At 68.7% G+C, this 57,671-nt stretch carries 42 protein-coding genes and 1 riboswitch (1 of these 43 running past the window's edge); of the genes, 18 read left to right on the forward strand and 24 right to left on the reverse strand.

What is annotated here, in order from left to right; translation table 11 throughout:
- Positions 1–72: 72 nt before the first annotated feature.
- From A9Z05_RS04385 to A9Z05_RS04415, 7 genes are all read right to left on the reverse strand, one after another.
- Positions 73–3,381 (reverse strand): efflux RND transporter permease subunit, encoded by a 3,309-nt coding sequence (locus tag A9Z05_RS04385; protein WP_069617032.1) that lies wholly within the window; start codon positions 3,379–3,381, stop codon positions 73–75.
- Positions 3,382–3,485: 104 nt separating this feature from the next.
- Positions 3,486–6,599 (reverse strand): MdtB/MuxB family multidrug efflux RND transporter permease subunit, encoded by a 3,114-nt coding sequence (locus tag A9Z05_RS04390; protein ID WP_069617033.1) that lies wholly within the window; start codon positions 6,597–6,599, stop codon positions 3,486–3,488.
- A 15-nt stretch (positions 6,600–6,614) separates the two neighbouring features.
- On the reverse strand, positions 6,615–7,979 hold the full coding sequence (locus A9Z05_RS04395; RefSeq protein ID WP_069617034.1) for an MdtA/MuxA family multidrug efflux RND transporter periplasmic adaptor subunit: 1,365 nt from the start codon (positions 7,977–7,979) through the stop codon (positions 6,615–6,617).
- Positions 7,980–8,233: 254 nt separating this feature from the next.
- Complete coding sequence (locus tag A9Z05_RS04400; RefSeq protein WP_069617035.1) at positions 8,234–9,058, reverse strand: IclR family transcriptional regulator; 825 nt, start codon at positions 9,056–9,058, stop codon at positions 8,234–8,236.
- 615 nt (positions 9,059–9,673) lie between these two features.
- Positions 9,674–11,635, reverse strand: a complete 1,962-nt coding sequence (locus A9Z05_RS04405) for a PhoX family phosphatase (RefSeq protein ID WP_069617036.1) — start codon at positions 11,633–11,635, stop codon at positions 9,674–9,676.
- A gap of 190 nt (positions 11,636–11,825) precedes the next feature.
- Positions 11,826–13,019, reverse strand: coding sequence for an ammonium transporter (locus tag A9Z05_RS04410; protein WP_069617037.1), 1,194 nt, complete (start codon positions 13,017–13,019; stop codon positions 11,826–11,828).
- Between the two features lie 252 nt (positions 13,020–13,271).
- Entirely contained in the window at positions 13,272–13,607 is a 336-nt protein-coding gene (locus A9Z05_RS04415) for a hypothetical protein (protein WP_069617038.1), read from the reverse strand.
- A gap of 195 nt (positions 13,608–13,802) precedes the next feature.
- On the opposite strand from A9Z05_RS04415, the gene A9Z05_RS04420 reads away from it, so the two are divergent.
- The 4 genes from A9Z05_RS04420 to A9Z05_RS04435 all read left to right on the forward strand — a co-directional run bounded on the left by A9Z05_RS04420 (position 13,803) and on the right by A9Z05_RS04435 (position 16,282).
- Positions 13,803–14,231, forward strand: a complete 429-nt coding sequence (locus tag A9Z05_RS04420; protein ID WP_069617039.1) for a hypothetical protein — start codon at positions 13,803–13,805, stop codon at positions 14,229–14,231.
- A 90-nt stretch (positions 14,232–14,321) separates the two neighbouring features.
- The gene (locus A9Z05_RS04425; protein ID WP_069617040.1) at positions 14,322–14,777 is read left to right on the forward strand and encodes an Rrf2 family transcriptional regulator; all 456 of its coding nucleotides are present in this window, start codon (positions 14,322–14,324) and stop codon (positions 14,775–14,777) included.
- Positions 14,778–14,936: 159 nt separating this feature from the next.
- Positions 14,937–15,578 (forward strand): NAD(P)-dependent oxidoreductase, encoded by a 642-nt coding sequence (locus A9Z05_RS04430; protein ID WP_069617041.1) that lies wholly within the window; start codon positions 14,937–14,939, stop codon positions 15,576–15,578.
- 233 nt (positions 15,579–15,811) lie between these two features.
- The gene (locus A9Z05_RS04435) at positions 15,812–16,282 is read left to right on the forward strand and encodes an Lrp/AsnC family transcriptional regulator (protein ID WP_069617042.1); all 471 of its coding nucleotides are present in this window, start codon (positions 15,812–15,814) and stop codon (positions 16,280–16,282) included.
- Between the two features lie 32 nt (positions 16,283–16,314).
- Here the strand turns inward: A9Z05_RS04435 and A9Z05_RS04440 are convergent, their stop codons facing one another.
- The 3 genes from A9Z05_RS04440 to A9Z05_RS04450 are packed head-to-tail and all read right to left on the reverse strand — an operon-like array spanning position 16,315 to position 19,823.
- A complete protein-coding gene (locus A9Z05_RS04440) occupies positions 16,315–17,088 on the reverse strand; it encodes an ABC transporter ATP-binding protein (RefSeq protein ID WP_069617043.1) in 774 nt (257 codons plus the stop codon).
- A gap of 4 nt (positions 17,089–17,092) precedes the next feature.
- Entirely contained in the window at positions 17,093–18,790 is a 1,698-nt protein-coding gene (locus tag A9Z05_RS04445; protein WP_069617044.1) for an iron ABC transporter permease, read from the reverse strand.
- The gene (locus A9Z05_RS04450; protein WP_069617045.1) at positions 18,780–19,823 is read right to left on the reverse strand and encodes a Fe(3+) ABC transporter substrate-binding protein; all 1,044 of its coding nucleotides are present in this window, start codon (positions 19,821–19,823) and stop codon (positions 18,780–18,782) included. Before A9Z05_RS04450 ends, A9Z05_RS04445 begins: the two co-directional genes overlap by 11 nt.
- A 242-nt stretch (positions 19,824–20,065) precedes the next feature.
- On the opposite strand from A9Z05_RS04450, the gene A9Z05_RS35875 reads away from it, so the two are divergent.
- Complete coding sequence (locus A9Z05_RS35875) at positions 20,066–20,227, forward strand: hypothetical protein (protein WP_006476417.1); 162 nt, start codon at positions 20,066–20,068, stop codon at positions 20,225–20,227.
- Positions 20,228–20,355: 128 nt separating this feature from the next.
- On the opposite strand, the gene A9Z05_RS04455 is transcribed toward A9Z05_RS35875, so the two are convergent.
- Both A9Z05_RS04455 and A9Z05_RS04460 read right to left on the reverse strand, forming a co-directional pair.
- Positions 20,356–21,723 (reverse strand): amino acid permease, encoded by a 1,368-nt coding sequence (locus tag A9Z05_RS04455; RefSeq protein WP_069617046.1) that lies wholly within the window; start codon positions 21,721–21,723, stop codon positions 20,356–20,358.
- Positions 21,724–22,020: 297 nt separating this feature from the next.
- A complete protein-coding gene (locus A9Z05_RS04460; protein ID WP_069617047.1) occupies positions 22,021–24,312 on the reverse strand; it encodes an FUSC family membrane protein in 2,292 nt (763 codons plus the stop codon).
- A gap of 181 nt (positions 24,313–24,493) precedes the next feature.
- Between A9Z05_RS04460 and recC the strand changes: the two genes are divergently transcribed.
- From recC to arfB, 4 genes are read left to right on the forward strand one after another with little or no spacing between them, the layout of a single operon-like run.
- Positions 24,494–27,832, forward strand: coding sequence for an exodeoxyribonuclease V subunit gamma (recC, locus tag A9Z05_RS04465; RefSeq protein ID WP_069617048.1), 3,339 nt, complete (start codon positions 24,494–24,496; stop codon positions 27,830–27,832).
- Entirely contained in the window at positions 27,829–31,536 is a 3,708-nt protein-coding gene (recB, locus tag A9Z05_RS04470) for an exodeoxyribonuclease V subunit beta (protein WP_069617049.1), read from the forward strand. The genes recC and recB overlap by 4 nt, the downstream gene beginning before the upstream one ends.
- The gene (locus tag A9Z05_RS04475; protein ID WP_069617050.1) at positions 31,533–33,851 is read left to right on the forward strand and encodes an AAA family ATPase; all 2,319 of its coding nucleotides are present in this window, start codon (positions 31,533–31,535) and stop codon (positions 33,849–33,851) included. Before recB ends, A9Z05_RS04475 begins: the two co-directional genes overlap by 4 nt.
- Positions 33,848–34,252 carry an alternative ribosome rescue aminoacyl-tRNA hydrolase ArfB gene (gene arfB, locus A9Z05_RS04480; protein WP_069617051.1) on the forward strand — a complete coding sequence of 135 codons (405 nt, stop codon included), beginning with the start codon at positions 33,848–33,850 and terminating at the stop codon, positions 34,250–34,252. Before A9Z05_RS04475 ends, arfB begins: the two co-directional genes overlap by 4 nt.
- A 55-nt stretch (positions 34,253–34,307) precedes the next feature.
- Here arfB and A9Z05_RS04485 read toward each other — a convergent pair whose 3' ends face one another.
- The 5 genes from A9Z05_RS04485 to thiC all read right to left on the reverse strand — a co-directional run bounded on the left by A9Z05_RS04485 (position 34,308) and on the right by thiC (position 40,046).
- Positions 34,308–35,588, reverse strand: coding sequence for an EAL domain-containing protein (locus A9Z05_RS04485; RefSeq protein WP_069617052.1), 1,281 nt, complete (start codon positions 35,586–35,588; stop codon positions 34,308–34,310).
- Between the two features lie 527 nt (positions 35,589–36,115).
- On the reverse strand, positions 36,116–37,042 hold the full coding sequence (locus A9Z05_RS04490; protein ID WP_069617053.1) for a DMT family transporter: 927 nt from the start codon (positions 37,040–37,042) through the stop codon (positions 36,116–36,118).
- A gap of 152 nt (positions 37,043–37,194) precedes the next feature.
- The gene (locus tag A9Z05_RS04495; protein ID WP_069617054.1) at positions 37,195–37,449 is read right to left on the reverse strand and encodes a hypothetical protein; all 255 of its coding nucleotides are present in this window, start codon (positions 37,447–37,449) and stop codon (positions 37,195–37,197) included.
- Between the two features lie 220 nt (positions 37,450–37,669).
- Positions 37,670–37,882, reverse strand: coding sequence for a glycine zipper 2TM domain-containing protein (locus A9Z05_RS04500; protein ID WP_011545020.1), 213 nt, complete (start codon positions 37,880–37,882; stop codon positions 37,670–37,672).
- A gap of 232 nt (positions 37,883–38,114) precedes the next feature.
- Positions 38,115–40,046: a phosphomethylpyrimidine synthase ThiC gene (gene thiC / locus A9Z05_RS04505; RefSeq protein ID WP_060965798.1), complete on the reverse strand. Its 1,932-nt coding sequence runs from the start codon at positions 40,044–40,046 to the stop codon at positions 38,115–38,117.
- A gap of 124 nt (positions 40,047–40,170) precedes the next feature.
- Positions 40,171–40,287: riboswitch (TPP riboswitch) on the reverse strand.
- A gap of 270 nt (positions 40,288–40,557) precedes the next feature.
- Between thiC and A9Z05_RS04510 the strand changes: the two genes are divergently transcribed.
- The 5 genes from A9Z05_RS04510 (at position 40,558) to A9Z05_RS04530 (ending at position 45,985) form a co-directional block, all read left to right on the forward strand.
- Positions 40,558–40,815 (forward strand): pentapeptide MXKDX repeat protein, encoded by a 258-nt coding sequence (locus A9Z05_RS04510; protein ID WP_069617055.1) that lies wholly within the window; start codon positions 40,558–40,560, stop codon positions 40,813–40,815.
- A gap of 76 nt (positions 40,816–40,891) precedes the next feature.
- Positions 40,892–41,524 (forward strand): cytochrome b/b6 domain-containing protein, encoded by a 633-nt coding sequence (locus A9Z05_RS04515; protein WP_069617056.1) that lies wholly within the window; start codon positions 40,892–40,894, stop codon positions 41,522–41,524.
- Between the two features lie 27 nt (positions 41,525–41,551).
- Positions 41,552–42,340, forward strand: coding sequence for a molybdopterin-dependent oxidoreductase (locus tag A9Z05_RS04520; protein ID WP_069617057.1), 789 nt, complete (start codon positions 41,552–41,554; stop codon positions 42,338–42,340).
- Between the two features lie 524 nt (positions 42,341–42,864).
- Positions 42,865–44,517, forward strand: a complete 1,653-nt coding sequence (locus A9Z05_RS04525; RefSeq protein WP_069617196.1) for an RICIN domain-containing protein — start codon at positions 42,865–42,867, stop codon at positions 44,515–44,517.
- Positions 44,518–44,809: 292 nt separating this feature from the next.
- On the forward strand, positions 44,810–45,985 hold the full coding sequence (locus A9Z05_RS04530; RefSeq protein WP_069617058.1) for an EamA family transporter: 1,176 nt from the start codon (positions 44,810–44,812) through the stop codon (positions 45,983–45,985).
- 21 nt (positions 45,986–46,006) lie between these two features.
- On the opposite strand, the gene A9Z05_RS04535 is transcribed toward A9Z05_RS04530, so the two are convergent.
- From A9Z05_RS04535 to A9Z05_RS04565, 7 genes are all read right to left on the reverse strand, one after another.
- Positions 46,007–47,206, reverse strand: a complete 1,200-nt coding sequence (locus tag A9Z05_RS04535; protein WP_069617059.1) for an MFS transporter — start codon at positions 47,204–47,206, stop codon at positions 46,007–46,009.
- Positions 47,207–47,378: 172 nt separating this feature from the next.
- A complete protein-coding gene (locus A9Z05_RS04540) occupies positions 47,379–48,203 on the reverse strand; it encodes a phosphodiesterase (RefSeq protein WP_069617060.1) in 825 nt (274 codons plus the stop codon).
- Positions 48,204–48,286: 83 nt separating this feature from the next.
- A complete protein-coding gene (locus tag A9Z05_RS04545; protein ID WP_069617061.1) occupies positions 48,287–49,318 on the reverse strand; it encodes an ABC transporter ATP-binding protein in 1,032 nt (343 codons plus the stop codon).
- Positions 49,319–49,331: 13 nt separating this feature from the next.
- The gene (locus tag A9Z05_RS04550) at positions 49,332–50,234 is read right to left on the reverse strand and encodes an ABC transporter permease (RefSeq protein ID WP_069617062.1); all 903 of its coding nucleotides are present in this window, start codon (positions 50,232–50,234) and stop codon (positions 49,332–49,334) included.
- Between the two features lie 10 nt (positions 50,235–50,244).
- Positions 50,245–51,069, reverse strand: a complete 825-nt coding sequence (locus A9Z05_RS04555) for an ABC transporter permease (protein ID WP_069617063.1) — start codon at positions 51,067–51,069, stop codon at positions 50,245–50,247.
- A 17-nt stretch (positions 51,070–51,086) separates the two neighbouring features.
- Entirely contained in the window at positions 51,087–52,115 is a 1,029-nt protein-coding gene (locus tag A9Z05_RS04560; protein ID WP_069617064.1) for an ABC transporter substrate-binding protein, read from the reverse strand.
- A 74-nt stretch (positions 52,116–52,189) separates the two neighbouring features.
- Positions 52,190–53,215, reverse strand: a complete 1,026-nt coding sequence (locus A9Z05_RS04565; RefSeq protein WP_069617065.1) for a substrate-binding domain-containing protein — start codon at positions 53,213–53,215, stop codon at positions 52,190–52,192.
- Positions 53,216–54,121: 906 nt separating this feature from the next.
- Here A9Z05_RS04565 and A9Z05_RS04570 point away from each other — a divergent pair.
- From A9Z05_RS04570 to A9Z05_RS04585, 4 genes are all read left to right on the forward strand, one after another.
- Entirely contained in the window at positions 54,122–54,748 is a 627-nt protein-coding gene (locus tag A9Z05_RS04570; RefSeq protein WP_069617066.1) for a flavin reductase family protein, read from the forward strand.
- 410 nt (positions 54,749–55,158) lie between these two features.
- The gene (locus A9Z05_RS04575; protein WP_059573914.1) at positions 55,159–56,391 is read left to right on the forward strand and encodes a 3-methyl-2-oxobutanoate dehydrogenase (2-methylpropanoyl-transferring) subunit alpha; all 1,233 of its coding nucleotides are present in this window, start codon (positions 55,159–55,161) and stop codon (positions 56,389–56,391) included.
- A gap of 2 nt (positions 56,392–56,393) precedes the next feature.
- Positions 56,394–57,434, forward strand: coding sequence for an alpha-ketoacid dehydrogenase subunit beta (locus tag A9Z05_RS04580; protein ID WP_069617067.1), 1,041 nt, complete (start codon positions 56,394–56,396; stop codon positions 57,432–57,434).
- 1 nt (position 57,435) lies between these two features.
- Positions 57,436–57,671: the start of a dihydrolipoamide acetyltransferase family protein gene (locus A9Z05_RS04585; protein ID WP_069617068.1), read on the forward strand. Its footprint extends 1,078 nt past the window's final position; the window shows 236 of its 1,314 coding nt (coding positions 1–236); its start codon is at positions 57,436–57,438; the stop codon falls past the right edge of the window.

Raw genomic sequence — 57,671 nt, forward strand, 5'->3', positions numbered from 1 at the left:
GTCAATCGAGCCCGTCAATCAAGCCCGTCAATCAAGCGCAAAAGACGGCTGCCCGAAGGGCAGCCGCTTTCGTCACTCGCCGGCGACCGCCGGCCCGCCGGCATTGCCGCGGCGGTTGCGGCGCTTCTCGCCCCAGACGCGGAACCGGTCCATGTACAGGTAGACGACGGGCGTCGTATAGAGCGTCAGCACCTGCGACCCGATCAGGCCGCCGGCGATCGCGATCCCGAGCGGCGCGCGCAGCTCGGCGCCGTCGCCGCTGCCGAACGCGAGCGGCAGCGCGCCGAGCAGCGCCGCCATCGTCGTCATCATGATCGGGCGGAAGCGCAGCAGGCACGCCTCGTGGATCGCATCGAACGACGACTTCCCGTTGTTGCGCGTCTGGTCGATCGCGAAGTCGACCATCATGATCGCGTTCTTCTTCACGATGCCGATCAGCAGGATCACGCCGATCAGCGCGATGATGCTGAACTCGGTCTTGAACAGCAGCAGCGCGAGCAGCGCGCCGACGCCGGCCGACGGCAGCGTCGACAGGATCGTGATCGGGTGGATGTAGCTCTCGTACAGGATCCCGAGCACGATGTAGACGGCCAGCAGCGCGGCGAGGATCAGGATCGGCTGATCGTTCATCGACTGCTGGAACGCCTGCGCGGTGCCCTGGAAGCTGCCGACGATCGTCGGGGGGACGCCGATCTGCGCCATCGTCTGATAGATGATCTGCGTCGCCTGCGACAGCGACACGCCCGGCGGCAGGTTGAACGAGATCGTCGTCGCGACGAACAGCCCCTGGTGGTTGACCGACAGCGGCGTCGTGCTCGGCCCGAACGTCGCGATCGCCGACAGCGGGATCATCGTCGACTTCGACGTCGACACCGACGCGCCCGACGACGCGCTCGACTTGCCGCTCGCCGCGATCGCGTTGAGCGCCTGGTTGCGCGCGGAGTCGGACGCGATCGCCGCGGCGCTCTGCGCGGCCGTGCCGGCGCTCGACGTGCCGGCCGAGGTCGCGACGAAGGTGCCGGCGGCCGCGTTGGTGGTCTGCGAGCCGTTCGCGCTGCCGCCCGACGTGCTGATCCACACCTGGTTCAGCATTTCCGGGCTCTGCCAGTATTTCGGCGCGACTTCCATCACGACGTGGTACTGGTTCAGCGGGTTGTAGATCGTCGAGACCTGGCGCTGGCCGAACGCGTCGTACAGCGTGTTGTCGATCTGCGCGGGCTTGATGCCGAACCGCGCGGCCGTCGCGCGGTCGATCGTCACCATCGCCTCGAGGCCGCCTTGCTGCTGGTCGGAGTTCACGTCGGTCAGCTCGGGGCGCTTCTGCAGCGCCTCGGTCAGGATCGGCCCCCACTTGTAAAGGTCGGCGCTCGAATCGCCGAGCAGCGTGAACTGGTACTGCGCGTTGCTCTGCCGGCCGCCGACGCGGATGTCCTGCGCCGCCTGCAGGAACGTGCGCGCGCCCGCCACGTCCGCCAGCCGCGGGCGCAACTGCTGGATCACCTGGTCGGCCGACAGCTTGCGCTCGGTGCGGTCCTTCAGCGTGACGAACATGAAGCCGGAGTTGGTCTGCGTGCCGCCGGTGAAGCCCGCGACGCTCTTCACGTTCGGGTTGCCCTGCACGATCCGCATCATCTCGGAGAACTTCAGCTTCATCGCCTGGAACGACGTCGACTGGTCGGCCTGGATGCCGCCGATCATCAGCCCGGTGTCCTGCTGCGGGAAGAAACCCTTCGGCACGACGACGTACAGGTAGACGTTCAGCCCGATCGTCGCGAACAGCGTCAGCAGGATCAACAGCGGCCGGCGCAGCGCCCACGACAGCGAGCGCTCGTAGCCGCGCTGCATGCGCGCGAAGCCGCGTTCGAGGAAGCGCCCGAAGCGGCCCTCGCCGTGCGGATCGTGTTTTTCCGGCAGCAGACGCGCGCACATCATCGGCGTGAGCGTGAGCGACACCGCGAGCGACACGGCGATCGCGAGCGACAGCGTCAGCGCGAACTCGCGGAACAGGCGCCCGACGATCCCGCCCATCAGCAGGATCGGCAGGAACACCGCGACGAGCGAGATGCTCATCGACAGCACCGTGAAGCCGACTTCGCGCGCGCCGTCGAACGCCGCCTGCATCCGCGGCTTGCCGTTCTCGATGTGCCGCGAGATGTTCTCGAGCACGACGATCGCGTCGTCGACGACGAAGCCGGTCGCGACGATCAGCGCCATCAGCGACAGGTTGTCGATCGAGAAGCCGAGCAGGTACATCGCGCCGAACGTGCCGACGATCGAGATCGGCACCGCGACGCTCGGGATCAGCGTCGCGCGCCAGTTGCGCAGGAACAGGAACACGACCATCACGACGAGGCTGATCGCGATCAGCAGCGTGTGCTCGGTGTCCTTCAGCGACGCGCGGATGGTGGTCGAGCGGTCGAGCACCGGCGTGACCGTGATGTCGGCCGGCAGCGACGCGGTGAGCTGCGGCAGCGCCGCGCGCACGCGGTCGAGCGTCTCGATGATGTTCGCGCCGGGCGAGCGGTAGAGGATCACGAGCACCGCGCGCTTGCCGTTCGACAAACCGAGGTTGCGCAGGTCCTCGACCGAATCGACGACGTCGGACAGGTCGGACAGCCGCACGGCCGAGCCGTTGCGGTACGCGACGACGAGGTCGCGGTATTGCGACGCCTGGGACGCCTGGTCGTTCGTATAGAGCTGGAAGCGCTGCGGGCCGAACTCGATCGCGCCTTTCGGCGCGTTGGCGTTCGCGGAGGCCAGCGCCGCGCGCACGTCCTCGAGGCCGATCCCGTAGTGGAACAGCGACTGCGGTTCGAGCTCGACGCGCACGGCCGGGTTCGCGGAGCCGCTCACGGTGACCTGGCCGATCCCGTCGATCTGCGACAGCGACTGCTGCAGCACCGTCGACGCGGCGTCGTACACCTTCGCCGGCGACGCCGTTTCCGAGGTCAGCGCGACGACCATGATCGGCGAATCGGCCGGGTTGACCTTGCGGTAGGTCGGGTTGCTCTTCAGCGCGGCGGGCAGGTCGGCGCGCGCCGCGTTGATCGCGGCCTGCACGTCGCGCGCGGCGCCGTCGATGTCGCGGTTCAGGCCGAACTGCAGGATGATCCGCGCATTACCGACCGTACTCGTCGACGTCATTTCGGAGACGTCCGCGATCGAGCCGAGGTGCCGCTCCAGCGGGCTCGTCACGCTGGTCGCGACCGTTTCGGGGCTCGCGCCCGGCAGCGACGCCTGCACCGAGATCGTCGGGAAGTCGACCTGCGGCAGCGGCGACACCGGCAGCTTGATGAACGCGAACAGGCCCGCGAGCGCGACGCCGAGCGCCAGCAGCGTCGTCGCGACGGGGCGGGTGATGAAGGGGCGCGACAGGTTCATGTCGGCACTCGCTGGGCCGCCGCGTGTTCCGACGGATGCGTTTTCGGGAGATGGGGGGGCTGCGCCCCCCCACGCGAACGAAGTGAGCGTGGGGGTCGTTTCATTTACGCATCCGTGCGCGTGCCGGCTTGCGGGCCGTGCCGTTCGAACCAGCCGCGCACGCGGCGCGCGAGCGAGTCGAAGCCGAGGTAGATCACGGGCGTCGTAAACAGCGTCAGCACCTGCGACACGATCAGGCCGCCGGCGATCGCGATCCCGAGCGGCTGGCGCAACTCGGAGCCCGCACCGGAGCCGACGATCAGCGGCACCGCGCCGAGCAGCGCGGCAAGCGTCGTCATCAGGATCGGCCGGAAGCGCAGCAGGCACGCCTGGTAGATCGCCTCGCGCGGCGGCTTGCCTTCGACGCGTTCGGCCTCGAGCGCGAAGTCGATCATCATGATCGCGTTCTTCTTCACGATGCCGATCAGCAGCACGATGCCGATGATCCCGATGATGTCGAGGTCGTGCCCGGTGATCATCAGCGCGAGCAGCGCGCCGACGCCGGCCGACGGCAGCGTCGACAGGATCGTGATCGGGTGGATGTAGCTCTCGTACAGCACGCCGAGCACGATGTACATCGTGACGACCGCCGCGAGGATCAGGAACAGCTGGTTCGACAGCGACGCCTGGAACGCGAGCGCCGCGCCCTGGAAGCGCGTCTGGAACGAGCCGGGCAGGCCGATGTCCTTCTCGGCGGCCTCGATCGCCTTGACGGCTTCGCCGAGCGACGCGCCCGGCGCGAGGTTGAACGAGATCGTCGTCGACGGGAACTGCGACAGGTGCGCGACCAGCAGCGGCGACGGCCGCTCGTGGAACGACGCGATCGACGACAGCGGCACCTGGCCGCCGCCGGCCGACGGCAGGTAGATATCGTTCAGCGATTGCGCGTAGTGCTGCTCCTTCGGCTCCGACTCGAGAATCACACGGTACTGGTTCGACTGCGTGAAGATCGTCGACACGATGCGCTGGCCGAACGCGTCGTACAGCGCGTTGTCGACGGTCGCCGGCGTGATGCCGAAGCGCGCGGCGCTCGCGCGGTCGATCTCGATGTACACCGACTGGCCGTTGCTCTGCAGGTCGGTCGCGACGTCGGCGAGCGACGACTCCTGCTGCAGCCGCGCGACGAGCTTCGGCACCCAGGTCGCGAATTCTTCCGAGTTCGGGCTCGTCAGCATGAACTGATACTGTGTCGGGCTGACCGTCGAGTCGATCGTCAGATCCTGCACCGGCTGCATGAACAGCGAAATGCCGGTGATGTTCGCGACGCGCCGCTGCAGGTCGCGGATGATCTGCGCGGCGGTTTCCTTGCGATCGTCGCGTGCCTTCAGGTTGATCAGCATCCGGCCGCTGTTCAGCGTGATGTTGCTGCCGTCCACGCCGATGAACGACGTGAGGCTGTCGATGTTCGGGTCCTTCAGGATCTCGGCCGCGAGCGCCTGCTGGCGTTCGGCCATCGCGCCGTACGAGATCGACTGCGGCGCCTGCGTGATCGCCTGGATCACGCCGGTGTCCTGCGCGGGGAAGAAGCCCTTCGGCACGTACACGTAGAGCAGGGCGGTCAGCCCGAGCGTCAGCAGCGCGACGACGAGCGTCGAGCGCTGGCGGTTCAGCACCCATTCGAGCGCGACCGCGTAGCGCGCGATCACCCAGTCGATCGCGCGGTGCACGCGCGCCTCGAAGCGGTGGCTCTCCGGCGGCGGCGAATGGCGCAGCAGCTTCGCGCACAGCATCGGCACGAGCGTGAGCGACACGATCGCCGAGATCACGATCGTCACCGCGAGCGTGATCGCGAATTCGTGGAAGAGGCGCCCGACCACGTCGCCCATGAACAGCAGCGGGATCAGCACCGCGATCAGCGACACCGTCAGCGAGATGATCGTGAAGCCGATCTGCCGCGAGCCCTTCAGCGCGGCCTCGAGCCCCGTCTCGCCTTCCTCGACGTAGCGCGCGATGTTCTCGATCATCACGATCGCGTCGTCGACGACGAAGCCGGTCGCGATCGTGAGCGCCATCAGCGACAGGTTGTTCAGCGAGAAGCCGGCCATGTACATCACCGCGAGCGTGCCGATCAGCGACAGCGGCACCGACAGGCTCGGGATGATCGTCGCGTAGACGTTCGCGAGGAACAGGTACATCACCAGCACGACGAGCGCGACCGCGAGCAGCAGCTCGAACTGCACGTCGCGCACGGCCGCGCGGATCATCGTCGTGCGGTCGGTGACGATCTCGACGTCGAGCGCGGCCGGCAGCGTCTCCTGCAGCTTCGGCAACTGCGCCTTGATCGCGTCGACGGTCGCGATCACGTTCGCGCCCGGCTGGCGCTGCACGTTCAGGATGATCGCCGGATCCGCATTCACCCACGCGCCGAGCTTGGTGTTCTCCGAGCCGGCGACGACCGTCGCGACGTCGGTCAGCATCACCGGCCGGCCGTTCTTGTACGCGACGACCGCGCTGTTGTACTGGTCGGCGCTCGTCAACTGGTCGTTCGCGTTGATCGTGTAAGCGCGCGTCGGGCCGTCGAAGTTGCCCTTCGGCGTGTTGACGTTCAGGTTCGAGATCGTCGTGCGCAGATCGTCGAGGTTCATCCCGTACTGCGCGAGCGCGGTCGGGTTCGCCTGGATCCGCACGGCCGGACGGTTGCCGCCCGACAGGCTGACGAGCCCGACGCCGGCGATCTGCGAGATCTTCATCGCGAGGCGCGTGTCGGCCAGGTCCTGCACCTGCGTGAGCGGCAGCGTCTTTGACTTGACCGCGAGCGTCAGCACCGGCGCGTCGGCCGGGTTCACCTTCGCGTAGATCGGCGGGGCCGGCAGGTCGGACGGCAGCAGGTTTCCGGCCGCGTTGATCGCGGCCTGCACTTCCTGCTCGGCGATGTCGAGCGGCAGATCGAGCGAGAACTGCAGCGTGATCACCGACGCCCCGGCCGAGCTTTGCGACGACATCTGGTTCAGCGACGGCATCTGCCCGAACTGGCGTTCGAGCGGCGCGGTGACCGACGACGTCATCACCTCCGGGCTCGCGCCCGGGTAGAAGGTCTGAACCTGGATGGTCGGATAGTCGACCTCGGGCAGCGCGGCGAGCGGCAGGAAGCGCAGCGCGACGAGACCGGCCAGCATGATCGCCGCCATCAGGAGGGCGGTGCCGACCGGCCGGAGAATGAAGAGGCGGGATGGATTCATCGAGCGGCCCGCGCGTTACTGGGCCGCGGGGGCCGCGGCCTGCGACGCGCCGTGCTTGCGCCCGCCGTGACGGGCGGCCGCATCCGATGCGCCCGACGCCGCGCCGGCGCCGTGCGCGCCCGACGCGCCTTTCGGCTTGTCGGCCGGAATCGAGATCTTCGAGCCTTCGCGCAGGCGGTCCGAGCCGTCGGTCACCACGCGTTCGCCGAGCGCGACGCCGCTGACGATGCTCGTGCGTTCGCCGTCGACCGGCCCGATCGTGACCTTGCGCACCGTCACCGTGTTGTCGGGTTTCACGACATAGACGAACTGGCCGATCGAGCCTGTCAGCACGGCGGAGGTCGGCACGATCGTCGCGTTGCGTATCACGTCGACGAGCAGCCGCGTGTTCACGAACTGATTCGGGAACAGCATGCCCTCCTTGTTGTCGAAATTCGCGCGCAGCTTGACCGTGCCGGTGCTCGTGTCGATCTGGTTGTCGAGCGTCGCGAGCGCGCCCGTCTCGAGCGGCACCGTGTTGTTGCGGTTGTAGGCCGTGACCGACAGCTTCTGGCCCGCGTTCACCTGCTTGAGGATCTGCGGCAGGTTGTCTTCCGACGTCGTGAAGATCACGCTCATCGGCTGCAACTGCGTGATCACGACGATGCCGTTGGTGTCGCCCGGCGTCACGTAGTTGCCGGGGTCGACCTGGCGCAGGCCGACGCGGCCCGAGACCGGCGCCGTGATGCGCGCATACGTGAGATTGAGTTTCGCGGAATCGATCGCGGCCTGGTCGGTCTTCACCGCGCCTTCGTACTGCTTGACGAGCGACGCCTGCGTATCGACGGTTTGCGACGCGATCGAGTCCTGCGACAGCAGCGTCTGGTAGCGCTTCAGGTCGAGGCGGGCGGTCGCGAGCAGCGCCGCGTCGCGCGCATGCGTGCCTTCGGCGTTCTCGAGCGCGACCTGGTACGGGCGCGGGTCGATCTGCGCGAGCACGTCGCCCTTCTTGACGATCTGGCCTTCCCGGAACGACACCGACTGCAGGTAGCCCGACAGCTGCGTCTTCACCGTCACGTTCGCGAGCGGCGTGACGGTGCCGAGCGCGGACAGCACGATCGGCATCTCGCCCTGCGTCGCGGTCGCGACCTGCACGGGCTGCGGAACGTTCGCCATCGCGGCGGGGCCGCCGCGGCCGCGATGGCTACCCGCGGCGGCGCTGGCGCCCGCGCCTTTCGCCGTGCTGCCTGCCGCGGGCGTACGGTTCCACGGGTGCCACCACAACAGGCCGCCGATCACGACGACCGCGACGGTGCCGATCAGCAGCGTGCGGCGCGGGCGCCGGGCGACGGCGGGCGCGGGGTCTTTCGAAGGGGGCGTGGGCTTTTGTTCGTTATCCATCGTGTTCTGTCAGGAAGACGGCGCGGCGGGCCGGAAATCGGACTGCAGGCTGCGCGTGGGCGTGCGGGTGACGGGACGGGGCGGCCCGGCTCGGTCCGGGGCCCCGCCGATCCGCGCGGGAAAAGAGCGGTGCGCACCGCGAATGCGGCGCGACGATGGGCATGATCCTACGTGCCGTCCCCGTTACAGTCCAGCGGTCTATCTTTCAACGGGTTACGGTCGTTACACAACGCGACGGCGCAATGACGCAACGGTTACAGGCCGATGCGCCGGGCCGGCGCGCCGCCGATTTCGCGGGTGATTTTCGCGATGCATTCCTGCAGCGCGGGCACCACGTGTTGCTGCAGCCATTCGGGCGGACACTGGTGCGACGCGCCGCCGCAATTCACCGAATAGCGCTGGCCCGACGGGCCGACGAAACCGGCCGCGACCGCATTCAGGCCTTCGCGCCATTCGCCGATCGCGATCGCGTGGCCGTCGCGCATCGCTTCGTCGAGCGCGGGCGTCAGGCGGGCGGATACGTGCGGCCAGTCGTCGCCGGCCGTGGTGCGCAGCGACTCGAGCAACTGGCGGCGCTCGTCGTCCTCGAGCGCGGCGAGATACGCGCGGCCCACGGCCGTACGCGCGATGTCCATCCGCGAGCCGATTTCGAGGCGCGTGACGAGCACGGCCGAGCGCGGGCGGATCACGTCGATCGCGACCATGTCGAGCCGGTCGCGCACCGCGAGGTGCACGGACAGCGACGTGCGCTCGGCCAGCTCGATCATGAATGGCCGCGAACGCGCGCGGATGTCGAAGTTGCGCAGGAAGCCGTGGCTCAGTTCGAGCACCGACGCGGTCAGCACGAAGCGCTCGCTGTCGGGCAACTGGAACAGGAAGCCGGCGCTGACGAGCGTCGCGGTGATGCGCGAGACGGTCGGCTTCGGGATGCCGGTCAATTCGGTCAGTTCGCGGTTGCTGACGGGGGCGTCGGCAGCCGCGATGCGGCGCAGCACGGCGAGACCGCGGGCGAGGGCGGTGATCTCGTCGGGCGACGATTCACGGTCCCGCGACGCGGGAGAGGTTACAGTTGTCGACACGAGGGATTCTCTCTAATTCCGAAACTCGATTTCAATTTTGTTGGTATTGTAGGACTATTGTCAAAGGATGCATGTTCCGCGGGCGAACCGGTCATTGGATGAGATTTTACGGGTTCACCCTTGGTTTATTAGGAAAACGCTCAAAGGAGCATTGCCGGAAAGTGCATGAACCGGTGCAAATACCGCTTGACTTGTCGGGCGGAAACGGAAAGAATGTCTCACGTTTTCGAAACATCGTTTCAAGAGTTTAACCGGCAACGATGTTTCGCGCAGTCTCTCAGGTTCTAGCACGGCCCTCGGAATGGCTAGAACTTTTTTAGCGCCACGGTCTCCGTGGCGCTTTTTTTTGCCTGTCCTTCCGACCGTCCGCCCGGACGCGTCAGGCCCGTATTATCCCCCGATCGCCGCAAACGCCCCGTCCTGGGCGGTTTCGCGCCTCCTCGCACGCGCGATCTGCGCCGCCCGCACGATCTCCGCACGCAAAAAAAAGCGCGACGCCCGCAGTGGGCATCGCGCGTGAAACGGCGTGGAGCGCCGACGAATGAACGATGATGAAGAAAGGGGCCCGGTCGGGCGTGCCCGGCTGACGAGCCACGCCCCCTCGTGCGCGGCGGATCAGCCTTTCGCGAGCTTGATGCTGGTCTGCTCGGCCGTCAGGTAGCCGACGCTGGCGCCGAAGCGATCCTTGTAGTTCGCGCGCACGAGCGGATCGAGCGTCGGCTTGACCTTGTCGTGCAGCGGCGATTCCCAGTCGCCCACGTGCTGGAAGTTGCTCATGATGTACGTCCAGCCGTTGATCTCGTCGACCGCGTGCAGGCCCGTCGATTCGGCGCCGGCCGGGCACGACAGCACGCGCGAGAGCGACTTCGTGTCGACGTTGTAGGCCCACAGGAAGTTGTTCACGTGCATGCCCGAGTCTTCGCCGATGAACAGCGTGCGCAGCTTTTCGGAGAACTTCAGATTGTCCGGGTTCGCGATCTTGTCCGGGTTCGCGAGGTTGCCGAGCGCGTCGGCCGCGGCGAGATCCTCGCCGACCAGCGCGGCCGGCGCGCCCATGTCGACCGGCACCCATTCGCTGTCGATCGCGGCGCCCGTCGTGTCGCGCTGGCCGGCCTTCAGGTTCAGCGCATAGACCGCGCCCGCGGCGATCTTCTTGTCGACCGCGACGTCGCGCGACACCGCGTTGCCCTTGACCATCGACGTTTCGATCCGCGACATCGCCGTGTAGACGATCTTGTCCTTCGCGTTCACGGTCGTGCCTTCGAGCTTCGTGAACGCCATGCTGCCGCCGAGCAGCGCCGCGTAGCGGTGCGTCTCGAGGAAGGCGGCCGCCTTTTCCATCCCCGGCTTCACGCGCATCCAGTTGAACTTGCCGCCGAAATGGATCTTCGTGTAGCTCGCATCGTTCGGGTCGACGGTCGCGAGGTCCATGATGTCCGACGCCTTCAGCGTGTTCGCGAGCGCTTCGATCTCGCTGCTGGTCGCGTGGCCGATCCGGATCCACGTGAGCGTCGCGGTGCCCGCGCCGGCGGACGACGTCTGCGTCCACTTCGCGACGTACAGCGTGCCGGCCGACAGGTCGGCCGCCTTGTCGGCGACGAACATGAACAGGCCGCCGTTGGTGGCGTCGTCGCCCATCATCACCGTGCGCTGGTCCGGCATCACCTGGATCAGCTCGTGCGAGATGCGGCCGAGGCAGTAGTGCTTCTTCACGGTGCCGGTGCCGTCCGGATTCACGGTGATCTCGGGCAGGTGGCCGTAGTGGTAGGGGTTCGCCTTCGTCTCGTCGCCGAACGTGTTCTTGCTGAACGCCTTGAACTGCGCGTCGGTCGCGGCCTTCGTCGCGTCCGGCTCGTATTCCTCGCTCGACAGGTGCGTGCCCCACGGCGACAGGCTCGCGCCGCAGGTGATCCACAGGCCGTGCGCCTTCGACGTGTCGACGTTGTGGTACTTCACGACCTTCAGCGCACCGGTGGCCGGGTCCTGGTCGAGCGTGATCACCGCGATCGGCGACGGCAACTGGCCGTACTGCGACGCGCTCGCCTGGTCGCGCGTCGTGTATTCGAACTGCACGACCGCGAACACCGCGTTGCCCTTCACGCCGGGCACGTTCGCGTTCTTCAGCGTCAGCAGCGAGCTGCCGTCCGGGCAGTCGGAATAGAACTGGCGTTCCTTGCCGGCGACCGAGCGATCGATGATCGGCTGGTTGTTGATGTCGTAGTAGCCGCCCGCGAGCGTCGTGCCGCCGTTGCCGTCCGGCACCATGTCACCCGTCACGAAGAACGGCTTGTACGCGAGCTTGAAGTTGCGCGACGAGCCGTCCGAGAACGACACCGCCAGCGTCGAGCCGACCGTCGTCGTGGCCATCGCGGCCGCGTTGTCGAGCGTCGGCGCGGCCATCGCCGAGAACGCCGCCGACGTATAGGCAGCGGCGACCGGCGCCGGCGTCGACGCGGGATCGTCGCCGCCGCAACCCGTCAGCAGGGCCGGCAGCGCGAGGCCGGAAAGGGGAAGCATCGGTGCGCCGGCGAGGATCTTCAGGGCCTGACGACGGGAAGCATTGGGCAACGCGGGCATGTGGAGTCCAGTTTCGGTTGTTGGAAGCATGGCCTTCGCGAAGCAGGTGAGCGGCAAGCTTCGTGAAGGCGGATTGAAAACTGGACCGAAGTGTAAGGACGCTAGATGAAAGTTTTTTGAATCGAAAACGTCATGACGCATCGGGCGTCCGTCAGGTGAGCTGACGGACGCCGGTCGCAAGCGTTTGCGTTCAGTCGCGCTCGGGCGTGGCCGAGATGCGGTGGATCGACAGGTCCGCACCGTCGAATTCGGCTTCGCGATCGAGGCGCAGGCCGACGGTCGCCTTCAGCGCGCCGTAGACGAGCGTGCCGCCCGCGGTTGCGATCGCGATGCCGCCGAGCGTGCCGACGAGCTGCGATAGGAACGACACGCCGCCGAGACCGCCGAGCGCGGGCAGCCCGAACACGCCGGCCGCGAGGCCGCCGAGCGCGCCGCACATCCCGTGCAGCGGCCAGACGCCGAGCACGTCGTCGATGCGCCACCGGTTCTGCACGCAGGTGAACATCGCGACGAACAGCGCACCGGCCGCGGCGCCCGTGACGAGCGCGCCGATCGGGTGCATCACGTCGGAGCCCGCGCATACCGCGACGAGGCCCGCGAGCGGCCCGTTGTAGGTGAAGCCCGGGTCGTTGCGGCCGGCCATCCACGCGGCCAGCGTGCCGCCGACCATCGCCATCAGCGAGTTCACCGCGACGAGGCCGCTGATCTTGTCGAGCGTCTGCGCGCTCATCACGTTGAAGCCGAACCAGCCGACCGCGAGCACCCACGCGCCGAGCGCGAGGAACGGGATGTTCGACGGCGGGTGCGCGGCGATCCGGCCGTCCTTCGCATAGCGGCCGTGGCGCGCGCCGAGCAGCAGCACGGCCGGCAGCGCGACCCAGCCGCCGAACGCATGGACGACGACGGAGCCCGCGAAGTCGTGGAACGGCGCGCCGAACGCGTGCGTGAGCCAGGCCTGCACGCCGAAGCGCTCGTTCCACGCGATCCCTTCGAAAAACGGATAGATGAAGCCGACGATGATCAGCGTCGCGACGAGCTGCGGATTGAACTTCGCACGCTCGGCGATGCCGCCGGACACGATCGCCGGGATCGCCGCCGCGAACGTCAGCAGGAAGAAGAAGCGTACGAGCGCGTAGCCGTTGTGCTGCGACAGCGTCCCGATGTCGTCGAAGAATTCGACGCCATACGCGATCGTGTAGCCGATGAGGAAATACGCGAGCGTCGACACCGAGAAATCGACCAGGATCTTCACGAGCGCGTTGACCTGGTTCTTCTTGCGGACCGTGCCGAGCTCGAGAAATGCGAAGCCCGCGTGCATCGCGAGCACCATGACGGCGCCGATCAACAGGAACAGTGTGTCGACGCCGGATTTCAGACCATCCATGCCGTGGCTTCCTTGCGCAAAAAACGGGCGAGGAACGCAAGTATCGAGCCAACGTGGTGAATGACTGCGTGGAATTGGTGCCCGGATACCGCGGGATGGGGCATTCCGGTGAACCGTGCACGGAATCGGGGCGTGACCGACACCGATCGCGGCGGGTGCCGGGTGCACGTACGTGGTGCGATACGTGCCGAACTGGTGCTTACGATGAGTGAGGCGGTGCGCGGCGGCGCGGACGCGCACCGATCTGGCGCGTCAGTGGCGCGCGAACAGTGAGGGCGGCCGGCGCAGCCGCAGCGCGCACGCGGACCAGTAGGCGGCGACGGTCGCCAGCCCGAGCGCGGCGAACGCGAGCGCGGCGAAGCTGGCGAGCGACTGGCCGTCGCCGTCGGCGCCGAGGATGCCTTGCGCGATGATCAGCGCGGCCGTCCAGAAACCGATCACGGCCTGCGTGAGCAGGCGCGCACAGGCGATGCGGCGCGGCCGCCCGGATTCGGCGAGGCGGCGCGTCGACGGCGCGCGCAGGCACAGGAACAGGGTGGCCGCGAGCAGCGCGGCCAGGGCGATGAGCCAATCAACGAGGAAAGCCATGACGAGAAAAAGGGGCACGTACGAAGCGGATTGGAGCGTGCCCACTTTAAAGGCGTGGCGCGTGCGATTGAATCAGACGAATCCGAAATTGAAAGGCATTTTTAATGGCGGGTCGTCATTGGGCCTGTTCCACAGGCGGTATCATCGACACCGGTCCAACCACGAGGTCGTGCCACGCGCGGCCGGAGATTGCTGATGAACATGAAGACATCGCGGGCGCGTCGCGCGCCCGGGTCCGTGCTGGCGGCCGTGGCCGCCGGTGCGCTGCTGTTGCTCGCGGGCTGCGAGAAGTCCGGCACGCCGGCCGCGCAATCCGATACGGCCGCGAGCGCGGCCGCCGACGCCGCGAACAATGCGGCCAAGGCGCTCGACCAGGTGGCGAGCACCGTCAATCAACAGATCAACGCGGCGAAGGCCGGCATCGCGTCCGCGGCGTCGGCCGTGCCGCCGTTGTCGGCGAGCGGCCTCGCGTCGGCCGCGCAGGCGCAGATCGACGCGGCGGCGTCCGCGGTCGTCGTGCATGCGGCTTCCGAAGCGGGCGCGAAGATCGCCGAAGCCGGCAAGAAACTCCAGCAGTGGAGCCAGCAGGGCGCTGCGGGGACGAAACCCGCGAGCGGCGAATGACGCGGGCTTGCACGATCCGCAAAATGTAATTATGATAGTTACACATGTCGCCGGTTGCGGGTCGGGCCGGCGTCGCCGAGTGAGTCACGAATGAATACCAGCAGCCGGTTCGCGTTTGCCGTTCACGTGCTCGCCTTGCTGTCGATGCAGGAAGGCGTGCCGTTGTCGTCCGACATCATCGCGGGCAGCGTGAATACGAATCCGGCGCTGATTCGCCGGTTGTTGTCGATGCTGGCGGCCGCAGGGCTGACCACGTCGCAGCTCGGCGCGGGCGGCGGTGCGCTGCTGGCGCGCGAGCCCGGCGAGATCACGCTGCTCGACGTGTATCGTGCGGTCGACGATGCGCAACTGTTCGCGCTGCACCGCGAGGCGCCGAATCCCGCGTGTCTCGTCGGGCGGCACATCCAGGGCGTGCTGACCGGCTATATCGGCGACGCGCAGCGCGCGATGGAGGCGTCGCTCGCCACGCGCACGCTCGTCGACGTGACGGCCGACATGCTGGATCGGGAGCAGGGCACGCAACAGGCGGCGCGCATCGGCGGGTGACCGAGGGCGGGTGCCGGACGCGGTCACCCGGCGGCAGGCAGGGCAGGAAGCCGGACGGCGCGCATGCGCGGCGATCGGCGCAACGGGGGCTTCGCCCCGTTTTTTTCGGTCTTATGTGTAATTGTTTGTGTTACATATTTTCAACTCTGGAGAATCGATATGACGCAACGTTCGTTGAATATCGCGCTGTTCGGCGCCACCGGCATGATCGGCTCGCGCATCGCGGCGGAAGCCGTGCGGCGCGGCCACCGCGTCACGGCGCTGTCGCGCCATCCGCGCGCATCCGTCGACGGCATCACCGCGAAGGCGGCCGACCTGTTCGACGCGGCCAGCATCGCGGCCGCGCTGCCGGGCCATGACGTCGTCGCGAGCGCGTACGGCCCGAAGCAGGAAGATGCGGCGCAGGTCGTCGCGGCGGCGAAGGCGCTGGTCGCCGGCACGCGCCAGGCCGGTTTGAAGCGGCTCGTGGTGGTGGGCGGCGCCGGTTCGCTCGAAGTCGCGCCGGGCAAGCAGCTCGTCGACACCGAAGGTTTCCCGGACGCGTACAAGCCACACGCGCTCGCGCACCGCGATGCGCTCGACTACCTGAAGACGGTCGCCGATCTCGACTGGACCTTCTTCGCGCCGGCCGCGCTGATCGCGCCGGGCGAGCGCACGGGCACGTTCCGCACGGGCGTCGGCAAGCTGATCGTGGACGCGCAAGGCAACAGCAAGATCTCGGCGGAAGACTACGCGGTCGCGTTCGTCGATGCGCTCGAGCAGGACGGCTTCGTGCGCGAGATCGCGACCGCTGCGTATTGAGCGGCATGATGGCCGGCGGCGTGTGAGCGCCGGTCCGGGCGCGACGCGCAAGCCGCGGCACGCAACCATTTCAGGCGATTCCACCCGCGCGGGTGGCGTCGCCTGTTTCTTTGGGGCGGCGAGTGCGCGACGGATCGGTATTTACACCGGTCGACGCGCCGAGACAGTTTTCATATTGTTCCCCGTCGGGCAGGATGAATAGAATAAATTTCTATCGACGAGGGAATGGAGAAATGGACGCCATCGATCGCAAGCTGCTGGAGCTGCTGCAGGTGGATGCCACGCTGCCGATCGCGGAGCTGGCACAGCGCGTGAACCTGTCGCAGACGCCGTGCTGGAAGCGCGTGCAGCGGCTGAAGGAAACCGGCGCGATTCGCGCGCAGGTTGCGCTGTGCGATCCGCGCAAGCTCGGGGTCGGCACGACCGTGTTCGTCGCGATCCGCACGAACCAGCACACCGAGGAATGGGCGCAGCGCTTCACGCAGGCGGTGCGCGACATGCCGGAAGTCGTCGAGGTCTACCGGATGAGCGGCGAGACCGATTACCTGCTGCGCGTCGTCGTGGCCGGCATCGACGACTACGACCGCGTCTACAAGCAACTGATTCGCACGGTGCCGCTGTTCGACGTCAGTTCGTCGTTCGCGATGGAGCAGATCAAGTATTCGACCGCGCTGCCCGTGCGCGATCTGGCCGAGCCCGCCTGACGCTCACGCCGTCGCGCCCCGGTGGCGCGACGTCAGCGGCCGCGCGCCAGTGCGCGCGCGCGTTCGTCGGCGAGCGCGTCGCGGCGCACGAACTCCGCGACGAACGGGCTGGCCGGATGATGATGCAGCGCGTACGGCGTATCCCATTGCGCGAGTTCGCCGTCTTTCATCACGCCGATCCGGTCGGCGATCGCGAACGCTTCCGCCTGGTTGTGCGTGACGAGGATCGCGGTGTGGCCCGTGTGCTTCAGGATGTCGCGCAGCTCGAACGCGAGCCGCTCGCGCGTATCGACGTCGAGATTCGAGAACGGCTCGTCGAGCAGCAGCAATTCCGGCGACGGCGCGAGTGCGCGTGCGAGCGCGATGCGCTGCTGCTGGCCGCCCGACAGTTCGTGCGGATAGGCATCGCCGGCGTCGGCGAGGCCGACGAGGTCGAGCATCTCCGCGACGCGCAGGCGCCGTTCGGCCTTCGGCATGCGCCGCAGGCCGAACGCGACGTTGTCGGCCGCGCTCAGGTGCGGGAACAGTGCGTAATCCTGGAACATCATGCCGATGCGCCGCCGCTCGGGCGGCACGTCGAGCGACGGCGCCGCGACCGGCGTGCCGTCCAGCACGATACGCCCCATGCGCACCGGTTCGAAGCCGGCGATCGCGCGCAGCACGGTGGTCTTGCCGCAGCCGGACGCGCCGAGGAGGCAGCCGATGTCGCCGCGCGGCAGCGCGAGGCTCAGGCCGTCGACCACGGTGCGGCGGCCGTGCGGCGTGTCGTAGGCGACGCAGAGGTCGTCGAGTTCGAGCAGGTTCACGGTGTCAGGCTCCGATCTTGTGGCGGGTGCGGGCGAGCAGGATCACGGGCACGAGCCCGGCCAGCACGATCGCGAGCGCGGCGACCGCGCCTTCTTCATAGGTGCCGCGCGCGGCTTCCGCATACAGCCAGGTCGCGAGCGTGTCGAAGTTCAACGGGCGCAGCAGCAGCGTGGCCGGCAACTCCTTCATTGCGTCGACGAACACGAGCAGCGCGCTCGTCGTGAGCGCGGGCCGCAACAGCGGCAGGTGGACGCGGCGCAGCGTGCCGCCGGCCGTCTCGCCGAGCGAGCGCGCGGCCTGCTCGAGCGACGGCGGAATGCGCGCGAGGCCGGCCTCGATGCCGCCGGTCGGGATCGCGAGAAAGCGCACGGTATAGGCGATCGCGAGTGCGGTGGCCGAGCCCATCAGCAGCAGACCGTCGCGGCCGAGCGCCGCGCCGAACAGCCGGTCGGCCGCCGAGAACGGAATCAGCAGGCCGATCGCGAGCACGGTGCCCGGCACCGCGTAGCCGAGGCTCGCGATCCGCGCGCACAGCCGGGCAGGGCCCGCACGGGCGCTGTCGCGCTGCGCGCGTGCGGCCCACGCGACGACGAGCCCGCACGCGAGCGTCGCGGCGGTGGCGGCGGTCGCGATCGTCAGCGTATTCGCGAGCCCCGTCATCAGTTGCGCGGACACGCCGCCGACGAGGTGCAGCCGCTTGGCCGTTTCGACCGCGAGATACGCGGCCGGCGCGCCGAAGCCGAGCGCGACGGGCAGCCAGCCGAGCATCGCGGCGCCCAGCGCGGCCGAGCCGGTCAGGCGGCGCGGCGCGATCGGCCGCATGCGCCGGCCGTGCGCGTAGCGCTGGCGGCGGCGCCCGTAGCGTTCGAGCGCGATCATGCCGACGACGATCGCGAGCATCGCGAGTGCGATCTGCGCGGCGCCGGCGAGATCGGAGCGCGTGATCCACGTCGTATAGACGGACACGGTCAGCGTCTGCACACCGAGGAACTCCGACGCGCCGATATCGTTCAGCGTTTCGAGCAGCGCGAGGCTCACGCCGACCGCGATCGCCGGCCGGGCGAGCGGCACGACGACGCGCCAGAACGTCGCGACGCGACCGGCGCCGAGCGTGCGCGCGGCTTCGAGCAGGCTCGCGGATTGCGTGACGAACATCGCGCGCGTGCTCAGATAGACGTACGGATACAGCACGAAGCCGAGGACGAAGATCGCGCCGGGCAGCGAGCGCAGGTCGGGCAGACGGAACTGGCGCGGGCTGTCGAAGCCGAGCAGCCAGCGGATCGCGCCCTGCACGGGGCCGATCGGATGCAGCAGGTCGAGATACGCGAACGCGACGATGTAGGTGGGAACCGCGAGCGGCAGCAGCAGCGCCCAGGTCAGGATCCGCCGGCCGGGAAAATCGTACGCGGTGACGAGCCATGCGCAGCCGGTGCCGACGATCGACACGATCGTGCCGACCCCGGCGAGCAGCAGCAGCGTATTGACGAGCGCCTGCGGCAGCACGAACTCGGCGAGATGTCGCCAGTGCGCGAGATCGGCGTCGAACGCGGCGGCCACGAGCACCACGAGCGGCGCCGCGACCGCCGCGGCGATCGTCAGCGCCGCGAGCAGCCACAGGCTGCCCGCGGGCAGCCGCACGCGCGGTCGCGGGCCGCGTGGCTCCCGGCAGGCGCGGGCCGCAGGCGATGCGTCAGTTGTCAAAGCCGACCTTGTCGACCAGCTGGCTCGCCTGCTTGCGATGCTTCGCGATATCCGCCAGCGGCAGCGGGTCGACCTTCAGCGTGCCGAAGCTCGCGATCACCGGGTCGAGCTTCACGTTCGCGCGCACCGGATATTCGTAGTTCGCCTGCGCATACAGCGCCTGTGCTTCTGGCGACACCAGGTATTCGAGCAGCTTCACCGCATTGGCCTTGTGCGGCGCGTGCTTCGCCACCGTCGCGCCGCTGATGTTCACGTGCGTGCCGCCGCTCTTCGCATTCGCGAACGTCGGGCGCACGACCTTGATCGCGTCGCCCCATTTGCGCGCATCGCTGCCGGCTTCGGCATTCTTCATGTGGCCGACGTAGTAGGCGTTCGCGAGGCCGACGTCGCAGATGCCGCCGAGGATGTCGCGCGCGACGTCGCGGTCGCCGCCCGTCGCCTTGCGCGCGAGGTTCGCCTTCACGCCGCGCAGCCATGTCTCGGTCGCGGCCTCGCCGTCGTGCGCGATCATCGCCGCGACGAGCGCCGTGTTGTACGGATGCTGGCCCGACCGGATGCAGACCTTGCCCTTCCATTTCGGATCGGCGAGATCCTCGTAGCGGAACGCATCGACCTTCAGGTCCTTTTCGACGTACAGCACGCGGTCGCGCAGCGACAGCGCATACCAGTCGCCGTTCGTGCCGCGCAGGTTCGCGGGAATCGCGTCGTCGAGCGCCTTCGAGCGCACCGGTTGCGTGACGCCGCCGTCGACGAGGTCGAGCAGGTTGCCGACGTCGACCGTCATCAGCACGTCGGCCGGCGACTGCGCGCCTTCCGCTTTCACGCGCTCGAGCAGGCCGTCCTTCACGAACACCGTGTTGACCTTGACGCCGCTCTGCTTCGTGAACGCGTCGATGAGCGGCTGGATCAGCTTCGGCTCGCGGGTGGTGTACAGGCTCACTTCCTCGGCCGCCTGGGCAAGCGGCGCGAAGGCGGCCGCGGTCAGGGCGAGGGCGCCGGCGAGCGGCAGCAGGCGGGTGCGCGGATTCGACATGGAGACTCCGGTGCGGCAGGTGGACGAGGGAGCGTTCCGCGGCGCGCCTGCCGCCCGCGCGACCCGGAACATTACAAATTGAAAGACGCTGGATTCTAAATCGAAATGGGAATGATTAACAAACGAAAGCTTGCGGAAAGCAGGGAGAGGCCGGGCGCGGAGACCGGCGAACGGGGCGGCGCAGCGCGGGCGCAAGCGCGTAGAATGCCCGCTTCGACGAATTTGACGGAGCGGCACCGACCATGAACGATCAGCGCAAGAAGAACCCTGTCCGCAACGTGAGCATCCTGATCGTCGTGGCCGTGCTGCTCGTGATCGGGACGATCCTGTACAACGCGATTTCGCAGAAGCACGCGTACGACGAGGCTCATCCGGCCGAGGCCGCGAGCGCGGCGTCGCACTGACGCGCCGGTGCGCGGCCCGGTCGGGTCGCGCGCGGGGCATGCGAACGGAATCGATCCGCGGTTTCCGGCGCGGCGCCCGCCGCGCGGAACCGGGACAGCAGAAGGCGCGCCGGCAGGTCGGCCGTGCGTCAACGTGACGCAGCGGCGAATGTCGGGCGGACCCGTGCGTAGAACACCGCCGCGAGCAGCGCGAGCCACGCCGCGCCGACGTAGAGCGCGACGCGCGTATCGTCGAACCAGCCGAGCATCACGATCACGAAGCCCATGAACGCGATCGTCAGCGCCGGCGCGACCGGCCACAGCGGCACCTTGAACTTCAGTGCGGCGACTTCGGCGCTCGACAGGCGCCGGCGCATCGCCACCTGCGACAGCAGGATCATCAGCCAGACCCACACGGTCGCGAACGTCGCGATCGCGGCGACCACCAGGAACACGTCCTTCGGCATCAGGTAGTTGAGCAGCACGCCGACCAGCAGCGCGCCGGCCATCACGAGCACCGTGACCCACGGCACGCCGTGGCGCGACGTCGTCATCAGCACGCGCGGCGCCTGGCCTTGCCGCGCCATCCCGAACATCATCCGGCCCGCGCCGAAGATGTCGCTGTTGATCGCCGAGATCGCCGCGCTGATCACGACGAGATTCAGGATCGTCGCGGCCGACTTCACGCCGAGCGCCGAGAAGATCTGCACGAACGGGCTGCCGTCGCTGCCGACGCCCGTCCACGGGCTGATCGACATCAGCACGACCATCGTCAGCACGTAGAACAGCAGGATCCGGGCGGGCACCGCGTTGATCGCGCGCGGAATCACGCGCTCCGGATCCTTCGCCTCGCCGGCGCTCATCCCGATCACCTCGATCCCGCCGTACGCGAAGATCACGACCGACAGCGACGCGATCAGCCCGCCGACGCCGTTCGGGAAGAAGCCGCCATGGTTCCACAGGTTCGCGAACGTCGGCACGTCGGCCGAATGGCCGAAGTGCATGCCGGTCAGCAGGATCGCGACGCCGCCGCCGATCATCGCGACGATCGCGCCGACCTTGATGATCGACAGCCAGAATTCGAGCTCGCCGAACACCTTCACGTGGCATAGATTCAGGCCGCAGATGATCGCGACGACGCCGAGCACCCAGATCCATTGCGGCACGTCCGGAAACCAGAAGCCCATGTAGATGCCGAATGCGGTGATGTCGGCGATCGCGACGATCACCATTTCGAGCGTGTAGGTCCAGCCGGTGACGAAGCCCGCGAACGGGCCGAGGTACTCGGTCGCATAGTGGCCGAACGAGCCGGCGACGGGTTCGCGCACGGCCATCTCGCCGAGCGCACGCATCACCATGTAGACGGCCGCGCCGCCAAGGATGTACGCGAGGATCACGGCCGGGCCCGCGAGCTGGATCGCGGACGCCGAACCGTAGAACAGGCCCGTGCCGATCGCCGAGCCCAGCGCGAGAAAGCGGATGTGCCGCGCGCTCAGATGGCGCTGCAAGTTTTTCATCGAGTCTCCGATATCGTTATGCGACGAACCTGGCGAGCGGCGCCGGTTCGGGCGCGTCAAGTTGTATATACAACTTGAATGTGAACGAATGATAACAAGCCGGACCCGGTGACCGGAATCGGGTATTCCCTGACCGGCGTGGCGAGCGGAACGGGGCGTGGGGCGGTCGCGCGCGGCAGGCGCGGGCCGCGCGGAGCGCGGTGGGGCATGCTTCCGGGGAATCGTTTTTGAACCGGAGCGCGCCGGTGGCCGGGCCGCGTCGCGCGCGGGCCGGCCTGGCGGCGTGGATGTTCGCGGTCAGGCAGGCAGGCGGATCACGCTCGCGTCCTTGCGGATCAGCAGCGACGACGCGAGCATCTGCTTGCACTGGTGCGCGAGCACCTTCAGGTCGTGCGTGAGCTCGGCGCCGACCGCATCGGATTTTTCCGCGGATACGACCATCGCATCGAGATCGCGCGTGATCTGCTTCGACGCTTCGAGCTGGTCGGCAGGCGGCGGCTCGCCGGCCTCGGCCTTTTCGAGATTGTCGAGCACGGCGGCGAGGCCGCGCTGCAGCGCGTCGTCGTGAACGAGACCGCCATCGGCCGCGCATGCGCTGCGGATCAGCGGCGCGGCAGCGGTGATCTGCGCGCCGAGCACATGCGTCTGCACGAGCAGGTCGTTCAGTTCGGGCACGAAGCGCTGGTGCGCCTTCGGCTCGATCATCATCCGCTGGAACGCCTGCCCGAGGTTCGCGAACGCGATGTGCACGTCCTTGCGGGCGAGGCGGTAGCGGTAGTCGTCGTCGAGGCTGGCGGCCGGGGACTCGATCGCGGCCGCGACGCCCGCGACGACGGCCGCGCCGTCGGCGGCCGGCACCGGCAGCGGCGACATGCCGCGCCCCGCGCGCCACACGGCCTCGAAATACTTGCGGGTGGACGTCAGCATGTCGGTGACGAGCTTGCCCATCAGCCGGTATTCCCAGTACGGGAACAGCCGGCTCGCGGCGATCGCGATCATGCAGCCGACCACCGTGTCGATCGCGCGCTCGCCGATGATCCGCATGCTGCCCGGCGCGAGCAGGTGGAACATCAGCAGCACGTACGACGACGTGAACACGACGCTCGCCGCATAGTTGAACAGCAGCAGGCTGTAGCTCATCACCATCGACCCGAACATGATCGCGATCAGCAGGTGCGTATCCTTGACCGTGTAGATCAGCGCGACGCTCGCCGCGCAGCCGATCAGCGTACCGACGATACGCGCCGCATTGCGCTGCTTGGTCAGCGAATAGCCGGGCTTCAGGATGATGATGGTGGTCATCACGATCCAGTATGCGTTCGTGAGCGGCAGCAGCCGGCCGATCCAGAAACCGACCGCGACGGCGATCGTCACGCGCAGCGCATGGCGAAAACTCGGCGAGCGCATGTTCAGGTTCGAGAAGATCAGCAGCGGCGACATGCGGCGGCGCTGCAGGAAGCGCGTGAGCGCCTTGTCGATCTTCAGTTCGGTTTGCTGCGGATCGGCATGGCCCGACAGGTTGCGGCGCATCCGGTCGATCAGGCGCGTCGCGCTCCAGATTCGCCGGAACGTCGCGAGCACGGCCGCATAGGCTTCCGCGTGGGTGGCCGCGAAGTTCTTCTTGCGCATCAGCTCGATCTCGTACTCGATCGCGCGCAGCTCGGCCTTCACGCTGATGTGCGAATGCGGCGCGCGGTTTTCGAGCACCGCGAGGCCGACCTCCTCGAGATCGGCGGCGGCCTTGCGGATCAGGTCGCGATAGAAAATGATCAGGTCCGAGCCGCCGAACGTGTTGCGCACGAGCGGGTAATCGGTGTGCGCGCCGACGAACAGCTCGTGCAGGTCGACGCTGTTGATGAACAGGTTGTACATCGTCGTGCGGCCGGGATCGAGCTTGCCGCGCCGCAGCTTCGGCAGGTTGCGCAGCACGATGTCGCGCGCGGTTTCCTGCGTTTCGACCGCGGTGATCTGCCGCGCGACGAGATTGCGGTAGCACTCGTCGAGATCGGCGTCGAGATCGTAGAACTGCGCGCGCGCGAGCAGGTAGTCGGCACAGGCGAACAGGCTTTCGGCGAGCGCCTGCTGCTCGATCCGGCGTGCCTGCCATTGCGACACGAGCGTGGCCCAGTACGTGTACCAGAGGCCGCCCGCGAGAATCCAGCCGGCGTTGACGAACGCCTCCAGCGGCGTGAATTTCTCCTCGAGCGTCATCACCATCATGAACAGCGTCGCGAAGCTGATCTGCGGCCAGCGGTTGCCGTAGACGACGATCAGCGACAGCACGAACGTGAGCGGCACGATCGTGAGCCACAGCGCGAAGATGTTCGGTGTCGCGAGGCCGGTCGCGAGCGCGGCGAGGAAGCCGATCACGCTGCACGCGAGCATTTCGTTGTGCTTGTACTTGAGCGGGCCCGGCATGTCGACGACGCACGCGCCGAGCGCGCCCGTCGAGATCGTGAAGCCGAGCTCCCGGTTGTGAAACACGATCAGGCACAACACGGCCGGCAGCGACACGCCGACCGCGATCCGCAGGCCGCCGAAAAAGTACTGGCTGTAGAAAAACTTTCTGATTTCGACCGAATAGCGCATCGATGAGCTGAATGACAGACGAAGACGCCCGGGGCGGCGTATTGACTGGCGACGAGTCTATCGTATTTCGCGGCTCGCAAAAGCTGGCTTTCCGGCCGAGGTTCGCGGCGGCGGCCCATTTGCTATCCTTGGTGATCCTGTTCGCCCGGCCCCGCCGGTGCAAGGTTCCGACGCCCGCTTCATGCTCCATCTTTTCTATTCGAACCGTCACGAAACGCTGGCCGACGCGCTGCTCGAGGATCTGGCCGCGTTCCCGGCCCGCAACGGCCCGTGGGCGCCGCAACAGGTCATCGTGCCGAGCGCGGCGCTGCGCCGCCGCCTCGAGCTCGACATCGCCGCGCGCAATGGCGTGTGCGCGAACGTCGAGTTCACCTATCTCGCGCAGTGGCTGTGGGCGCAGATCGGCCGCGTGCTGACGGTGCCCGCGCGTTCGCCGTTCGCGCCCGACCGGCTCGTGTGGCGCTGCTACCGGCTGTTCGCGCAACCGGCAGGCGACGCGCCGTGGCTCGCGTCGCCGCGGCTGGCCGCGTACCTGTCGGCCTCCGACGACGCGATGCGCTACGAACTGGCTCATCGCGTCGCGGCCGTGCTCGATCACTACCTGACCTATCGCCCCGAATGGCTGGGCGCGTGGCAGGCCGGCGAATCGGTGCTCGCGGGTGACGGCGCGCCGCGCGGGATCAGCGACGCCGCGCGCGACGACGAACGCTGGCAGGCCGCGCTGTGGCGTGCGCTGCTGGCCGAGCTCAGCGACAGCGGTACGCCGCCGGCGCACCGTTTCCTCGTCGAGGCGCGCCATCTCGATGCCGATGCGGTCGCACGCGCCGACTGGCCCGAATCGGTCAGCGTGTTCGCGCTGCCGACGATGCCGCCGCTGCACGTCGCGCTGCTGCGCGAACTGTCGCGCTGGATCGACGTGCGCGTCTACGCGCTGAACCCGTGCCGCGAATTCTGGTTCGACATCGTGACCGCCGCGCACGCCGAGGCGCTCGATGCGGCCGGCCGGCGCGACTACCAGGAAGTCGGCCATCCGCTGCTCGCCGAATGGGGCAGGCAGACGCAGGCGCAATTGCACATGCTGCATGAGCTGACCGAAAGCGCCGCGTCGGGCGATGCGTCGCGTTTCGTCGAGAATCCCGCGCCCACCTGGCTCGCGCGCGTGCAGAACGCGATCCTCGACCTGCGGCCGGAAGCCGAAATCGGCGACACGCCGGTCGAGCGCGGAATCGAGGTGCATGTGTGCCACAGCCTCGCGCGCCAGCTCGAGGTGCTGCACGACCGGCTGCTCGCATGGTTCGACGCCGATGCGAGCCTGCAGCCGTCCGACGTGCTCGTCGCGGTGGCCGATCTTGCCGCGGCCGGGCCGCTGATCGACGCGGTGTTCGGCACGGCCGGCGCCGGCGGCGCGCGGGTGCCTTACCGGATCACCGGCCTGCCGCCGTCGCAGGCGAACCCGGTCGCGCGCGTGCTGCTCGACTGGCTCGCGTTGCCGGAGCGGCAGGTCGGCGCGCCGGAGCTGGTCGAATGGCTGCGCGTGGATGCGGTGGCCGCGCGCTACGACATCGACGCGGCCGCGCTCGAAACGGTGCAGACCTGGCTCGCGGCCGCCGGCGCGCGGCGCGGGCTGTCGCCGCTCGCCAGCGACGACGCGGCCGTGCCCGCGCCGCGCCATACGTTCTCCGATGCGCTCGCGCGGCTCTTTCTCGGCTATGCGATGCCCGAAGGCGCGGCGCCGATCGGTGCATGGCTGCCGATCGAGGCGGCCACCGGCAGCGAGGCCGAGTTGCTCGGCCGGCTCGCACGCTTCACCGACGATCTCGACGGCTTCGCGCGGCGGCTCGCGGAGCCGCACACACCGCGCGGCTGGAGCGAACTCTTTGCCGACACGCTCGCGCGCTTCTTCGATTCGGGCGCCGCGTATGCCGACGCGCTCGCCGGCGTGCGCGACGCGCTCGACGCGATGCTGGCCGCGATGACGGAGGGCGCGCCCGACGAGGCGTTGCCGGCGGCCGTCGTCCGCGCGGGGCTCGCGGCGGCGCTCGACGATCCGGCCCGCGGCGGTGTGCCGTGGGGCGGCGTCACGTTCTCGTCGCTGACGAGCTTGCGCGGGCTGCCGTATCGCGTCGTCTGCCTGCTCGGGATGGACGACGGCGTGCTGCCGAGCCTCGCGCGCGCGGACGAATTCGACCTGATGGCCGTGCTGCCGAAGCTGGGCGACCGGCAGCGCCGCGACGACGAGCGCAATCTGTTTCTCGATTTGCTGCTGGCCGCACGCGACCGGTTGCTGATCGCCTATACGGGCCGCAGCATCCGCGACAATGCGCCGTTGCCGCCCGCGGCGCTCGTCGACGAACTGCTCGATCATCTGGCGGACGTCACGGCCGGGCCCGGCGCCGCACCGGACGCGGTCGACGCCGCGCGCCGCGCGTTCATCGTCGAGCATCCACTGCAGCCGTTCGCGGCCGCGTACTTCCAGCCCGGCAGCGGCCTCGTTTCGTACGACGCCGAGCGGGCGACGCTCGCGTCGCTGCTGGCTGCCGAAGCGTCGCGCGACGGGCCGCGCGAGCAGCCGTTCTTCGCGCAGCCGCTGCCGGCCGAGCCGGTCGAGCCCGTCGCGTTCAGCGAATTCGAACGCTTCTGGCGGCATCCGGCGCGTGCGCTGCTGCGCGGCCGGCTCGGCATCGTGCTGGCCGACGCGCAGGCCGAACTGCTCGATACCGAGCCGTTCGCGCTGGACTTTGCCGGCAGCGACGCGCTTGCCGAGCGCGTGCTGCCGCTCCTGATCGAAGCGGGCGACGGCAGCGTGCACGATCACGCGCTGCGCATCGCGGACGCGAGCCCGGAGTTGCCCGGCGGCGCGACGGGCGCGGTGTGGCGCGACCAGGCGCTCGGTTCGATGACGCAGCTTGCGTCGAACGTGCGCCGTGCGCTGGCTGACGGCATCGAGCGACGGCCGTTCTCGCTCATCGTCGTGCCGAAGTGGCCCGACACCGAGCAGGCGCTGTTCGGCGCCGACGACGCGATGCTGTCGGCCGACGCGGTGAGCGCGCCGCTCGAATTGCACGGCACGTTGAACCGGCTGACGCCGGCCGGGCAGGTCATCTACCGCTATGCACGGCCGAGCGCGCGCGACTACCTGTCCGCGTGGCTCGCGCATCTCGTCTATTGTGCGATCGAGCCGGGCGGCCCGCGCCGCACGCTGTGGTTCGGCAGCGGCGGCGCGTTCGAGTTGACGCCTGTGGCGGCGCCGCTCGAACGGCTCGCGCCGCTGGCCGCGCTGTTTCGCGCGGGGCGACGCATGCCGCTGCGGTTTTTCCCGCGCAGTGCGTGGGCGCGGGTATCTGACGGCGAGGCCAAGGCCGCGAGCGTGTGGATCAACGAGCGGGTCGTGAGCGAAGCCGACGATCCGGCGATCGCGATCGCGTGGCGCGGTGCGCATCCGTCGCTCGACGAGCCATTCGGCACGCTTGCGCGGCTCGTGTTCGAGCCGTTCGTCGAGCATCTGAAGGAGGTCGCATGAGTGCCGTGTCGCAGCAGCAGGCGCTCGAACTCGACGTGTTCGCGTGCCCGCTCGACGGCGTCAACCAGATCGAGGCGTCGGCCGGCACCGGCAAGACCTGGAACATCTGCGCGCTGTACGTGCGCCTGCTGCTCGAAAAGGATCTCGGCGCGGACGAAATCCTCGTCGTGACCTTCACGAAAGCGGCGACGGCCGAGTTGCACGAGCGGATTCGAAGCCGGCTCGCACAGCTTGCGCATGCGCTGGACACGGGCGACGACGGCGGCGATCCGTTCATCGCACGCCTGCTGGAGACCACGCTAGGCGAAGGCGGCGCGCTCGACGCCGAGACGGCCGTGAAGCGGATCCGCCGCGCGTTGCGCGGGTTCGACCAGGCCGCGATCCATACGATCCACGCGTTCTGCCAGCGCGCGCTGCAGGAAGCGCCGTTCGCGGCGGCGATGCCGTTCGCGTTCGACATGGAGGCCGACGATGCGTCGCTGCGCTTCGAACTCGCGGCGGATTTCTGGCGCACGCGCGTCGAACCGGCGGCCGCGCGCTGGCCGGGCTTCGCGACCTGGCTCGTCGAATCGGGCGCCGGCCCGGCCGCGCTCGATGCGCAGCTCGCGCGCCGGCTGAAGAAGCCGCTCGCCGCGCTGCGCTGGGACGGCGTGACCGAGCCGGACGAATCGGCCGAAGCGGCGGCCGCCGAATGCTTCGCCGAGGCGGCGCGGATGTGGGCGGCCGAGCGCGACGCGATCGATGCGTTGCTGCGCGCCGCGCAGCCGGCGCTCAATCAACGCTCGCACAAGCCCGACGCGCTCGCCGATGCGCTCGCCGCGTGGGCCGTGCATTTCGAGCAGGGCGACGCGACGGCCGCGCTGCCGAAAGCCGCGTTGAAGCTCACGCAAACCGCGCTGACGAAGGCGACGAAAAAAGGCGGTGCGACGCCCGCACACGCGTTCTTCGACGTGGCCGACGCGCTCGAGGCGGCCGTGGCCGCCGCCGAGGCCGCGCAGCGCGCGCGCTGGCTCGCGCTGATCGCCGAATGGCTCGACATGGCGCCGGGCGAACTGGCCGAGCGCAAGCGCACGCGGCGCGTCGTGTCGTTCGACGATCTGCTCGCGAACCTGTATCACGCGCTGCACGCGCATCCGTGGCTCGCCGAGACGCTGCGCGCACGTTATCCGGCCGCGTTGATCGACGAGTTCCAGGATACCGATCCGCTGCAGTTCGCGATCTTCGACCGGATCTTCGCGCCGGGCGGCCCGCTGTTCCTCGTCGGCGATCCGAAACAGGCGATCTACAGTTTCCGCGCGGCCGATCTGCACACCTATCTCGCGGCGCGCGCACGGGCGAGTGCGTGCTACACGCTCGCGGTCAACCAGCGCTCGACGCCCGCGATCGTCGACGCATGCAACCGTTTCTTCATGTCGAATCCGCGCGCGTTCGTGCTCGACGGGCTCGACTATTACGCGGTGCGCGCCGGCACACGCGTGCGTGCGCCGTTCGTCGACGAAACCGATCCGGGTCCGGCCGGCGATTTCCGCGTGTGGGCGCTGCCGGGCGGCGAGGGCACGCTGCTCAAGCGCGATGCGCAAGCGCAGGCTGCGCAAGCCTGCGCGGCCGAGATCGCGCGGCTGATGCGCGGCGCGCGTGACGGGCGCGTGCGGCTGGGCGACACGCCGTTGTCGCCGGGCGACATCGCGGTGCTCGTGCAGACGCACCGGCAGGGCAGCCTCGTGAAGCGCGTGCTCGCGACGTGGGGCATCGGCAGCGTCGAGCTGGCGCAGGCGTCGGTGTTCTCGACCGGCGACGCCGAGCAGCTCGAGCGCGTGCTGGCGGCGATCGATGCGCCGGGCGACCTGAGGCGTCTGCGCGCGGCGCTCGCGTCCGACTGGTTCGGGCTCGATGCCGGCGCGCTGTGGCGCATGGAGCAGGGTGACGGCGATGCGCCATCCAGCGCGTCGGCGGCCGACAGCGCCGACGCGATGAGCTGGGTCGAACGCTTCTCGCGGTATCGGCTGCTGTGGCGCGAACGCGGCTTCGCGGTGATGTGGCGCACGTTCACGCGCGAGCTGCGGATCGCCGAACGGCTGATGGCCGGTGCCGACGGCGAGCGACGCGTGACCGACGTCAACCATCTGGCCGAGTTGACGCAGGCGCGTGCATCCGCGCAGCCGGGCATCGCGCCCACGCTGCGCTGGCTCGCCGCGCAACGGCTCGATGGCGGTGGCGAGGAAGCGCAACTGCGGCTCGAATCCGATCGCAACCTCGTGCAGATCGTCACGGTGCACAAGTCGAAGGGGCTCGAATACGCGGTCGTGTTCTGCCCGTTCCTGAACGACGGCGGGCTGCGCGAGCCGCCGTCGTCCGCGCTGCCCGATGCGCGCGAGTATCACGACGACGCGGGCGATGCGGTGCTGCATTACGGATGCGACGACGAAGCGGCCGCGCACGCGGCGCGGCAGGCGTTGCGCGAGCAGGCGGCGGAGCGCGCGCGGCTCGTCTACGTGGCGCTCACGCGCGCGGTCTATCGCTGCTATGTCGTGGCCGGGCCCTACCTGTCGTCGCGCTCGACGCGCGAAGCGCGGCGTAGCGTGCTCAACTGGCTCGTCGCGGGCGCCGGCCATGCGTTCGATGCGTGGCTCGACGAGCCGCCCGACGAAGCTGCGCTCGATGCGGCGTGGCGCGCGCTCGCGGGCGGCCCCGTGAGCGTCGCGCCGCTGCCCGTGCCTGCGCGCCGCGAGCGTCTCGCGGCCGGGCACGACGCGTCGCAGACGCTCGCGGCGCGCCATGCGACGCGCGTGCTGCGCGATGCTTGGCGAATGGCGAGCTTCAGCTCGCTGACCGCGTCGATGGCGCGCGAAGAGGCGGGGGGCGCGGCCGTGCCCGACGACGAACTGCGGCCCGATCACGATGCGCTGGCCGCGGTGACGCCGGACGGTGAACCGATGCTGGCCGATACGGTCGCGGCCGACCCGCCGGACGACGACATCCTCGCGTTCCCGCGCGGCGCGGCGGCCGGCGAATGTCTGCACCGCCTGTTCGAGCTCAGCCGGTTCACGGAGCCCGAATCGTGGCACAAGGCCGCGCTCGGCGCGCTGCATGACCGGCCGGTGGAGGCCGAGCCGGCGCTTGCGACGCGTCTGCCGGCGATGATGGCGCGGCTTGTCGACGACGTCGTGCACACCGAACTCGTGCCGGGCATGCGGCTCGCCGATCTCGATCCGGCGAAGCGGCTCGACGAAATGGGCTTCCTGTTCCCGGCGCCGTCGCTCGACCTGCTGGCGCTGCGCCGGCTGCTGGTCGCGCACGGCTATCCGGACGTTGCACTGGAGGCGGGTACGCTCGCCGGTTTCATCAAGGGTTTCATCGACATGATCGTCGAACACGACGGCCGTTTCTGGATCGTCGACTGGAAGTCGAACCACCTCGGCACGACGCCGGATGCCTATGGCCCGCGCGCGCTCGACGTCGCGATGGCCGATCACGCGTATCACCTTCAGGCGCTGCTCTATACGGTCGCGCTGCATCGTTACCTGCGCGGCCGGCTGCCCGATTACGACTACGACACGCACATCGCGGGCTACCTGTACCTGTTCGTGCGCGGCGTGCGGCCCGGCTGGCGCAGCGGCGGCGAGCCGGCCGGCGTGCATGCGCGGCGGCCGGCCCGCGCGCTCGTCGACGCGCTCGACCGGATGATGGAAGGGGGGCGCGCATGACCGCGTCCGACGACATGCTCGAATTCACCGGCGGTCTCGTCGCGCGGCTGCCCGAGCCGGCCGACTTCGGCATCGCGCTCGCGGAAGGCTTCGCGCGCCGCATCGGCGACCTCGCGCGGCGTGCCGGTGCGCCGTCCGCGTCGGCGCGCTGGGCGGCGCGCGCCGCGTTCGCGACGAGCCGCGCGACCGCCGGTGGGCACGTGTGCGTCGCGCTCGCCGCGCTCGCGCAGCGTTACGAAGCGCCGCTCGACGAAGTCCGCGCCGCGCTCGCCGCGAGCGGCGTGGTCGCGTTCGGCACGCTCGCTCGCGGCGACGAGCGGCCGCTGATCGTCGATCGGCTCGATCACCTGTACCTGTCGCGCTATTTCGATTACGAACGGCGGCTCGCCGATGCGCTCGTCGCGCAGGCCGGCGTCGCCGCGCCGGACGAAGGTCTGTCGCCCGAGCGCTTGCGCGACAGTCTCGCCCGTTACTTCGGGCCGGCTACCGGCGAAGTCGACTGGCAGCGCGTCGCGGCGATCGTCGCGCTGACGGGCCGCGTGACGATCGTCAGCGGCGGGCCGGGCACGGGCAAGACGACGACCGTCGTTGGCGTGCTGGCCTGTCTGCTCGACGCGCACCCGGGGCTGCGCATCGCGCTGGCCGCACCGACCGGCAAGGCCGCGCAGCGGATGCAGGAGGCGCTGCACGCGCGCGCCGGCGATCTGCCGCCCGAGCTCGCGGCGCGCCTGCCCGACACGTCGTACACGCTGCATCGGCTGCTGGGCGGCGGCGGGGCGGCCGGCTTCCGGCATCATCGCGACAATCCGCTGCCGTACGACCTGATCGTCGTCGACGAGGCGTCGATGATCGACGTCGCGCTCGCCGCGCATCTGCTCGACGCGCTTGCGCCGGGTGCGCGGCTCGTGTTGCTCGGCGACAAGGATCAACTGGCCGCGGTCGAGGCCGGCGCCGTGTTCGCGGAGCTGAGCGCGCGGCCGGCGTTCACCGTCGCGGCGCGCACGCGCATCGCGCAGGCGCTGGGCGTCGACGAGGCGGCATTCGTCGCGGCGTTGCCGGTGCCGGACGAAGCTGCGCCGCCGGCAGCGGTTCCAGCCGGGCCTCCGGTTCCTGCGTCCGCAGGTGCTCCGGCGTCGCCATCGGCGTCTGCTCACGTTTCGCGCAAATCGTCGCGTCGGTCGAAAGTCGATGCGCGACAGGCGTCGCTCTTCGACGACGAACCGCAGGATGACGACGTGTCGCCGGCCGACATCGACATCGCGCCGCCGCAGCCCACGGAGTCCGCACTGGCCGATGATGCTGGCGCACCAGACGGCAATGCGCCCGCCTGGATCGAGGCCGACGAACTCGCATGGCTCGACACCGTCGAGCTGCCGCCGTTCGATGCAGGCGACGCGGCGCTTGCATCGGCGACGGCGGCCGCATCGCCATTGACCGGCGAAGCCGTCGCCGCGTTCGCCGGCACGCCCGCTCCGGCGCCGCTCGCGGACTGCGTCGTGTGGCTCGAACGCAATTACCGCTTCGGTCTCGATTCGCCGATCGGGCGGCTGTCGCTCGCGATCCGTCGCGGCGACGTACAGGCGGCACTCGATGCGCTGCCCGCCGACGAGTCGGCCGCCGCGTCGTTTCACGAGGATGCGGGCGACACGCTGGCGTCGTCGACGGTCGAGCGGCTCGCACGGCGCTTCGGCGCCTACCTCGACGCGTTGCGCGCCGCGCTGGCCGCGCCGGTGCCCGATCCGCTGCCGCTGTTCGACGCGCTCAACCGGTTCCGGATCCTGTGCGCGACCCGCAGCGGTTCGCGCGGCGCGGAACACGTCAACGCGCTGGTGGCCGCGCACGTGCGGCATGCGGCGCGCGTGCCGCTCGCGGTCGGCGCGCACTGGTTCACCGGGCGGCCGATCATGGTCACGCGCAACGACTATGCGCTGGGGCTGTTCAACGGCGACATCGGCATCGCGCTGCCCGACGCGCACGGCGTGCTGCGCGTGTGGTTCCGGCGCGCGGACGGCACCGCGCGCGCGGTGTCGCCGGCCGCGCTGCCGCCGCACGAAACGGCGTTCGCGCTGACGGTGCACAAGTCGCAGGGCTCGGAATTCGACGAAGCGGCGCTCGTGTTGCCCGCATCGTTCGGTCGGGTGCTGACGCGCGAGCTTGTTTATACGGCCGTCACGCGCGCGCGCACGCGCGTGCAGGTGATCGGGCCGCGGCGTGTGCTGGCGCAGGCGGTCGCGACGCGCACGCAGCGCGATTCGGGGCTCGCGGCCCGCGTCGACGAGGCGCTTGCGCGGCGCCGCATGGAGGCTTCGCGATGATGATCCGTTACACGCTCGATCCGGCCGAGGTCGAATGGACGGCCGTGCGCGCGCAGGGCGCGGGCGGGCAGAACGTGAACAAGGTGTCGAGCGCGATTCATCTGCGCTTCGACATCCGCGCGTCGTCGCTGCCGCCGGTCCTCAAGGAGCGGCTTCTCGCGCTGTCCGACCAGCGCATCACGCGCGAAGGCATCGTCGTGATCAAGTCGCAGGAATATCGGACGCAGGAGAAGAATCGCGAGGCCGCGCTCGCTCGGCTCGATGCGCTGATCGGCAGCGTCGCGTACACGCCGCGCGCCCGGGTCGCGACGCGGCCGACGCGCGCGTCGAAGGAGCGGCGGCTCGAGCACAAGTCGCGCCGCAGCGTGGTGAAGTCAGGGCGCGGGAAGGTGGTCGACTGACGAACGAAGGGTCGGTGCCTGTCGCAGGCGAGCGAACGTCCGCCGTGCGCGCCGGCTATCGCATCACGGTTCCCGCGCTGTCGAGCACGAAGTCGACGCAGAACACGACGAGCCGGCTCTGCGCGCGGATCGCGACGGCAGCCGTATAGCAGTCGCGGCCTTCCGTCAGCGAGAAGTGCGGGCCCATCAGCGCGACGCGGCCGGGGGCGGCGATCGCGCGCTGGAAATACGGGCGGCGCGACCAGTTGCTGTGGGTCTCGGGGAATAGCGGGGCGAGACGGGTGACGCTCGCCTGGCTGTCGTCGGGCGGTGCGCCGATCGACGGCAGGAACTGTTCGCCGGTCTCGTCCGTGACGAACACGCGACGCGCGGCCGGCACCGTGAATACGCGTTGCGCGGCGTCCTGCAGGTTGCCGCTCGCCGAAAACGCGGCCGCGCCGCCGAGCACGAGCCGTTCGATCGCGTCGAAGCCCGGCTGCTCGGCGGCCACCGGCGTGTGCCGGCGGGCGATGAAGCGCCGCCATGCGGCGTCGAGCATCGCGGGCGCCGCCGCGCTCGCGTGCGCGATCGATGCGTCGGGCTGGCCGAACTGGAAACCCTGCACGAAATCGATGTCGGCTTCCATCAGCGCCTGCAGTGCGTCGTCGCTTTCGACGCCTTCGGCCAGCACCATCGCGCCGGCCTGGTGGAGCATCGACACGAGGTGATGCATGATGCGGCGATCGTCGGCCGAGCCGGTCGAACGCTCGACGAGCGAGCGGTCGAGCTTCACGATGTCGGGCCGCGCCCGCCACACGCGGTCGAAGTTCGAGAAGCCGGTGCCGAAATCGTCGATCGCGATCAGGAAATCGCGATGCTGGATCATGTCGATCGTGCGGGCGAGCGCGGCTTCGTCGCGCGCCGGCTGTTCGATCACTTCCAGCACGATGCGGTTTGGCGGCAGTGCGAAATGCCGGCACAGCGCCTCGACGAACTCGCGCTGCACGAGGCCCGTGTCGAGCACGCGCGGCGTCACGTTCAGGAACAGCCAGCCGTCGCCGATGCCTTGCGTGACGAAGTTGGCGGTGTGCAGGCAGCGCGCGAGCCGGTCGAGCAGCAGTGCGTCGGCGTCGCCGCGCGTCTTGTCGAACAGGGCGGTGGGCGACACCAGCGCACCGTTTGCATCGACGACGCGCAGCAGCGCCTCGTAGCCGACGACGCGCTTGTGCGTGATCGACAGCACGGGCTGGAACACGCTGCGCAATGTCGTGGTGCGATAGGTGGCGAGCCAGCCGTGGGGTGTCGGCGTGAGGCGTTCGAGCAGGGCGTCGAGCGACAGGTCGCGAGCGGGCTTCATGTCAACGGTGCCCGGAAGCGGGTGGCGGGGCGCCGACGCCCCGCCACGCCGATGCAGCCGCATGCGCAGGCGGACGCGAAAGAACGTAGGGCATCGAAACGCCTTCTGCGGATGAGTTTTCCGAGTGTAACGGGATTGCCGCGGCGCGCGTATCAGGGTAACTCCAGACGCAAACGGTACACCGCGATTCCGCCCGTACGCGGCGGCGCGGCGACGGGCGCCGCGTGCATGCGTCCGGTGCATGACCGTCGCGAAACGAAGCGCGTGACGGCGACAGATGCCGATCCCGCGGCAGCGCGGCGGTACGACCGTGCGTTGCTGCCGCCCGATGCGCGGCCCGATACGGGACATTCCGGTGGCCGGCTGCCGCCGTCAGACGAATGGGACGAATGCCCGCGTGCCGCGGTGCGATCGGGGGCGGGCCGGCCAACCCGCGTCGCGTCGTCACCGGCATCGCCGCGCGGCGGCCACGGGCCACGGGCCACGGGCGACCGGCGGCGGTTCGTGCGCGCCCGGCGCGCCGATCGTCAGGTCGCCTCGCCGCCGCGCGGTCGGACGCCGGGAATCCGCTTGATCACGCCGGTTGCGAGCGCGGTGCCGACGAGCACGATCACGCAGCCTTCGATCATCACGGCCGACACGTGTTCGCCGAGGAACAGCGCGCCCCACAGCAGCCCGAACACGGGGATCACGAACGTGACGGTAATCGCGCGGGCGGGCCCGACATGCGCGATCAGGTAGAAGAAGATGAAATACGCGATGCCGGTGCACGCGACGCCGAGCGAGAGCACCGCGCCCCAGGCGTGCACGCCGACCGGCGCGGCCGGCCACGTCGCGATCGCGAACGGCACCAGCAGCACGGTCGAGCCGATCATGCTGCCGGCCGCGTTGACGAGCGGATCGACGCCGCTGAGCTTGCGTTTCGTATAGTTGGCCGCGATGCCGTACAGCAGCGTCGCGCCGAGTGCGGCCGCCGCGGCGAGCGCGGTCGCGCCGGCGCCCGTGTCGCCGTGCGCGTTCGCGACCTGGTCCCACACGAGCGTGAGCACGCCGGCAAACCCGATGACGAGGCCGAGTGCGCGCGGCAGCGACAGCTTGTCCTTCAGCCACAGGTAAGCGACGAGCGCGCCCCACAGCGGCGTCGTCGCGTTGATTACGGACGTCACGCCGGCCGACAGCGTCAGCTCGGCGAACGCGAACAGGCAGAACGGGATGCCCGAATTCAGCGCGCCGACGACGAACAGCGGCCACGCATGACGGCGCAGCCGGGCGCCGAGATCGGCGGGTTTGAAGCGCGTCAGCGCGAAGCCCGCGAGAAACAGCGCGCCGATGCCCACGCGCAGCGCCATCAGCGGCGCGACCCCGAAATCGACGACGCCGACTCGGATGAACAGGAAGGATGCGCCCCACAGGGCGGCGAGCACGGTCAGCAGGAAAGCGTTCTTGGGTGACATCGATCGGCGAGGGCGGGGACGGGATGCGAGGAATCTTACACCGCGTTACCGCCCCGTCGTTTCATGATCGGATGAAACGACAAGAAACGGGAATTCCGCCGGTTTGCCGCCGGGCGGCGGACGCCGAGCGCGTGCGGCGCGGCCGGGCAGAATCAGTGATGACGCCAGCCGCCGCGTCCGCCGAAGCCGAAATTGAGCGACAGCGCCGGGCCCCAATAACCGCCCCACGCGGGCGCATACGCAGGCGCCGGATAGTAGTACGCGGGAGCGGGATCGACATACACGGGCGCGGGCTGCACCGGCACCGGCGCCGCCGTGTAATAGCCCGCCGGGATATAGCCGTACGGGTAGTAGCAGCCCGCAAGCGTCGTGCAGGCAAGCGCCGCGGCGACGAAGGTCCTGTTCATGATGTGTCTCCGGCGGAGCCGGCTATCGGCAGATGCTTGTAGCTTAGGCCGAGTACCGATGACACGGCATGAAAAACGGTAACCGATCATTTCCGGGCGGAGCGGCCGCGCCGGTTGCGGCAGGACATACGAAAACGGCGCTTCCGCACCGCGGAAACGCCGTTGGACCGCCCGGCCCGCGGCCGGGCGACGACGCCCAACCGGCCGGTGTCGGGCCGGCTTACTTGCCGACCTGGTTACCGATGATGCCGCCGGCCGCCGCGCCGCCCAGCGTCGACAGCGCATTGCCGCCGATCGCCGCGCCGGCCACGCCGCCGACACCCGCTCCGATTGCCGTATCGCGCTGGCGTCGCGACATCGAATCGCAGGCCGACAGGCTGGCCACTGTCGCGACGAGGAGCGCGCATACCCCAAAACGCCGAATCGAATTCATGATCGTTGTCCTTGTGGTAGTGAACGGAAGGCGCACGACCGGCTGGCGGCCGTGCATGTCCCCAATCTACGCGCCGTCCCGCGCTACTGCTGTAAGGACTTGTTAAGGCTCGCGCGGTTTCGTAATCAATTGTTTCGCATCGGCCGGCAGGCACACGGCATGCGCAAAAAAGCCCGCTCGAAAGCGGGCTTCGCACATCGCGATACGAGCCGGCGCGGCCCGCTGCGCGCGCTTACTGACGATGGTAGATCTCGGCGCCCGTCTTCACGAACTCGACCGCCTTGACCTCCATCCCTTTCTTCAGCGCCTCGGTTTCCGACACGCCTTGCTGCGCCGCGAACTCGCGCACGTCCTGCGTGATCTTCATCGAGCAGAAATGCGGGCCGCACATCGAGCAGAAGTGCGCAACCTTCGCCGAATCCTTCGGCAGCGTCTCGTCGTGGAATTCGCGCGCCTTGTCCGGGTCGAGACCGATATTGAACTGGTCCTCCCAGCGGAACTCGAAGCGCGCCTTCGACAGCGCGTTGTCGCGCACCTGCGCGCCCGGGTGGCCCTTGGCCAGATCGGCCGCGTGCGCGGCGAGCTTGTACGTGATGATCCCTTCCTTCACGTCGTCCTTGTTCGGCAGGCCGAGGTGTTCCTTCGGCGTCACGTAGCACAGCATCGCGGTGCCGAACCAGCCGATCATCGCGGCGCCGATGCCCGACGTGATGTGGTCGTAACCCGGCGCGATGTCGGTGGTCAGCGGGCCGAGCGTATAGAACGGCGCTTCCTTGCACCAGTCGAGCTGGAGATCCATGTTCTCCTTGATCAACTGCATCGGCACGTGGCCGGGGCCTTCGATCATCACCTGCACGTCGTGCTTCCACGCGATCTGCGTGAGTTCGCCGAGCGTCTTCAGTTCGCCGAGCTGCGCTTCGTCGTTCGCATCGTAGATCGAGCCGGGACGCAGGCCGTCGCCGAGCGAGAAGCTCACGTCGTACGCCTTCATGATCTCGCAGATCTCTTCGAAGTGCTCGTACAGGAAGCTTTCCTTGTGATGCGCGAGGCACCACTTCGCCATGATCGAGCCGCCGCGCGACACGATGCCCGTCATCCGGTTCGCGGTGAGCGGCACGTACTGCAGGCGCACGCCCGCGTGGATCGTGAAATAGTCGACGCCTTGTTCGGCCTGTTCGATCAGCGTGTCGCGGAAGATTTCCCAGGTCAGGTCCTCGGCCTTGCCGTTGACCTTTTCGAGCGCCTGGTAGATCGGCACCGTGCCGATCGGCACCGGGCTGTTGCGGATGATCCACTCGCGCGTTTCATGGATGTGCTTGCCGGTCGACAGGTCCATCACCGTGTCGCCGCCCCAGCGGATCGCCCACGTCATCTTGTCGACTTCCTCGCCGATCGACGACGTGACGGCCGAGTTGCCGATGTTCGCGTTGATCTTCACGAGGAAGTTGCGGCCGATGATCATCGGCTCGGATTCCGGGTGGTTGATGTTGGCGGGGATGATCGCACGGCCGCGCGCGACTTCGTCGCGCACGAATTCCGGCGTGATCTCGGCCAGCGCGTTCGCGCCGAAGGCCGCGGCGCCGAACGCCTGGCCCGGGTGCTGGCGGCCCATCATCGCGGCGAGCTTCGCGCCGTTCGGGCCGCTCGACTTCAGGCTCTCGATGTATTCGGCGCGGCGCTGGTTCTCGCGGATCGCGATGTATTCCATTTCCGGCGTGATGATGCCCTGACGCGCGTAGTGCATCTGCGTGACGTTCTTGCCGGGCTGCGCGCGGCGCGGGTTGCGGTGCAGGCCCGGGAAGCGCAGGTCGGCCGTGGCCGGGTCGGCCGCGCGCTCGAGGCCGTACTGGCTCGACAGGCCGGGGAGCACCTCGGTGTCGCCGCGCGCTTCGATCCAGCGCTGGCGCAGTGCGGGCAGGCCCGCGCGGATGTCGATCTTCGCGTCCGGATCGGTGTAGGGGCCCGACGTGTCGTACACGTAGATCGGCGGATTCTTCTCGCCGCCGAAGCCGGTCGGGGTGTCGGCCTGCGTGATCTCGCGCATCGGCACGCGGATGTCGGGCTGCGAGCCGGTTACATAAACCTTTCGCGAATTGGGCAGCGGCGCGACGGCGGCGGCGTCGACATGGGCGTCGGCAGACAGAAACTTCGGATTGGCGTTCATGCAATCTCCTGTGCGGGCGCCGGACAGGCGCGTCGGCGCTTGCCCGGAGCCCTTGACGAATGTGGGGCTCGAGCTAAGCAGGAGACGAGGCTTGGTGAGGCGGCGGATTTCGTCAGAAGGATGGCGGCGAAATCCGTACGCTTCCCTGCGCTGGCATTATCCAGATCAGGTTCAAAGGGTATTTCTCACCCGCAATGCCGGTTGTTTGACCGAACGCATTGCAGGACCCCCGCGTTAGCAAGGGCACACGATACACCGGCTTGGCGGTGGTTTCAACCGGGTGCGAAGCCGACGTCGGCGGGCAGCGGGGGGCGCGGACGCCGACGCGCATTGCGGTGCGCTGCAGCAGGCGCTGCCGTCTGCCCGCCGTGTCACCCGGGACAGAAGGGGCGGGCGGTGCAGCATTTCCGTCCGTTGTTTCCTGCTTCGAAAAAAATTTTCGACATCGCTGTCATTTCCTGCGGCGTCCTCCGTCTATTCGGCTCCCAAACCCATGTATCGGAGAGATGTCATGAAAAACGTATTCCTTGCCGCCTGTGTCGCCGCACTCGCCACGATCGCAACGGGCGCCCATGCGCAGAACGATGCGATGTCGAAGGACGGCATGTCGATGTCGAAAGACGCGATGGGCCACGACGCGATGGCGAAGGACGGCGCGATGAAGAAGGACGGCATGAAGAAGCATGAGATGAAGAAGGATGCGATGGGCCACGACGCGATGAAGAAGGGCGACGCGATGAAGAAGAACGCCATGAGCCCGTCGAACTGACGAATGCGTGCGGGGCGCGGCCGGCCGGTCATCGGCGCGCGTCGCGTCCCGTCGCACCATTGCGGGAGTCATCATCATGCAAACGGTTCCTGTCACGGATCGCACGAGCGCGCCGCCGCCCGCACCGACGATCCATCCGCGGTGGGTGCGCGCGAGCCACTGGCTCAACGCGCTCGCGGCGATCCTGATGGCGCTGTCCGGCTGGCGCATCTACGACGCGTCGCCGATCTATCCGTCGTTCACGTTCGCGCACGGCATCACGCTCGGCGGCTGGCTCGGCGGCGCGCTGCAATGGCATTTCGCGGCGATGTGGCTGCTGGTCGGCAACGGGCTGTTCTATCTCGCGATGTCGATCGCGACGGGGCGCTTCGCACGCAAGCTGCTGCCCGTGACGCCCGCGTCGGTGTGGCGCGACGTGCGCGCCGCGCTCGGCGGGCGGCTGTCGCACGACGACCTGAGCGTCTACAACGCGGTGCAGCGTGCCGCGTACCTGACCGCGATCGTCGATCTCGTCGTCCTGGTGCTGTCGGGGCTCACGATCTGGAAATCGGTGCAATTTCCGCTGCTGCGCGAGCTGTTCGGCGGTTACGACAACGCGCGCATCGTGCACTTCTGGGCGATGGCGCTGCTGGTCGCATTCGTAGCCGTCCACGTCGCGATGGCGTTGCTGGTGCCGCGCTCGCTGCTCGCGATGCTGCGCGGCCGCTGACCCGCTTCGCGGGCGAAGGAAATCATCATGTCGGAATCCGAAAAACCCCGCGGCGAGCCGCGCTGGACGCTCGACCGGAAATCGCTCGAACTCGACGTGCGCCGCGAACTCGAGATGCCGTCGCGACGGCTGTTCAACCGGCGCGTGCTGACGCTCGGCGGCCTCGCGATGCTGACCGGCTGCACGCTGCAGGACGACGCATCGGTCAACACGTTCCTCGAGAAAGTGTCGCGCATGAACGATCGCGTGCAGGCGTGGCTGTTCAACCCGAACCAGCTCGCGCCGACCTATACCGAAGCCGACATCACGCGGCCGTTTCCGTTCAACGCGTATTACGGGATCGACGAAGTACGGCACGTCGACGAGTCGACCTACCGCCTCGTGCTGTCCGGCCGTGTAACGGGCAAGCGCGTGTGGACGCTCGACGAGCTTCGCGCGCTGCCGCACGCCGAGCAGATCACGCGACACATCTGCGTGGAAGGGTGGAGCGCGATCGGCCGCTGGGGCGGCACGCCGTTCGGCGCATTCCTCGCGCGCGCCGGCGCGGACACGCAGGCGAAATACGTCGGCTTCAAGTGCGCCGACGACTACTACGAAAGCATCGACATGCCGACCGCGCTGCATCCGCAGACGCTGCTCGCATTCGAGTACGACGGTCACCCACTGCCGCCCGAGTACGGTTTCCCGATGAAGCTGCGGATGCCGACCAAGCTCGGCTACAAGAACCCGAAGCACATCATGGAAATCTTCGTGACCGATACGTTCCCCGGCGGCTACTGGGTCGATCAGGGCTACAACTGGTTCGGCGGATCGTAGGCGTCGCGCACGCGGGCCGCTTGCTCGCCAGGACGACCGGTCGGCGCTACCGGGCAGGCATCGAGAATCGGCGATTCAAGGCGGGCGCCGATGATGCCTGCCGTGCGGCCGCTCTACGCTCGTGACGGCTCACGCGATTGCCGTGGCTTTGCGCAGGAATACCGAAACGAGGTTCGTACATATTTACGAATTTCGTACATGTCTCATTGTCCGCGAAGTGCCTTGAATCTAGCATTGGCCTTCCGCGGTCGCGACGCGTTCGCACCAGCCGCCTGTGCCGTGCTCATTGCCGCGGCATTCCTCCATTTCTTTATGCACTGCGAATCGAAGCCCGAGCCGGCGTGCCCGGGCTGGTCGGTTCGCGCGCGGATTCCCTGTCCAATAATGGGTCATCGAACATGAGTCTTGTCGTATTTCGGCGTGGGTGGTCGTTCAGTTTGCTTTGCGTGGTCGCGAGTGTGACGTTGTCGGCGTGCGGAGGGGGGGATTCCGACTCGCCCGCCGTGGTCGCGCAGGAAAAGGAAGTGCCGCAGGAGCAAGAGGTCGTTGCGGATACCGTCGCGGTATCCGACGAGCCGGGAGCGCCTCCGGATCCGGTGTACCCGCAGTCGCCGGAGCCGCCGCCGGTACCTCATCCGCCGGAGAAGGAAGCGCCGCCTGCGCCAAAACCGCCCGAGACGGAAGAACCGCCTGCGCCGAAACCGCCCGAGACGGAAGAACCGTCGCCGCCCGATCCGCCCGCACCGGTCGACACGAGCCTCGCCATCAGGAACCACGCAGCCGGTGAGAACCTTTGCCTGTCCGTTTCGACAAGCAACGGCACGGATGTCGGGTTCGACGCGTGTTCGGGAGCCGACGCGCAGCGCTGGCGGATGGTGCAGGCCGGCAACGGCTATTTCAGGGTGAAGAACGTGCTCGCCGAATCGCAGGGCCGGGGCGTCTGCCTGCGCGCGGCCCCGTCGAACCCGGGCACGGTCAACATGTGGCCGTGCGACGGCACGGACTATCCGACGACGCGGATGTGGCGCGCGGACGTCGACATGAGCGGCTCGTTCACGATGCGCAACAAGCACTGGTCGGATGTCGGCAGGGGCGCGTCGCTGCAAGCGACGGACCGCACGCTCGCCATGCTGCCGGCCGCCGAACAGCCAGCCGCATACTGGACCTACGATGGCGAATTGCCGTCGCCGATGCGAATCGTGACGGGCGATCGCCGGGTGCTGCTGATGTCCGCGCACTTCACGGGCCAGACGGCGAATCCTGCCGAGCCGATTCGCAAGGCCGTGTTTGGTGACGGCGCGAGTTACGGTTCGCTCGCGCACTATGTCGGATTGGCGTCGCGCGGCAAGCTGACGCTCGGCGGCAGGATGCTGGAGGACGTCGATCTCGGCGCATTCCCGGCCGGCTGCAATTCGGGCGCCATCCTCGAGCGGGCGAGGGCCGCCGCGCGGGTGCGAGGCGTCGATCCCGGCGCGTTCGACTACCTGTTCGTCGATTTCCCGTACTCGAGCGAATGCAAGTTCGCCGGACTGGCGGCGCGGCCGGGGCAATGGATTCTGTCGAACGGCTCGGGCCACGCGTACTGGATGTGGGCGCACGAATTCGGTCACGGGCTGGGCGCGGGGCATCCCGATTCGCTGCGTAATTGCCCGATCGAGGGCGGCGCCGTCATGCTCGGCGGCGGCTGCGCGAAGGGTGGCATCGACGATCCGGCCGATACGGTGGGCGGTGGCGGCCGGCGCATGTATCCCGTCGATTACCAGCTGTTCGCGGGGTGGCTTGACGAGGCCGACGTGCCGCTGCTCGTCAAGCCGGGCACGTACCGCCTCGCGCCGCTCTGGAGTGCACTGCCGGGCAAGCAGGGCTATCGCCTGCCGCGCGGCGACGGCTCCTACCTGCTGCTCGAATTCCGTCGTCCGCGGGGGGCGAAGGGCACGTACGAGGACTGGCCCGACACGTCGCCGTTCGTCAATGGCGTGGCCGTGCGGATCGTCCGCTATCCGGGCAGCGGTATTCAGAACACGCTCGTCGATGCGACGCCGGGCAGCAAGGACGGCATGAAGGATGCGCCGTTGATGCCGGGCAAGTCGCTCGTCGACACGGTGTCCGGGCAGCGCATCACCGTGCAGTCGGCCGACGATGGCGGCGCGGTGGTGCAGGTCGAGATGGTTCGTTAGCCGAGCGCCGTGCCGGCCCCGGTGTCGCGCCGAAACGTCAGTCGACAAGCTTTCAGGCGGGGCGCCCGCTTCCTTTCGAATCCTTGATGCCATAATGCCAGGCGTGCGCAGCCGCAGCGGTTGCGCACTTTTTTCCTCTGCCGCCGGTCCCGCCGGTTTACTTCGTCGCCGTTCGCACTGTCATGTCGTTCCGCACGCTTGCCCCCGCTGTCCTGGCCCCGTCCGGGCCATTTGCCGGTTGTCCCGGCGTCTTTAAGCGGGGCACGCGGCGCGCCGCGCGGGCAGGCTGACGATGGGCCCGCTCGATCGATTCCTCGATTTCTTCGCCCGCCATCCGCTGCGCCTGCCGCAAAGCCGCGGCGGGCGCGTGGCGCTGGCGCTCGTCTTCATCTATTTCGTCTGGGGTTCGACCTACAGCGGGCTGCATTTCGCGCTGCAGTCGTTCCCGCCGCTGCTGCTGTCGGGGCTGCGCAACCTGCTCGGCGGGATCGGCCTGTTCATCTTCGCGCTGCGGCGCAAGCCCGAATGGCCGACGCTGCTGGAAATCCGCAACTCGGCGATCGTCGGCACGATGCTCGTCGCGCTGTCGTCCGGCACGATCGCGCTCGGCATGCGCACGGTCAGCAGCGGGTCGGCCGCGGTGATGGTCGCCACGGTGCCGCTGTTCGCGACCGTGATCGCGGCGGTCGCCGGGCGGCCGGTGACCAAGGGCGAATGGGCGGCCGTCGCGCTCGGGATGGTCGGCATCGTCGTGCTGAATTCGGGCGGTTCGGCCGCCTCGAACTCGGCGCTCGGCACGATTTGCGTGCTGGCCGGCGCGCTATTCTGGGCGGGCGGCGCGCATCTCGCGACGCGGCTCAAGCTGCCGTCCGACCTGTTCCTGTCGACGTCGCTGCAGATCGGCCTCGGCGGCCTGATGTCGACGATCGTCGCGTGGCTGCTCGGCGAACGCGTCGAACAGCTGGCAGTCGGGCCGGTGTTCGCGTTCGTGTACCTGATGGTGTTCTGCACGATGGCCGCGTACGTCGCGTACGGCTACCTGATCCGCCACACGAGCCCGATCATCGCAAGCAGCTGCATGTACGTGAACCCGATCGTCGCGGTCGCGCTCGGTGCGCTGCTGCTGGGCGAGCCGGTGACGATGGCGACGGTCGTCGCGACCGTCGCGATCCTCGGCAGCGTCGGGTTGTCGTTCGTGTTCGATCCGGCGCGCCGGCCGGCCGCCGCCGCCGCGGCTGCCAGTTCGCCGGCCGTGGCGGCCGAGCAGGCGGCGACGGCGGACGCTTCTGCTGTCGCCGAGCCGATCGCCACGCCGGATGCGGCGCCCATCCTCGCGCCGTCCGCCGTCCCGCTCGCGGTGCCGACGCCCGCGGCGGTGATGGATCCCGCCGCGGTGATCGACCCGGCCCCGGCGTTCGCGCCGCCGCCCGCCACCGCCGAGACGGCCGCCTCGCGCACCGACGCGTGACGCAGCGGCGGCCGGCCGCGCTCAGCCGCGCCGGCCGCCGCGATGGTGGGACCAGCCGGCGAGCGCGGTAAACAGCAGGCCGGCCGCGCACATGCCGGTCCAGCCGAACGCGCGCCATGCGGCGACGCCGACCGACGAGCCGAGCGCGCCGCCGATGAAATAGCACACCATGTACACCGTGTTCACGCGGCTGCGCGCCTCCGGCTTCAGCGCATAGATGCGCGACTGGTTCGAGATCTGCGCGGCCTGTACGCCCACGTCGAGCACGATCACGCCGATCACGAGCCCGACGAGGCTCGAACCCGACAACGCGAAGATCACGAACGACTGCGCGAGCAGCGCGATCGCGAGCGAGATGACTGCGCGCGGGCCGCGTGTGTCCGCGGAGCGGCCCGCATACGGTGCGGCGAGCGCGCCCGCGGCTCCGACGATTCCGAACAGGCCGGCTGCCTGCGGGCCGAGATGGAACGGCGCGCCGGCGAGCAGCAGCGTGAGCACCGGCCAGAACGCGCTGAACGCCGCGAACAGCGCGGCGCCCGTCAGCGATGCCTCGCGCAGCCCGCGCAGTTCGGCGGCCAGATGCCACATCGAGCCGAGCAGCTTGCCGTACGACAACGTCGACGTCGGCGAGCTGCGCGGCAGCCGCAGCACGATCACGACGGCGAGCGCGACGAGCGCCGCGACCGAGGCGGCGAACACCGCGCGCCAGCCGAAATACTCGGCGACGAAGCCGGCGGCGGTACGCGCGAGCAGGATGCCGAGCAGCAGGCCGCTCATCACGGTGCCGACCGCGTGGCCGCGTTCGGCCGGCGGCGCGATTTCGGCGGCGAACGGCACGGCCTGCTGCGCGATGGTCGCGAGGATGCCGATCGCGAGGCTCGCGAACGCGAGTACGACGAGCGACGGCGCGGCGGCCGCCGCGATCAGCGCGATCGACAGCCCGGCGATCTGCAGCAGGATCAGCCCGCGGCGATCGAAGCGGTCGCCGAGCGGCGCGAGCAGGAACATGCCGGCCGCATAGCCGAGCTGCGTCGCGGTCGGTACCACGCCGATCCATGACGCGCCGTCCGGAAAGGACGCGCGGAAGCTGTCGAGCAACGGCTGGTTGTAATAGATGTTCGCGACCGAGACGCCCGCGATCGTCGCGAGCAGCAACAGCAGGCCGCGCGAATAGTGGGGCGAGGGGGCGTCGGTCGGACGGTCGGTGGAGGCGGTGGACATGGCGGCGGCAACGGAGTGGGCGGCGCGGCAGGCGGCGCACGCATCGGGTGCGCAGTCAGGCCGGGCGCCGGTCGAGGCTGCCGATCATACCGGAGCGACGCGAATCCTGCCGGCGGCATAACCGGCATAACCGGCATAACCGGCCGCCCGTCACGGTACGCGCTTCACGTCGTCAGTCGACCAGCTCGCCCGTCGGCTCGTAGAACGGATACGGTCCCGCGCCTTCGTCCACATAGACGTGATGCGACATCATCCCCGTATCGGGTGCATGACGATGAACCGCGAATGCCGGCGGTTCGAGCCGAAACGCGGACGGCCCATCAACTCGCAAGTCGAATGCGACCTGGTGCGCGGGCGATGGCACCGCGCACGCGAGCGTGCCGCCGAAGCGTGTGAACATCGTGCGGTGCACGTGACCGCAGAGCACGCGCTCGACGTTCGGATGGCCGCGCAGCAGCGCATCGAGTTTCGCGGCGGCGGCGGGCGCGAGACGCAGCTTGTCCATGTGCCCGATGCCGGACGCAAACGGCGGGTGATGCAGCGCGACGATCACCGCCCGGTCGCGCGCGGCGTCGAGCTGCGCGGCGAGCCACGCGAGCCGGGCGTCGCACAGGTCGCCGTGGCTCGCGCCCGGCACCTGCGAATCGAGCGCGAGCACGCGCACCGCGCCGACGTCGAGCGCGTACTGCACGAATTCGCCGTCCTGCAGCTCGGCACGATCGCCGAACGCGCGGCGCAAACCGGCGCGGTCGTCGTGATTGCCGATCATCAGGTAATACGGAATCTCGAGCGCGTCGAGCAGCCCGCGCAGGTTGCCGTACTCTTCGTCGTGGCCGAAGTCGGTCAGGTCGCCGGTGACGAGCACGGCGTCGGGGCGCGGCACGAGGGCGTTCAGTTTCTCGACGCAGCGCGCGAGCGCGGCCGCCGTGTCGACGCGCCGGTACGCGAGCTGGCCCGGCCGCTTGATGTGGAGATCGCTGATTTGAGCAAGCAGCATCGTCGTTCCTCGGAATCGTCGGGTTGTTGTCGCGGCCGCGTGCGCCGCGTGGGGTGCTGCCTGGATGATGCCGGATCGACGGCTTACGCGCCGAGCGCGATCAGGCCTTCCGGCGCGATCGTGAGGCCGACCGCCGTGCCGCGCGCGAGCGCGATGCGGCCCGGCACGTCGATCACGAGCGCGTCGGGCGCCGCATGCTCGATCGTGAGCCGCGTGCGTTCGCCGAGGAACGCGCACGCGCCGACCGCGCCGCGCAGCGGCGCATGCGCGGGATCGGCGAGCTGCGCATCCTCGGGGCGGAAGAACCACTCGTCGGCCGCATGCGGCGTAACGATCGCGCCGCCGGTCGTTTCGAGCGCGCCGTCGCGCCACTGGCCCGCCAGCCGGTTCAGCGTGCCGATGAACTGCGCGACCGTGCGGTTCGCGGGCTGGTAGTAGATCTCGCGCGGCGTGCCGATCTGCTCGATGCGGCCCGCGCCCATCACGACGATCCGGTCGCCGAGCTCCATCGCTTCGGCCTGGTCGTGCGTCACGTAGACGGTCGTCACGCCGAGCTCGCGCAGCAGCGCGTTCATGTCGCGGCGCAGCACGTCGCGCAGCTTCGCGTCGAGCGCGGTCAGCGGTTCGTCGAGCAGCAGCACGCGCGGCCGCACCGCGAGCGCGCGCGCCAGCGCGACACGCTGGCGCTGGCCGCCCGACAGTTGGTCGACCGGTTTGTCCGCATGTGCGTCGAGCCGCATCATCGCGAGCAGTTCGTCGACGCGTTCGCGCAGCGCACGCGGCTCGGTCTTGCGGATCTTCAGCCCGTAGCCGACGTTGCCGCGCACCGTCAGGTTCGGAAACAGCGCGTAGTTCTGGAACACCATGCCGACTTGCCGGCGCTCGATCGGCAGTGCGGTGACGTCGTCGTCGCCGAACGCGATCGTGCCGCCGGCGTCCGGCGTGTCGAGGCCCGCGATCAGGCGCAGCGTGGTGGTCTTGCCGCAGCCCGACGGCCCGAGCAGCACGAGCGTTTCGCCTGCGCCGATCGACAGGTCGAGCGGTTCGAGCACGCGTGTGCCGCGGAACGTCTTTGCGCAGCCGGTCAGGGTAATGGGAGTGGAATCGAGTTTCATGTCTACGAAAATTTCAGCGCGGGCGCTTTTTGAGCGCGCGCGTACCGGACGGATCGACGCCAAGCCACTGCATCGCGACGAGCAGCGGCAGCGTCATCAGCAGGAACAGGATCGTGTACGCGCTGCCGACTTCGAGGCGCAGCGATGCATAGGTATCGGCGAGCCCGACCGGCAGCGTCTTGGTGTCGGGCGTATGCAGCATCCACGTGAGGTTGAACTCGCCGATCGACAGCGTGAGCACCGCGAGCGCACCGGCGACGATGCCCGGCCGCAGGTTCGGCAGCACGATCGTGACGAAGCGCGTGACGAACGACGCGCCGAGGCTCGCCGCGCCTTCCTCGAGCGTGCGCAGGTCGGCGCCGGCCGCAACCGCTGCGACCGCGCGCACCATGAACGGCAGCGTGAACACGACGTGGCCGACGACGATGAACCACAGGCTCATCCGGAACGCGGTGAAGCCGCCGTACACGACCAGCAGCGCGAGCGCCGAAGCCAGCCCCGGCAGCGCGACCGGCAGCACGAGCGCTTCCTCGATCGCACGCGCGATGCGGCCCTTGCTGCGCGCGAGCGCATAGCCGGCCGGCACGCCGACGACGAGCGCGATCGCGAGCGTCGCGAACGCGACGTAGAGCGACAGCGCGACCGAGCCGTGATACTGCTGCCACACCTGTTCGAGCCAGCGCAGCGTGAGGCCGCTCGACAGGCCGCGGAAATAGTTGACGGTCAACCCCGCGAGCACCGACATCACGACGGGCACGATCAGGAACGCGCACAGCAGCAGCGTGACGCCCCATTGGAGCGCGGCGATCGCCCGCGCGCCGGCGACGCGCGGCGCATGCCGGGCGGCGCGTGCCGGGTGCAACGGAGCTGGAGCGGGTGCCGGCGACGGCGCGGAAGAGCCGGAAAGCGATTGCATGCGTAAATCCTCAGGCCGCGGCGGCGGCGGTGTGACCGGTGAAGCGGCGCGCGAGCGCGAGCACGGCCCAGGTGACGATGCCGAGCACGATCGACAGGCCGGCCGCCGTCGCGATGTTCGCGTTCAGCGTGAACTCGGTATAGATCGTCATCGGCAGCACGTTCAGGTCGGTGGCGAGCGTGAACGCTGTGCCGAACGCGCCCATCGCGGTCGCGAAGCAGATCGCGCCGGCCGCGATCAGGCCCGGCGCGAGCGCGGGCAATACGATGTCGACGAAGATCCGCCACGGCGACGCGCCGAGCGAACGCGCGGCTTCCTCGAGCGACGCGTCGAGCTTCGACGCGGCCGCGATCACGGTGACGATCACGCGCGGAATCGAGAAGTACAGGTAGCCGATGAACAGGCCGGCCACCGAATACGCGAACACGAATTTGTCGCCGGTGAGCTTCGCCGACAGCATGCCGATCAGCCCCTGGCGTCCGGCGAGCATGATCACCATGAAGCCGACGACGACACCCGGGAACGCGAGCGGAAACGTCAGCAGCGCGAGCAGCACGCGCTTGCCGGCGAATTCGCGGCGCGCGAGCAGGAGGCCCGAGATCGTCGACAGCGCGAGCGTCACGAGCGTGACGCCCGCGGACAGCGCAACCGTCTCGCCGAGGCTCTTCATGTAGCGCGCATTGCCGAGCAGCGCCGCGTAGTGCGAGAAGAAGGCGCCGTCGGCGGATACCTGCACGAGCGAAGCCATCGGCAGCAGCCAGAACGCGGCGAATACCGCCAGCGCCGGCGCGACGAGCGCGATGCGCCAGCGCAGCGGAAAAGTCAGGTCGAGCATCGGTTGCGTCCCGCGGCTTACTGCATGATCTGCAGGTACTGCTGGCCGAACGCCTGCTGGCCGGCCGCCATCTTGCCGAAGTCGACCGGTTTCGCCCGCGCGTATTCGCTCGCCGGCAGGAACTTCGCGGCGATGTCGGCGCCGAGCGTCTGCGCGCGCACCGGGCGCAGGTAGGCGTTGGCCCACAGTTTCTGGCCTTCGTCGGACAGCACGAAGTCGAGCACCTTCTTGCCGTTCGCATCGTGCGGCGCGCCTTTCACGAGGCTCATCACGTACGGCACCGCGATCGTGCCTTCCTTTGGAATCACGAACTCGACGTTCGCGTTGTCCTTGTATTTCGCGCGATACGCATCGAAGTCGTAGTCGAGCAGGATCGGAATCTCGCCGGACAGCACGCGCGCATAGGCTGTCTGCTTCGGCACGATCGGCGCGTTCGCCTTCAGCTTGCGGAACCAGTCGAGGCCCGGCTTGAAGTTGTCGAGGCTGCCGCCGAGCGCCTGGTTGACGGCGACCGCGCCCGCATAGCCGACGAACGCGCTCGACGGATCGAGATAGCCGACCATGCCCTTGTATTCGGGCTTCAGCAGGTCGGCCCACGAACGCGGCACCGGCTTGCCGTCGAGCGCGTCCTTGTTCACGAAGAAGCCGAGCGTGCCCGAGTGGATCGCGAACCAGTAGCCTTGCGGGTCCTTCAGGTTCGCGGGGATGTCGTTCCAGTGCGCGGGCTTGTACGGCGCGATCACGCCCTTGTCCTTCGCCTGGAACGCCGACGACACGCCGAGGTAGACGACGTCGGCCACCGGGCTCTTCTGCTCGGCGATCAGCTGCGCGATCGCCTGGCCGGAGTTCTTGTTGTCGGACGGCACGCGGATGCCGGTCTTCTGCTTGATCGCGGCGATCTGCGCGGCCCAGTCGGCCCATTCGGGCGGGCAGTTGTAGCAGATCGCCGTTTCGTCGGCATGGGCTGCGGGGGCGCCGGCGACGAGCGCGGCAAAGGCGAGCGGCGCGGCAAGCGCGCGCAGCAGCGAGGTCAGGCGAAAGGACACGGTGAATCTCCGGGCGAGTAGGGTGGCGCTGGTGTGGTGTGGTGATCGGTGTGCGTGGCGCGCGTGTGTTGCGATCAGGCCTTGCGCAGGTGCAGGTCGGTGGCCGGCGGTGCGATCGTCGCGCCGTCGCGCACCGCATGCGGCAGGATCGTCGACGTGCGGTCGATCGCGGCGCCGCCGATGCATTCGACGAGACGCTGCCACGCGTGGCGGCCGATGTCGCGGTTCGGCGTCGCGACGCTCGCGAGCGGCGGCGCAAGCAGCTCGCCGATCGCGATTCCGTCGAAGCCGAGCACCGACAGGTCGTCGGGAATCGAGAAACCCGCGCGGCGCAGGCCGCGCATCACGACCATCGCGAGCAGGTCGTTGCTGCAGAAGAGGGCGGTCGGGCGCGTGGCGTGCGCGGTCAGATGCGCGAGCACCGCATCGGGCAGCTCGGGTGCATTGAAGTCGACTTCGACGGGCGGCAGCGGCGCCACGCCGGCTTCCTCCAGCGCCTGCGCATAACCGAGATGACGCTGGCGCGCCCGGTCCGACGCGGCGAGCGAACCGGCCAGCATCAGCACGCGGCGATGGCCGTGCGCGGTCAGCCGTTGCACGCCGTCATACGCGGCAAGGCGGTTGTCGACCGACACCGACGGACGGCGCTGCGTGTCGTTGTGCATCAGCACGTAATGCGGGCCGTCGCGGTCGAGCATGTCGAGCAGCGGATGCGTGTCCGCATCGGCGACGGTGAGGATCAGCCCTTCGACGCGCTGTTCGCGCAGCGTCTCGATCGCATGACGCTCGCGCGCCGCGTCGTATTCGGTCGTCATCAGGATCAGCTTGAAACCGGCCGCGGTCGCGAGTTCGTCGATGCCTTGCAGACAGTCGGCGAACACGGGGTTCGACAGCGTCGGCACGACGACGCCGACGAGCCGCGTGCGCTCGCCGCGCAGTTGCCGGCCGAGCGGGCTCGGGCGGAACTGCAGCGTGTCGATGGCGGTGCGGATCGTCTGCAGCGTGGCGGGGCTGACGGTATGCGGCGCGTTGATCGCACGCGAAACGGTGGCGATCGAGAAGCCCGCGAGGGCGGCGACGTCCTTGATGGTCGAGGTCATGAAGTCATGCGATGTAAACGTTTTCGGCCGGGGAATTATCGAAAACGTTTGTGACTTCGCGATGACGCACGCGACGCTTGTTTCGCGAAAAGCACGACACAAATGTCAGACGGTTGAGGTCGTCGGACGACGCGCGGTCGATTGTATCGGGGCAGGTCGCGGCGCGGGACGAAATCGGCGGGCCGTGGGGTGTCGGTGCGGTATCGGCGTCGAACGCCGGGGAGCAAGCGACGCGATGACGGCCGGTATCGCGATGCGGCGCGGCGGAATAAGGGAACGCATGCGCAAGCAATGGTAGAATCGCGTCCGCCCTCTTGCCGGGGTGATGAAATTGGTAAACATAGCGGACTTAAACGATTGAGTGCCCGGTCGGAAACGGTCGGTGCAGAACCCTTCAAATTCGGCGAAACCCCTGATGTGTGCATCGAGGCAACGCCGAGCCAAGCCTCGCGGCATCCGCGAGGAAGGTGTAGAGACTAGACGGGGGGCGCCTAAGGCGCACGGGCAGCGGTCACGCCCGCGCGCGACGGTGAAGGCATAGTCCAGCGCACGAACGGTTCGCGCACGCGACGCCGGCTTTGAAAGAAGCAGTGTGACGAAAATCCGCCGCCTTAACTGGCTTGCCGGTTCGAGTCCGGTCCCCGGCACCATCGATTGCGTTGATGCGACGCGATTCGATTCGACGAAGGCGTAAAAAACCCGCGAGAAATGCAGCGCTCGCGGGTTTTTTATTGGGCGCACGCACATGCAGCGGCACGCCCGCGCGGCTCGCGATGCGCTTCACTGCGCAGAAAACCGCGCCATGTGATACTGGCACGCACGTCGCACCGGACGCCTGCGTCGCCACGGCCAACGCGTTCCGCTGACAGCCTCCCTCATCGTTTGCGTCTCGCAAGACCACCCGTCATGACCGACTCGACCCATCACTATTACGAACCGTCGCAAGGCCACGGCCTGCCGCACGACCCGTTGAACGCGATCATCGGACCGCGCCCGATCGGCTGGATTTCATCCCGCGGCAGCGACGGCACGCTGAACCTCGCGCCGTACAGCTTCTTCAACGCGTTCAACTATCGGCCGCCGATCATCGGCTTTTCGAGCACCGCCGCGAAGGACAGCGTGCGCAACGTGCAGGAGACCGGCGAGTTCGTGTGGAACCTCGCGACGCGCGATCTGGCCGAGCGGATGAACCAGACCTGCGCCGCCGTGCCATACGACGTAAACGAGTTCGAACTCGGCGGCCTGACTGCGGTGCCGTCACGGCTCGTCGACGTGCCGCGTGTCGCGGAAAGCGGCGTGAACTTCGAATGCAAGGTGACCGACGTGATCCGGCTGCGCGATCATCGCGGCGTCGAAACGCCGGCCACGCTGGTGCTGGGCGAGGTCGTCGCGGTTCATATCCGCCATGACTTGCTGAAGGACGGCATCTTCGACACGTTCGGCGCGGGCATCATTCTTCGCGCGGGCGGCCCGTCGGCCTATGTGCACGTGACGCCCGACAGCCGCTTCGACCTCTTCCGTCCCGACGCGTGATCGATCGCGCGCCGCAGCAGGCAGGCAAACCACGCGCACAGGCACCCGCACCCGACGCAAGACCTCGCGAAGATCCAGGATTTCGCGAGGTCTTTGGCTTCGTACCCTCACACGATCGGGACACGCCGATCCGTTCGCGCCCCCGAGGCCCGCTCTTCGCCGGCCCGGCGACCCTGCACCACAGCAAACCCGTCCCGCGCCGACTCCCCGCCGCACTCACGCGCCGCCTCGATCGGCCATGGCAAATCTGCTCACGACGAACGAGCGGCTTGGGCATCGACGTGCGCCGCTGCCAGGCATAGATTTCCAAGGTTGACGCGCTTATCCGCGCGTCAGCTCGCGCGCGGGCCGGCAACCGGCCCGCGCGTTCCCAAACAGCGTGAGACACAATCGAGCGTGGAGACGACACGATGAGCCTGTCAGAGCCATTGCGTCTGCATGTGCCGGAGCCCACCGGGCGCCCGGGCTGCAAGACGGATTTTTCCTATCTGCATCTATCGCCGGCCGGCGCCGTCCGCCGCCCGCCGATCGACGTAGCCGCGGCGGACACCGCCAATCTCGCCCGCAGCCTCGTGCGCGTGCTCGACGACAGCGGCAAGGCCGTCGGCCCGTGGGCCCCCGATCTCGACGATGCGCGGCTGATCGCCGGGCTGCGCGCGATGCTCAAGACCCGCATTTTCGACGCGCGCATGATGATCGCGCAGCGCCAGAAGAAAATCTCCTTCTACATGTTGAGCCTCGGCGAGGAGGCGATCGGCACCGCGCATGCGATGGCGCTGCGCGATGGCGACATGTGCTTTCCGACCTACCGGCAGCAGAGCATCCTGATCGCGCGCGACGTGCCGCTCGAGCGGATGATCTGCCAGCTGATGTCGAACGAAGGCGATCCGCTGAAGGGTCGCCAGCTTCCGGTGATGTACTCGGACCGCGAAGCCGGCTTCTTCTCCATTTCCGGCAACCTCGCGACGCAGTTCATCCAGGCGGTTGGCTGGGCGATGGCGTCGGCGATCAAGGGCGACACGAAGATCGCGTCCGCGTGGATCGGCGACGGCGCGACGGCCGAAGCCGATTTCCATACCGCGCTGACGTTCGCGCACGTGTACCGCGCGCCGGTCGTGCTGAACGTGGTCAACAACCAGTGGGCGATCTCGACGTTCCAGGCGATCGCGGGCGGCGAGGGCACGACCTTCGCCGGGCGCGGCGTCGGCTGCGGGATCGCATCGCTGCGCGTCGACGGCAACGACTTCCTCGCGATCTACGCGGCGTCGAGCTGGGCGGCCGAACGCGCGCGCCGCAACCTCGGCCCGACGCTGATCGAGTGGGTGACCTACCGCGCGGGCGCGCATTCGACGTCGGACGATCCGACCAAGTACCGGCCGAGCGACGACTGGTCCCATTTCCCGCTCGGCGATCCGATCGAGCGCTTCAAGCGTCACCTGATCGTCAAGGGCATCTGGTCGGACAGCGCGCACGACGCATTGACGGCCGAGCTCGAGGCCGAGGTGATCGCCGCGCAGAAGGAAGCGGAGAAATACGGGACGCTGGCCGACGACCGGATTCCGTCGCCGGCCTCGATGTTCGACGACGTCTACAAGGAGCTGCCCGCGCACCTGCGCCGTCAGCGTCAGGAACTGGGAGCGTGATCATGGCGCAACACGAGACAGGGACGGCGACGCAGCCGATGACGATGATCCAGGCGCTGCGCTCCGCGATGGACGTGATGCTCGGGCGCGACGGCGATGTGGTCGTGTTCGGGCAGGACGTCGGCTATTTCGGCGGCGTGTTCCGCTGCACCGAAGGACTGCAGAACAAATACGGGAAATCGCGCGTGTTCGATGCGCCGATCTCCGAAGGCGGGATCGTCGGCGCGGCGGTCGGGATGGGCGCGTACGGACTGCGGCCCGTCTGCGAGATCCAGTTCGCCGACTATTTCTACCCGGCATCCGACCAGATCGTGTCGGAAGGCGCGCGGCTGCGCTATCGATCGGCCGGCCAGTTCACCGCGCCGATGACGATCCGGATGCCGTGCGGCGGCGGGATCTACGGGGGGCAGACGCACAGCCAGAGCCCGGAGGCGATGTTCACGCAGGTGTGCGGGCTGCGCACGGTGATGCCGTCGAATCCGTACGACGCGAAAGGGCTGCTGATCGCGTCGATCGAGAACGACGATCCGGTGATCTTCCTCGAACCGAAACGGCTGTACAACGGGCCGTTCGACGGCCATCACGAACGGCCCGTCACGTCGTGGCTCAAGCATCCGGCGAGCGCGGTGCCGGAAGGCTACTACACGGTGCCGCTCGATACGGCCGCCGTCGTGCGGCCCGGCAACGACGTGACCGTGCTCACCTACGGCACGACCGTGCACGTGTCGCTCGCCGCGGCGGAGGAGACGGGTATCGACGCGGAAGTGATCGACCTGCGCACGCTGTGGCCGCTCGATCTCGACACGGTCGTCGCGTCGGTGCGCAAGACCGGGCGCTGCGTCGTGGTGCACGAGGCGACGCGCACCTGCGGCTATGGCGCGGAGCTCGTGTCGCTGGTCCAGGAACACTGCTTCTACCACCTCGAAGCGCCGGTCGAGCGCACGACGGGCTGGGACACCCCGTATCCGCATGCGCAGGAATGGGCGTACTTTCCGGGGCCGACCCGGGTCGGTGAAGCGTTGCGACGCGTGATGGAGGCGTGAGATGGGGATTCATGTCATCAAGATGCCGGATATCGGCGAGGGGATCGCCGAGGTCGAACTGGTGGCCTGGCATGTGGAAGTCGGGCAGACGATCAAGGAAGACCAGCCGCTCGCCGACGTGATGACCGACAAGGCGGCGGTCGAGATTCCGTCGCCGGTGACGGGCAAGGTGATCGAACTGGGCGGCCGGATCGGCGAGATGATGGCGGTCGGCAGCGAGCTGATTCGGCTGGAAGT

The organism is Burkholderia sp. A2, from assembly GCF_001729305.1.
In the GTDB taxonomy this organism is placed as follows: domain Bacteria; phylum Pseudomonadota; class Gammaproteobacteria; order Burkholderiales; family Burkholderiaceae; genus Burkholderia; species Burkholderia sola.

Excerpts from the sequence above, each read along its gene's own strand:
- A9Z05_RS04385 (WP_069617032.1), bottom strand. The coding sequence starts at position 3,381 with ATGAACCTGTCGCGCCCCTTCATCACCCGCCCCGTCGCGACGACGCTG.
- A9Z05_RS04390 (WP_069617033.1), bottom strand. The coding sequence starts at position 6,599 with ATGAATCCATCCCGCCTCTTCATTCTCCGGCCGGTCGGCACCGCCCTC.
- A9Z05_RS04395 (WP_069617034.1), bottom strand. The coding sequence starts at position 7,979 with ATGGATAACGAACAAAAGCCCACGCCCCCTTCGAAAGACCCCGCGCCC.
- A9Z05_RS04405 (WP_069617036.1), bottom strand. The coding sequence starts at position 11,635 with ATGCCCGCGTTGCCCAATGCTTCCCGTCGTCAGGCCCTGAAGATCCTC.
- A9Z05_RS04410 (WP_069617037.1), bottom strand. The coding sequence starts at position 13,019 with ATGGATGGTCTGAAATCCGGCGTCGACACACTGTTCCTGTTGATCGGC.
- A9Z05_RS04415 (WP_069617038.1), bottom strand. The coding sequence starts at position 13,607 with ATGGCTTTCCTCGTTGATTGGCTCATCGCCCTGGCCGCGCTGCTCGCG.
- A9Z05_RS04420 (WP_069617039.1), top strand. The coding sequence starts at position 13,803 with ATGAACATGAAGACATCGCGGGCGCGTCGCGCGCCCGGGTCCGTGCTG.
- A9Z05_RS04425 (WP_069617040.1), top strand. The coding sequence starts at position 14,322 with ATGAATACCAGCAGCCGGTTCGCGTTTGCCGTTCACGTGCTCGCCTTG.
- A9Z05_RS04430 (WP_069617041.1), top strand. The coding sequence starts at position 14,937 with ATGACGCAACGTTCGTTGAATATCGCGCTGTTCGGCGCCACCGGCATG.
- A9Z05_RS04435 (WP_069617042.1), top strand. The coding sequence starts at position 15,812 with ATGGACGCCATCGATCGCAAGCTGCTGGAGCTGCTGCAGGTGGATGCC.
- A9Z05_RS04450 (WP_069617045.1), bottom strand. The coding sequence starts at position 19,823 with ATGTCGAATCCGCGCACCCGCCTGCTGCCGCTCGCCGGCGCCCTCGCC.
- A9Z05_RS35875 (WP_006476417.1), top strand. The coding sequence starts at position 20,066 with ATGAACGATCAGCGCAAGAAGAACCCTGTCCGCAACGTGAGCATCCTG.
- A9Z05_RS04455 (WP_069617046.1), bottom strand. The coding sequence starts at position 21,723 with ATGAAAAACTTGCAGCGCCATCTGAGCGCGCGGCACATCCGCTTTCTC.
- A9Z05_RS04460 (WP_069617047.1), bottom strand. The coding sequence starts at position 24,312 with ATGCGCTATTCGGTCGAAATCAGAAAGTTTTTCTACAGCCAGTACTTT.
- recC (WP_069617048.1), top strand. The coding sequence starts at position 24,494 with ATGCTCCATCTTTTCTATTCGAACCGTCACGAAACGCTGGCCGACGCG.
- recB (WP_069617049.1), top strand. The coding sequence starts at position 27,829 with ATGAGTGCCGTGTCGCAGCAGCAGGCGCTCGAACTCGACGTGTTCGCG.
- A9Z05_RS04475 (WP_069617050.1), top strand. The coding sequence starts at position 31,533 with ATGACCGCGTCCGACGACATGCTCGAATTCACCGGCGGTCTCGTCGCG.
- arfB (WP_069617051.1), top strand. The coding sequence starts at position 33,848 with ATGATGATCCGTTACACGCTCGATCCGGCCGAGGTCGAATGGACGGCC.
- A9Z05_RS04485 (WP_069617052.1), bottom strand. The coding sequence starts at position 35,588 with ATGAAGCCCGCTCGCGACCTGTCGCTCGACGCCCTGCTCGAACGCCTC.
- A9Z05_RS04490 (WP_069617053.1), bottom strand. The coding sequence starts at position 37,042 with ATGTCACCCAAGAACGCTTTCCTGCTGACCGTGCTCGCCGCCCTGTGG.
- A9Z05_RS04495 (WP_069617054.1), bottom strand. The coding sequence starts at position 37,449 with ATGAACAGGACCTTCGTCGCCGCGGCGCTTGCCTGCACGACGCTTGCG.
- A9Z05_RS04500 (WP_011545020.1), bottom strand. The coding sequence starts at position 37,882 with ATGAATTCGATTCGGCGTTTTGGGGTATGCGCGCTCCTCGTCGCGACA.
- thiC (WP_060965798.1), bottom strand. The coding sequence starts at position 40,046 with ATGAACGCCAATCCGAAGTTTCTGTCTGCCGACGCCCATGTCGACGCC.
- A9Z05_RS04510 (WP_069617055.1), top strand. The coding sequence starts at position 40,558 with ATGAAAAACGTATTCCTTGCCGCCTGTGTCGCCGCACTCGCCACGATC.
- A9Z05_RS04515 (WP_069617056.1), top strand. The coding sequence starts at position 40,892 with ATGCAAACGGTTCCTGTCACGGATCGCACGAGCGCGCCGCCGCCCGCA.
- A9Z05_RS04520 (WP_069617057.1), top strand. The coding sequence starts at position 41,552 with ATGTCGGAATCCGAAAAACCCCGCGGCGAGCCGCGCTGGACGCTCGAC.
- A9Z05_RS04530 (WP_069617058.1), top strand. The coding sequence starts at position 44,810 with ATGGGCCCGCTCGATCGATTCCTCGATTTCTTCGCCCGCCATCCGCTG.
- A9Z05_RS04535 (WP_069617059.1), bottom strand. The coding sequence starts at position 47,206 with ATGTCCACCGCCTCCACCGACCGTCCGACCGACGCCCCCTCGCCCCAC.
- A9Z05_RS04540 (WP_069617060.1), bottom strand. The coding sequence starts at position 48,203 with ATGCTGCTTGCTCAAATCAGCGATCTCCACATCAAGCGGCCGGGCCAG.
- A9Z05_RS04545 (WP_069617061.1), bottom strand. The coding sequence starts at position 49,318 with ATGAAACTCGATTCCACTCCCATTACCCTGACCGGCTGCGCAAAGACG.
- A9Z05_RS04550 (WP_069617062.1), bottom strand. The coding sequence starts at position 50,234 with ATGCAATCGCTTTCCGGCTCTTCCGCGCCGTCGCCGGCACCCGCTCCA.
- A9Z05_RS04555 (WP_069617063.1), bottom strand. The coding sequence starts at position 51,069 with ATGCTCGACCTGACTTTTCCGCTGCGCTGGCGCATCGCGCTCGTCGCG.
- A9Z05_RS04565 (WP_069617065.1), bottom strand. The coding sequence starts at position 53,215 with ATGACCTCGACCATCAAGGACGTCGCCGCCCTCGCGGGCTTCTCGATC.
- A9Z05_RS04570 (WP_069617066.1), top strand. The coding sequence starts at position 54,122 with ATGACCGACTCGACCCATCACTATTACGAACCGTCGCAAGGCCACGGC.
- A9Z05_RS04575 (WP_059573914.1), top strand. The coding sequence starts at position 55,159 with ATGAGCCTGTCAGAGCCATTGCGTCTGCATGTGCCGGAGCCCACCGGG.
- A9Z05_RS04580 (WP_069617067.1), top strand. The coding sequence starts at position 56,394 with ATGGCGCAACACGAGACAGGGACGGCGACGCAGCCGATGACGATGATC.